Genomic DNA, 56,990 nt, shown 5'->3' on the forward strand with positions numbered 1-56,990 from the left:
CCGTTACGGGGAAATTCTATGAATTTGTGCCATATGTTTTGTTGTTGGCGAAAACCAATCACAGTCGAGCGCGTACGTTCGCCCCCTCGGGTGGTGAAGTAGAACTCTTGCATGCCAGGCGCGAATACGCCTTCCAGCTCCCAGCCTTCTCTCGAGATAATACCTGGCGCAAAAGGTTCGGCCACCATCCCTGGCGGCTTCTGGCCCATATAAGGGCCTGTAAGGGCCGGAAACTCGTCCTGACTGTAAGCCGGACAAATCAGCGCCAGACTGGAAAATAGCAGCAGAAAAACACTTAGCCGGAACATATCATTGTCCTTGCTGTTGTAGTTTGGCCAGCCAGTTTATGGCCATCACGGCAGTCATCGGCGAGGCGGTCTGGTGGCTGCCATCCGGGATCTTGTGGGTTAAGGACAAGCTTGCATCCTTCTTGTTATGCAGAAACTGGATAAGGCTGTCCACATGCGGACTGAGCTTTTGTTCTTCGCTGCCATAAGTCACAAAGACGTTGGCGTTAAAAGGTTTTGCATTGTTGGGCAGGGCTTCAATTTGTGCCATTCGCCAAACCGAAGGGCTGCCAAGCATATAATTCTTAAAGGTATCAGGTTGCGACAGCAGTATGTAAGCGCCGAATAAGCCGCCCATTGAGTAGCCAAAGTAACTGCGATTGGCAGGCTCAGTGCGGTAGTGACTCTCCACAAAGGGAATCACGTCATCGCGAATAAAATCCAGATATTTGGCTGCCTGACCGAACTGGTATTTAGCCTGGTTCTCAGGATTGCTGGATGGGGCAAAGGAGTAATCCCGGAAGCGGCTGACATACGCCCCTTCCGCTTCGACTAACTTTGCATCTATGTCTTTTTGCCAGGAAAGGCCCACTAAAATACTGTCTTCCATCTGAAAAAAGGTTGAGGCCGACAGTAGCTCCACGTGCCATAAGGCATCGGTGAAGTAGATTACCGGATAGGCCTTGTCAGGATTTTGTGCATAGTTGTCGGGTAGTTTTATCAGCAGCTCGTACTGACGCTCTGTGGCGCTGGCTTTAATCGGGATCACCTGAATCTGCGGCAATACCAGAGGCTTGGCGTAGGTGGTTGCACCAACCAGAATCAGTAGTAAGCAGGAAAGTATCCGTAAGTAGCTAGTTTTCATATTTTTTGCCTGTGAAAAAGGAATAGGCAGGCTAATTCGCAGCGTTAAAAAACGCCTGAAAATCCGATGAAATCTTGCTGACGTCTTGCTGATGCGCCATGGCGATACCTAAATTGCAAGGCTGTGATAGGATGGTGCATCTTTTTGTTTCCCTTCATGTTTCAGGTGTTATTGGTGATGGCTAAACAATACTGGGTGGGTGGATTCCTGGTGGATTTGTCCAGAAACCAAATAAGCCAGCAAGACAGGGTGCAAACCTTACCCCCTAAAGCGCTGCAAGTACTGACGTATCTGGCGCAGCATAGTGGCCGTGTCGTCAGCCATGATGAATTGTTAGATAAGGTTTGGGCTAATGCAGTAGTCACGCCCAATACGCTGCAACGCAGCATCGCGCAATTAAGAAAGGCCTTCGGGGAAAGCAGCAAAGCCTCAGCACTGATAAAAACGCATGCCAAGCAAGGCTATAGCCTGGAAGGCGAGGTACGTTGGTCTGAAGAGGTAAGCATTGCCGAAGAACATCGCGATGCTGTTAGTCCAGCGCCGCAGCTGAATGGCAGCGCTCAGCAAAAAAGTGCACAAACACAAGACAAGCCCGAATTCGCTCAGCCTTGTAACCCGCCCGATATTGGGATTTCATCCCCTAAGCCAGCTAAAAGCAACATGGCCTATTGGTTGCTGGCGGCCACGGCCATATTGGTGCTGGCAATTGGGCTGATACCTTTTGTATCGGACCGCCCTGAATTAAAACTCGGCGACCTGCGCTATCTGACCGCCACTGACGATAAAGAATATGGTGCAACCTATACCCCGGATGGCCAATATATTATTTTTCATCGCTACTACGAAAAGGTGTGCAGTAACAATCTGTGGGCGAAACACGCGCAGACCATGCAAGAGATTCAACTGACGGCCAAAGAGGGCACCTACGCCGGACACAGCCTGTCCGCCGACGGTAAACGCCTGATATTTATTGAAGAGCAGGACTGCACTGAGCCGCTGCATCAACCTACCTGCTACAAACTAATGAGCCTGGACTTTCAGGCAGCGTTAAGAGAACCCCAGCAGCCCAGCGAACTGCTAAATTGCCAACACTCAGAAATCCGCAATCCGCGGTGGGTGGACGATCAGCATATAGCCCTGATGCAGCGCGACGACCGGCTCTGGCGCCTGGTGCGTTACTCTCTGGCCGACCATAGCAGTGATATCCTTTATGAAGTTAAAGATGGCCTGATCCTGACGTTTACCTGGTCTGCAGAACGCCAGCGGTTGGCCGTGACATCGGTAAAAGCAGATGGTGTTCAGTATATCGAGATGCTGCATGCCGATGGCAGGGTTATCTCCAGCCACCCTATTCAGTTTCCAGCCGATGCGCCGCGCCATTTAAAAGTGGCCCCTGAGTTTATACCCGGCCAGGCTGAAATGCTGCTGGCCTATCGGGGACAACTCTATATGCTGTCCGAGCTAGGCCAGGTCACCAAGCTGAATTTAGCCCTGGAGGCCAGCGTTGGCAGCCCGGCCTTTCATCCTGATGGCCAGCGCTTGTTGCTGATTAGCGGTCGCTACGACAGTGATGTGGCCAGACTTTCTGTTGCTGACAATGTTAATGCGCAACAGCAAGCCATTGCGCCTGCAGTATTTGAGCGCTCTATCAACCATGAAGACAACGCCAAATTCCAGCCTGGCGGCGAGCAGATTGCTTTTGTGTCAAAACGCACCGGCACTGAGCAGGTCTGGTTATCGGGCGACGAAGGCTCCAGATTGGTCAGTGACTTCCCCAAAGGCACCTTTATCAGCAGCCTGTTTTGGGATAACGACGGCCAGGGTCTGTTGGTACTGGCGGATATGGATATCTACAAGCTGTCGCTGAATAATCAGCATAGTCGTCAGGGATTTCCTTATCCGATATTTGATCTGTTTGCCTGGAACAGCGATTCGCAGCAACTGTTAGCCAGAATTCTGGTAAATGGCATCGTGCAGTTGGTGACGATTGATTTAGGCAGTATGGATTATCAGACTGTCACTAATAAAAAGGTGATATGGGCAGCCAAAGACCCACAAGGGCCGCTGATTTATATGGATCATCTCAAACAGTTCTGGTTGCAAGGCGGTATTGAAGACAAGCTGATTGCCAGTTTGCAGGGCCAGGGTTCAGAGAAAGGCTTTGTGCTGCAAGATGGCCAGCTGTATGGCATCAACAAGGCCAATCAACTGTGGCGCTACCATATTCAAGCGGATACATTCAGCGTAGTGGCACCCGTCACCCCGGATATTGATTATCTGACCGACATTAAAGGACAAGAACTGCTGGCCACCCTGCTGGTGGCTGAACGCAAGGAAGTGATAGAGCTGACCTTTGCAAACTAGTTCGCAAATAGAATTTTAATAGAAAAACAATTTAATCATTTTAGGACCCGGCCGCCGTCGGCCATCTAGATTGCATTCCTCTACACATAAATAAAAAGTGAGGAACTGCATGTCGAATTGGTATTTGTCAGCATTGTGTGTGCTGAGCATATGCTCAGGTCCGGTGGCTTGGGCCGAGGAATTTATCACGCCACCCATGGTATCAATTCCGGCGGGTGAATTTATGATGGGTACAATTGGGGGCGACCCGGCCAGTCAACCTATTCACGAGGTCTCTGTTGAGGCCTTTCAACTGGCAAAATACCCGGTGACTGTCGCAGAGTTTCGCTACTTTGCTAAAGACACCAACTTCTCACCCGATGCCACCTGTAACGACTTTATTGATAAGGAAGGGTTAAGGGGGCCAACCCACATTGGTACAGGACGATGGGACAAACATCGCTATAGCCACAGCGATTATCAGCCCGTTACCTGCATTTTTCTGACAACCGCTAAAGCCTATGCCAAGTGGTTAAGCCAGAAAACCGGTACATCCTATCGATTGCCCAGCGAGCAAGAATGGGAGTATGCCGCCAGGGCTGGTACCACAAGCCGCTTCTTCTGGGGAGATGACCCGACCGGTGCACAAGCATGTGAGTATGGCAACGTCGCAGACTTTACCGGTGAATCGGTTAACAACCAACTGTATGGGTTAAGCAATGTCGGCTTTGTGGGCTTGTCTCCTTGTGAAGATGGAGAGGCCTACAACGCCATTGTCGGACAATACAAGGCCAATCCCTTTGGTTTGCATGATATGACAGGGAATGTGCTGCAGATGGTCAACTCCTGCTACAGCGACAAAGGTTACCAACCGGACACATCCGCGTTCCAAGAGAAAAATCAGTGCGAATTCTATGGTCTGCGCGGCAGTAACTGGCATTATCCGGCTCGCCCCCATACCTTCAGAGGCCGGGCCAAGCGGGAAGGGTGGAATGTGTCCGCAGATATTGGATTCAGGCTCGCTGCGGATAAGGCCCCGGCGACTTCGGATGACAGCCATTTTACCGCAGCTTTAAAGCAAGCTCAGCAGCAAAGACTCTCGGAAAAAGACAATTTGCTAATGACACCGCTCTTTGGTCACATTGTGCAGTTGGGGGAAACCAGGTATCAGTTGCGCTGGCAACCCGTGACGGACAAAAGGGTAACTCGCTACGATATCTATCAGTCGGTTTATCCTCAAGCACATCTGATGGGCGGCTTTTATCAGCATCAATATACCAAGTTAACTCAGGTGGACAGCTCGCAGTCAAGCCTGGAACTGGATGCAGTAGCCAATGGAACCAGCTTCCTGTTGGTGGCCGCCAATGATGAGCAATCCAGTTTACCCAGCGCGCCTCTGCTGATTCCGCACCCTCCGGTTATTACTGACATTCCGGGCAAACTAGAGATGCAAAATGTAGCCAGTCTGAACGGCGTGGCGCTTTACCGAGCCGCCCCCACTGAGACGCGCCCAGAGCGATACTATGTTTTCAAAACCAACCCTGTAACAGCGCAGGAAAAGGTGAGCATGACCTTCCTGGTTAAGGTGGAAGAATCAGGAGAGTATCAACTTAGCTACCAAGGTCGCACCTTCCAGGAGGGTACTTTCTTTACCTTATGGAATGGCGCTACCTTGCTGGCAGAGATTAGCTATGAGCGCCAAGCAGAGAACACAACGAATCAACATTCTGTGTATCTTGAAAAAGGTCAGCACAGCTTGCAACTACAGGTAATGCGCGAGGGATTTGACCGCTGGATGCTGGCCGGTCTGGAATTCACTCTACAACAACCAATAGCAACAGGGGATGAGTAGATAGCATTAGCAACTCGGCATTAATTAGGCTGCAATTCGCTGCTAGATAAGCGTATTGCAGCATCCAATGCCCTGCTATTCTGGTCGCGCCAACGGCGGGTAGCATGCGCGGTCAGGTAGCTTTTCAACCCCTCAGCGTCGACCATGGTATCGCCGCTTTGTGCATGCTGTAAAAGCAACAAGGCGCTATCCAAGGCATCGGTTTTACTTTGCGCTAACTGCGCGATTTGAAAGCTTTGCAGGGCTTCCTTGAGCCCTTCCGCCCTTTTCTGTTGCGCCAGCAACACTGATGCCCTTGTCAGAGACTGAAATGAGTCTCTTTGCCAGGGGGCAATCAGGGCCAGTGCCTCATCCCAGCGCTGCTGCTGAATATAGCTTTGCCTGAGCTGTTTGGCGGCAATATTAAAATCCTTCTGATATTGTGGCGTAAATGGTCTGCTCAAAATCTGCTGATAAAAACCGTTAGCGGCCTCTCCTGGCCCGGCCATCCAGGCTTGTGTACTGAGTAGTAGCACCAGATGTTCATCAGCCAACTGATTTAAGCTGATCAGCTGAGTGGCGAGGCCCATCTGGGTATGAGCGAGTTCCGTCAGCCCGGCTTTTGATGCCATAAAAGCCTGGATGCGGTGTGCATTCAGCTCCAACAATGGTTCCTGCGCTGCTCTGGCGCTGGCAACAGCCTGATTCAATACTTGCATGCCCTGACGCAGGTCATTGTCCACCAGCAGACTCCAGGATAAGGTCATCAGCATTTGTGCTTTTAGGGGGGCGACCTCAACAGCTTCCTGAATAGTTAAAGCAGCTTCGATACTTGCTCTGGCCACAGGGAATTGCTTGTTCTCCATGGCAATTTGAGCTTTGAGCCATAGATACAAGGCTTTCTCTAGGTTATTGTCCGGCGCCAGTAGCTGTCTTTCCACCAGCGCAGCGGCCTTGTCGTATTCTTCCAGCGCCATATATAACCTGGCCTGTTCTGCACCAAGGTCATTTTGATGCATCTGCAAGACTGCAAGAGCTTGCTGCGGATGAGACAAACTAAAATAGTTGCCGTCGCGCAATGCCAGGATAGCTGCACTGAGCTTGTGCTGCGCCTCTTTGGCGGTCTTGACCAGAATAAAATCCTGCCAACTTCGCTGCGGCCCCTGAACAATGAAACTGACCACCATACCGCTTTTCACCGGAAAGTTTTTGGTAGCAACAAGTAACTCTTCTGCGTTGGCTGCCTGAGCATAAGTGCGATGAGGCGAGTCAAACAGCGCCTGTGCCGACAGGCCGGCTTGAAGACTTTGTACCCTAAATTCCTGCGCGGCTGGCGCAAGGACAAATATTTGCTCGGGTTGTAGCGCCGCTGGGGGTGACAAAGTATAGAGTCTGTACCAAAGCACCGAGACGATAAGCAGTATCGCGATACCCAATCCATAAACAGTCGGTCTGGATAAACCTCCAAACGGCTTGGGCACTTGCGCTATATCTTTATTCTTATCCTGGCCGGTAACTTCAGTAGGTTGATGGCAGTTATCTATAATAGGGGATTGCCACTGATACCCTTTTTTAGGAAAGGTTTTAATGGCGGTCTCACCAAATATACTGCGCAGTAAACTGATGTTTTGGAAAATCACCTGCTCAGTGACAACCCTGTTCGTCCAAACCTTATCTAAAATAGTGTCTTTGCTCAGGATCTTATCCCGATTCTCCAACAACAACGCCAGTAACAGACAGGCCTTTTCGTTAAGTGAAACGATCTGGCCATGTTGTTTTAAGACTAACTGATCTGGATCGAATTCAAATTCGCCAAATTGATAGGTGCGCACCAAGCTCGCTCTTTTAGTTTAGTTGCGGGATGGTAACCTACTTTGCCCTAACGTGCTGTGCATAGGGACAATTTATGCCAGTGGCCTTGGTTGGTGCAATCGACACTCAGCAAAAACATATACCCGATAGCAGTGGCTGGCAGGGCCTGTTTTTACACATAAAAAAACGCCGCGAGAGGCGACGTTTCTTCATGCAGAGCCCAGGAACATTTATTCCATGTAGCCGTCAGGCAGCGCTTCGAAAGGCGATACGCCGGTCTCAATGGCCGCCTGAGCAACAGCTTTGGCCACGCGCTGACATAAACGCGGGTCCATCGGCTTGGGAATAATGTACTGCCGGCCAAAGTTAAGCTCTGTGACATCGGCGGCTTTCAGTACTGATTCGGGCACAGGTTCACGGGCAATACTGCGAATCGCTTCAACGGCGGCCACTTTCATTTCGTCGTTAATGGTGGAGGCTCGTACATCCAGGGCACCGCGGAAAATAAAAGGGAAGCACAGTACGTTGTTAACCTGGTTAGGATAGTCGGAACGACCGGTAGCCATAATCAGGTCATCACGGGCACCATGGGCCAGCTCGGGTTTAATTTCAGGGTCCGGGTTGGAGCAGGCAAACACCACCGGATTGGGGGCCATCAGTTTCAGAGCTTCAGGCGGCAGCACGTCGGGGCCGGAGACGCCCACAAACACATCGGCGTCCTGCATCACATCTTCCAGCGTGCGTTTGTCGGTGTTATTGGCAAACAACTGCTTATGTGGGGTCAGATCATCTCGACGGGTGTGAATTACGCCTTTTCTGTCCAACATGTAAATACGTTCACGCTGGGCACCACATTTGATCAGCAGTTCCATACAAGCGACGGCGGCGGCACCGGCGCCCATACAGACGATAGTCACATCGTGAATATTTTTACCCTGGATCTCCAGTGCGTTGAGCATACCCGCCGCGGTCACAATAGCCGTACCGTGCTGGTCGTCATGGAATACCGGTACCCGACAGCGCTTGATCAGTTCCTGTTCAATCTCGAAACACTCGGGCGCTTTAATATCTTCCAGGTTAATACCCCCAAAGGTATCTGCGATATTGGCCACGGTATTAATAAATTCTTCGGTGGTGCGGTGTTTTACTTCAATATCAATGGCATCCAGACCGGCAAAGCGCTTGAACAGCAAGGCTTTGCCTTCCATGACAGGCTTGGATGCCAGCGGTCCTAAATTACCCAGGCCGAGAATGGCAGTGCCGTTGGAAATCACCGCCACCAGATTACCTTTGGCGGTGTATTTATAAGCATTATCCGGGTCAGCGGCGATTTCCTTGACCGGCTCGGCCACACCCGGGCTGTAAGCCAGGGCCAGATCGCCGACGCTTTCGGCAGGTTTGCTCAGCTCAATGCTGATTTTTCCGGGGACGGGTTTGGCGTGATAATCCAGTGCTCTTTGACGAAAGTCAGACATAGTAGCCTCTGAGTGATATTGTATGGGTACGAGTAAGGAATGTTATTGTTATCTATCCCTGAACGCTGGCAGGAATGGGTGCGCAATCTATCACAACACCTGGGTACAACATATCAGATCAGACCGCGATTCGGCATAGCCAATTCTGTCTAGGCCATGCTTATCTTTCATATACGTGGTCACCTTGGCAAAATTTGCTTTGCGAGCAACAAAAAAGGCGCCTGATTGGCGCCTTTTCTTGCAGTCTGCGGGCTTACTTTTTGCCCAGCATGCCGAAACGTTTGTTGAAACGATCTACACGGCCACCGGTGTCAACGTTACGCTGCTTACCAGTGTAGAAAGGGTGACATTCTGAACATACGTCCAGGAAGATGTCTTTTTTCAGAGTAGAACGGATCGCCATCTTGTTTCCACAAGAGCAGTTTGCAGTGATTTCCTGATACTCAGGATGGATACCTTGTTTCATGGGATTACCTCATCAACAGGCCGTATCGCCACCCGATCCAAGTAACAATGTCTTGACCGGAACCATACGCTATTTACAAAAAATGGCAGCTTGCCGCCAGGAGGCGCGCATATTAATGTATCCCTCCTGAGGGTTCAAGTATTTGTTGAAATTATAGCCAGCCTTCTCAACTGCAAAGAATAAGATGTTAATTGCCGAAATAGCCCTACCCGTGCCAATGCGCGGCCACTTTGATTACCTGTTGCCAGACAGTATGGTGCCCCAGGCCGGCACCCGGGTGCTGGTGCCCTTTGGGCGGCGCAAACTGGTGGGGCTGGTGATGGCCTGTAAAGCAGACAGCGATATGCCAGCGGATAAACTGCGCAGGGTTGAAGCCTTGCTGGATGACAAGCCAGTGATGGAGCCGTTGTTTCTGCAATGGCTGACCTGGGCCAGTCAGTATTACCAGCACCCATTGGGGGATATCTTATTCACCGCGCTACCGGTATATCTGCGCAAAGGTCTGGGGGCTGAGGTTGAACTTAAGGCCTGGCAGTTAACCGAAATGGGGCATGATGTTGACCCCAGCGAACTAAAACGGGCCGCCAAACAGCAGGCTCTGCTGGCCGCTTTGCAAAGCGGGCCGGTGGCACAGGAACAGCTTAGCAACCGCTACTCCGCCGCAATATATCGTGCTCTGGCTGACAAAGGACTGATTGAAGCCACAACCTTAATCCCTGATGCCAATAAGCAGTGGCCAGCCGGTATTGAGCTGGCAGAAAAGCCCAGGCCGAATCTGGAACAGTCCTTGGCCATCAGCGCCATTGCGCATAAAGCCGGTAGCTTCAACTGTTTTTTACTTGAGGGGGTAACCGGCTCGGGTAAAACCGAAGTTTATCTGCAGGCCATTGAACCTTTGCTGAAGCAGGGTAAGCAGATACTGATTCTGGTGCCGGAAATTGGCCTGACCCCACAAACCGTCAGGCGTTTTCAACGGCGTTTCAGCGTGGACGTGGGAGTGCTGCATTCGGGGCTGACCGACAATGAGCGTATGCAGGTATGGCGCCAGGCCAAAGCCGGAGAACTGGGCATTATCATCGGCACCCGTTCCGCCATTTTTACCCCACTGGCAAGTCCTGGCATGATCATTGTGGATGAAGAGCATGACGGCTCATACAAACAGCAGGACGGCTGGCGATATCATGCCCGGGATATGGCGGTGGTGCGGGCCAGGCTCGAGAATATTCCATTGTTGCTGGGCAGTGCCACGCCGTCGCTGGAGAGCCTTAACAATGCCCTGGCTGGCAAGTACCAGCATTTACTGTTGCGACAACGGGCCGGGGAAGCCAAACCCGTGCAACATCAGCTACTGGACCTGAAGGGGCAGCAGCTTGAGTTTGGGCTGGCCAGGGGCATGCGCCAGCGTATCCAGGCCCATTTGCAGCAAGGCAATCAGGTTATGCTATTTATCAACCGGCGCGGTTATGCACCGGCCCTGATTTGCCATCAATGCGGCTTTGTGGAGGAGTGCCACAGCTGCGATCGCAGTTATACCCTGCACCGCAGCCTGAACAAGCTGCAGTGCCACCATTGTTCAGATGCCAAGCCGATTCCCCATGCTTGTGTCCAGTGTGGTGCGTCACCCATGCAGCCGGTGGGCATGGGTACCGAGCAACTGGAGCAAGGGATTGCCAGTTTATTTCCTGGCTATCAGGCCGCTCGTATCGACAGCGATTCGGCGCGCGGCAAGCAGAAGCTGCATCAGTTGTTAGAGGACATTAACCAGGGTAAACATCAGCTGCTGATTGGTACACAAATCCTGGCGAAGGGGCACCACTTTCCCAATGTGTCGCTGGTGGTGATCCTGGATGTGGACGGTTCTCTATTCAGTGCCGATTACCGCGCGCCGGAAAAACTGGCCCAGTTGATTACCCAGGTAGCCGGGCGTGCCGGGCGGGCCCATATTCAGGGCGAGTTATGGCTGCAGACTCATCATCCTGCTCATCCGTTATTGCAGGATCTGCTGAATAACGGTTATCAGCACTTTGCCAGACTGGCCTTAAAAGAGCGCCGGTTTGCTGCATTGCCACCCTACAGTTATCAGGCACTGTTCCGTGCTGAGGCTAACCAGGCCGCCCAGGCCCATGAATTTCTGTTACAAGTACGGCAGCTAATGGCCATTGGCCCTGACCTGGCGGCCATCGGGCCCATTCCGGCGCTGATGGAAAAACGTCAGGGGCGTTACCGTATGCAGCTATTGTTGCAGTCGCAGCAACGCACGGGGATTCAACAGCAGCTTAATCGCCTGATGGGACAAATCGAAAAACTGCCGCTGGCCAATAAGGTGCGCTGGTCGCTGGATATGGATCCGCAGGACTTCACCTGATTTGCTTGTGCCGGGACAACAGGTAGAATCATCGCCTCGGGGTAGCAGTTTTTCTTCTTCTTTTTCAAAACAGCAGTAAGTTACCCCGCTGCATTTTGTAGGGTTATAGCTGATTTATGGCACATAAAGATTACGTTTCCCGCGGCAGAGCGAACAAAGCGCCGCCTCCCAAGCCACCCTTACCCTGGCTGCGTATTGTGATTACGCTGGCCTTATTTGCAGGTTTTGCTTATTTTTTGTGGAATATTAATGGCAGTGCCAAGAAGACCGAAAACAGTCAGCCCGCCCCGGTTAAGGTAAAAGAACAAGCTGATGCTTTGCCTAAGCTGCCCGAGGAAAAGTGGGAGTTTATTGAAGTACTGCCAAACCAGACAGTGGAAGTGGATGTGCCGGAACAAGAAGACGATGGGATTCGCTGGTTGATGCAGTGTGGCTCCTTCCGTCAGTCGCAGCAAGCCGAGGAAATGCGTGCCAAGATTGCCTTTGCTGGTCTGGAATCTCAGGTCAGGCCCAGTGATGGTGCCAATGGTCGTTGGTACAGAGTGATTCTTGGCCCGTTTGAACGAAAACGGGAAGCCGAAAAACAGCGCCATGCGATTCGCCGTACCGGCATTACCACCTGCCAGATTTGGCAATGGAATTTGGATTAAGCCATATGACAACATGCATACAAATTAACCAGAATGGTGGTCCACAAGTGATGGAACTGGTGGAACATGACCCCGGTCAGCCTGCTGCCGGTGAAGTGCGATTACGCCAGCATGCCATTGGCCTTAATTACATTGATGTGTATTTCAGAACCGGTTTGTATCCGCAGCCCTTGCCAGGCGGGTTGGGGCTGGAAGGGGCCGGTGAAGTGGAAGCCGTGGGCGAAGGGGTGGATTTCCTTAAACCCGGGGATAGGGTTGCTTACGCTGGTGGCCCCACCGGCGCTTATGCGCAGGTCAGGGTGATGCCCGCAGCACATCTGGTGCGAATCCCCGACAGCCTGAGTTTTGAAACCGCGGCGGCTGTGATGCTGAAAGGCCTGACCGTGCAGTACCTGCTGCGTCGCACATATCGGGTGCAGGCTGGGCAGAGTATATTATTCCATGCCGTCGCCGGCGGTGTCGGCCTGCTGGCCTGTCAGTGGGCAAAAGCGCTTGGAGTGCGAATGATTGGCACAGTGGGCGATGCGCACAAGGCTGAACTGGCAAAAGCGCACGGCTGCACGGAAGTGATTAATTACAACGAAGAGTCCTTTGTACAAAAAGTCAGGGAACTGACCGGCGAAGAAGGGGTGCCTGTGGTGTATGACAGTGTCGGTAAAAGTACCTTTGAGGATTCACTGGATTGTCTGGCGCCGCTGGGCATGATGGTGTCCTTTGGCAATGCGTCCGGGGCCGTGCCGGAATTTGCCTTAAGCGAATTGACCAAGCGCGGTTCACTGTTTATTACCAGACCAAGATTATTTGACTACGTAGCTAAACGGGCTGATCTGGAAGCCATGTGCAATGAACTCTTTGCCATGCTGGAAGCTGGCAAGCTACAACCTTTGATAGGTCAGCGTTATGCATTGGCTGACGTCGCCGAGGCCCATAAAGATCTGGAGGCCAGAAAACTGACTGGCTCAGCAATACTGTTACCTTAATGTTTTGTTGGTGTTAAAAGTGTAGACATATCAATAGAAATCTGATTAGTTTGTTGCGCACACTTTATTCTAGTGCATTGTTTGCATGGAAGATTTATAGAACAAATGGTTAAGGAAGACCTTTACTAGATTATTTTGTAGTCCCTTGTCAGCGTTCTTTTTGGGTAAAGCTATCGTCTTAGTAGCCAAAGCCGTCTTACATGCGATTCCTTGAAAATATTATCAGCATCAAGGAATCAGCATATGAAAACAAAAATATTCCCTTTTATTACATTACTTTTTATATCTCATATAAGCCTGGGGGTTCAGCATGACCCTGACACAGCAAAGACTGAAGGTGGAGGAGGAAATGTAGAGCATATTCCAGTTACCGGGTCCCCTGTACCAGGTAATTCATCACCAATTGGCTCGGTTCCTGGGGGACAAGGTGGTGGCGGTAATGGCAGTGGAACTGGAAGTATTGACGCACAAGAACAATGTGAATTGAATGCTCTTGATAGCAAACGCGTATGTCTTAATACTGCGAACGGGATCTATGCATCATCAGCTTTGCTATGTTTGGGGTTTACAAATCCAGTTGCGATAGCTGGTTGTGAAGGAGCTTCTTGGATCGGATATGAAGATGCGAAGTCGGCTTGTGAACAAAGCTTTGCTCAAGCAACTGCAATGTGTGATTGAAGTGATATTGGCGACGATAGTTGAAATATGGCGGCAATGTATGTCGCCACAAAGAAATTGGAATGCGCATGTTTAAAATCAAAAACTTCGCAGCGGTTACGGCTTATATGCTTGCGCTACAACTGGTGGTTTCTCATTTGTCTAATTCTTCAATTGAATTTGGGCCCTTCAATGTGTTGTTGGCTGTGGGTGTAGGAGCTTTTTGTGGCAAGATTGATAAGGAAGTCACAGCGAAGAGTTTTTTTAGCTTAGTAATTATAACAATAGTTGTAATGTTTTTCGTTTACGAATTTGGATTTCTTAATAATTCTAAATCCAATTATAAAGATAACCAGACTTCTAAATATGAAGCACCTAGTGTTATCGATTCTGGAAAAAGTGGTAATGATGATGAGCATGTAAATAATGAAGGGGTTAATTCTGGCTCCATTCTAAAAGAATTGCATGTTAATAATCAGTCTGGCATTGAAAATGGTGTTTATAGTGATATCTCCCTCTCAGAAAAGGAAACTTATGAGGCGAAAATAATTATGGATGATCTGGTGAATATGAGTGAGAAAGCAAAAATAAAAGATTGGCAAGGATTTACTGATGTGATTGAAGAAGCCAGCATAATCGAGCCTGAGAGTCTAAATTATGCCTTATTTCAATCGCTTGTTTTTGAGGCTCCTCTGGAGTTAATAAAAGAACTACTAAATAAAGGAGCATTTTTTACTCCTGAGTCCTTATCAGTCTTAGCTATAAAAGACAATGTGCCACTTCTTAAGTCGCTAATTCCATTAGGTTTGGATATTCATATGGTTAGTAAGGATTTTAATAATTCCATTTCCTATTCTTTAAAGGTCAATGCATCAAGACGTGTGTTTGATTTCTTAATTGACAGTGGTGTTGATGTTCAAGTTAATGGTAGTTATACAGACTCTTTGATTTATGCATTGGAATTGTGTAGTCAAACAGTGGAATGCGAGTACTATGTGAAATCTTTACGAAAGAAAGGTGCGGTTTTTAAAAGCCAACATTTAGAGTTGCTAAATGATATTAGGCTCACCGATAGCAAGTTGTATAGTAACCTTATAGGGGGAGGGAGCTTGGTGAAAAACAGCACCTCCATTCGGCCTGTCAGACCAAGTTGTTAATTGGATAGAATTTGTAGCAGTGCAAATATAACCGGCATGACGTGTAAGGAAAATGCAAAGCTTATGCTGAGCTATTTATGAAAGAATATCAACGGTTTGTTCCTGGTAGGAATAGAGTTGAGAAATGAAAAAAAGCTTTATTCTTATTGTACTCACTGCAATAGCTGGGCTTCTAATATTTTTTGTGCCTGGTTTATTTGGTGAAAAAGAAGCAATTGACTGTAACGGGGATTGTTATGGTGTTGACATTGTCAATATAGGGGAAGAGACTGGTGAAACTAAGCCTATAAATTCACCAGCGGTTTTAAATAATAAAGTTGAACTTACTGATAAATATATTTCTGCAGATAAGCATAATTCATCTGTCAGTAGAAAATCTCTTGATGAAGAATGGTGTGTGGCTGAAGAAGAACTTAACCAAGCAGATCTGGAGTATATCAGAGTATTAGAGAATGATTGGCATGAAGTTATAGGAAAAGCAGCTATCAAGGGGCCTAGTGCTATAAACTCTGATGATAGGAATTATCCAAATAATGCTTATGTCTCATCCTATCAAGAGTTGCCCATAGAAGAGCTAAAAGAAAGAGCGCAAAGTGGTGACAAGTGGGCCATGATTGCATATGTTCAGAGTTGGTATGGTAAAGCAGATTTGCAGCAAGAGATTGCCAACAAATTGTTAATTATGGGAGCCTCTTATCACGCAATAGAGTACCTAATAATGCAGGAGTTAGTTTCTGCAAAATCCAGCTATAGAAAAGCAGGTAAGGTTGACGAGAATGCGAAGCAGCACCTCATTAATGCTACGGCATATACTATGCTTGGTCTGAAAGACTACAGCGTCAGTGCTCTAACAGCGTTTAGTGGAAATATTTCAGGAGACGAACTGTTTCAGAGTTATCTTAATCCCTCTATTGTTCTTTCTGACGCTGAAGATGATATTAGGAAGCGCTATTTGGAGTTGGATAACTCTATTGAAAAAGCTCGTGAGCAGCAATCTATTACCATTGAACGTCCACCTGAAGCTGTTAAAAGGCTATTCCAGCAGGATATTGCTAGTTATCAATATAGAAATAGTGAATTAGTTGTTTTTTTACAAGGTCTTAACCTTGAGTCTGAGGTTGATCTTGGAAGAACACCTTGTACAGAAAAATATCTTTCTCGTCTAGAAACATTAAACAAGAATAAATAGCAGATGAGATAAGGGAGTAACTTGCCGCGGGCAGAAAAGCTCATCTACACTGGCCTATACATGTTCTAATCAATCTGTATATGCCAAAGTTCACCTCTTTGTGTCTGTTGTTTTGCTTGTGTTGTGGGCCAGCCGCCGCGCTGGCCGAGCCAACAAAACTTCTCTTCAGCTATATCGAGCATCCACAGGTCGGCATTGTCACCGACCTGCTAAAGAGCAGCTATCAATCACTGGGGATCGAGCTGGAATTTGTTAAGGTGGCGGCAGAGCGTGAGCGCATAATGGCCGTTAACGGCGAACTGGATGGCATTGCCGTGCGGCTATCCTCCATGGCACCTATGCTGGACAACATGCGTATGGTTAAGGTGCCGTTGCTTAAAGTACAGGTGAGGCTGGTGTGCCGGCTTGGCATCGAATGCGATAATGGCTTGCTTGATCACACTGGCATTCAAATTGCGGTACCTCAGGGAAGCCGCATGGCAGCCGATATTGTTAAAAAAAATCAGCTTAAGGCCCTGTGGTTCACTTCCAACCAACAAATATTGGATATGCTGGAAATGGGCCGCATTGATTATGGGTTGACTGCGTACATAGATAATCGAGACTTTCCATTTGACGCCAGTCGCCTGCAACTCGCTGAGGTGTCTATTCACAATGAAGCGGCCTATCACTTCCTGCATAAACGCCATGCCAGACTGATGCACCAGGTAGAGTTGGCGCTGAGACGAGAACTCGCCAAACCATCCTCAACTAATTAAAGCGCGACTATTTTGCTGTTGTAACCAGGGTCATCAATCTGTCGGGAAAATCGGTAATAATGCCGTTGACACCATAGTCGAGAAACCGCCGCATTGCGGCTTCATCATTGATGGTCCAAACCTGCAGTCTAGCCCCCCTGTTATTCAGCGCGCGTATCAAAGCAGGTGTGACAATTTTAATTGGCCCTGAATATTCGGGGACCTGCATGGCGACGCCTTTTAATGGGTAAAGGTGGGAAAGGCCGATTTTGTGCAGCAACACAAACCAGGTGATCTCCTTTTTGGTCATAGATGTGGCAACGTCGGGGCAAGCTTGGCGAAATGCCAGCAGCGCCTCGGTGTGAAAGGAGGTCACTAATACCTGCTGGCTTCTACCATGCAGTTTGATCAGTTGACACAACAAGTCACTGTCCGTTGGCGTGTCTGGTTTGATTTCCAGCATAAAGCGGGCATTGGGTAGAGCAGAAAATACCTCTGCCAGAGCGGGGATCTGCACATGCTGGTCACGGAACGGGTAGATGCCACCTTGCTGATGATAATAACCGGCATCCAGTGTTTTAAGTTGTGCCAGAGTCATGTCTCTAATGTATCCCTGGCCATTGGTGGTGGCATTTACCGTGTCATCATGTCTGGCCACAAGTTGATTATCTGCACTGGCATGAATATCCATTTCAATCACATCAGCACCGAGTTGCCAGGCATTGAGTGCTGCTTCCAGCGTGTTTTTCGGCCTCAGGCCCTGGCCAGCGCCATGGGCAATAGTTTCAAAGCCCTGTTGCTGATAATAAGTATGGGGTGGGACGTTATTTACAGCGGGAATTAAGGTTAAACCCAGATAAGCCAAGGCAAAGCCAGATAACCACAACAGTGCTTTGAGCATAATTGGTTGAGACAAGGTTAACTTTCTAGCATCTTACGTCTAACGAGCTATGCAGTGAAGCCTATCCGATCGCTGTGTAAAGCAGCTTCACACCCATCAGCAACAGCAGTATATGTAGAGCACCCATAAAGGCCGCAGGATTCAGTCGCGAGCGAATCCATACACCGAGCCTAGTGCCCAGCCAGGCAAAAGGGGCAAACAGCATGGTTAAGCCGGCTAGTTGCCAATCCAGTACATTGAAATACATAAAAGGGCCCAGTTTAGCCAGATTCATACCGGCATAGACCACAGCACTGGTGGCCACCAGAGTTGCTGGGGCTAAAGAGACGGACAATAAATGCATCATCAGGGGAGGTCCGCCAGCATGCAACAAGGTACTGCTCAGTCCCGATACGGTTGAAAGTATCCATGCGGCAGGGCGGGACGCCAACCATTGGCTCTTGAGTTTGCGCAGCAGCAGATAACGCAAAGCAAACAGGCTGCTTAGTAATCCAATTATGCCTTGCAGGCTTTGTGCTGATAACTTATTAAGTAGCAACGTGCCCAGTAACAACCCCAGCACCACACCGGGTAGCAATTGCATTAGATGTTGTCGGTTCCATTGTTGCCAGTAGCTTTTCAGGCTGAATAAATCCGCCAGCAGTAATAAGGGTAACATTAGCCCCACGGCCTGCCTGGGGGGCAAAACCAGCAGCAGTAATGGCACTGAGAAAATCCCCAGTGCCCCGGCAAAAGCGGATTTGGAAATCCCAGTCAGCACCACCACTACAGCAATCAGCAGTAGGCTGAGCGGGGCCAACTCCTGCAGCATCTTCAGACTGCCTGAGCAGGCAAGTCAAACCACAAGGCCTGTAGATCTGTCTTCGCCTGCAAGTGCAGGGCATGGCTATGCACCAGGCCAACCCCGTCACCGCTGTGCAGACTTTGCTGACCGCTTTGCGCCTGCCCGCTAAGCATATGCAGGTAACCACTGCGGTCACCCACTGGTAGTTCAATGCTCTCTCCGGCCCGAAGCTCCAGGCGCGAGAGAGTGGCATCCTGGCGGATGGATAAGGTGCCGTCCCGACCATCGGGAGTAACCAGCGGCGTCAGTTTGTCCATTTGCTGGATAGTCGCCTGTTGGTAGCCAGGTTTGACGCCCCGTACATTGGGTTGGATCCAGATTTGCAGGAAATGCACTGTGTCGGTGCGCGAGGCATTATATTCTGAGTGCAGAATACCGCTGCCAGCACTCATTAACTGCACGTCTCCGGCAGGAATATTAAACTCATTGCCGGTACTGTCCTTATGCTGCAGAGCCCCTTCCAGCACATAGGATATAATCTCCATATCCCGGTGGCCGTGCGTATCAAAGCCAGCTCCACCCCGCACTCTGTCATCGTTGATCACCCGTAGTGCAGAGATGCCCATATGCTGAGCATCATGGTAATGGCCAAATGAAAAAGTATGGCGGCTGTCCAGCCAACCGAAGTTGGCGCGCCCGCGGCTGTCGGCAAGTCTGATGTAATCCATGATTATTCCTCGGATTGAAGTTCACATGGCCTTACTATAGAAACGAATTTAGAGAACTTAAATTAGATAATATTCGAGGCTTAATTCGTTTATTTAGAATGTTGTCGGTGTTCGTTACCCTGCGACAGCTGCTATCTGAGGCTGAAATACAACGTCAGCCCAGGTAAGTGAATTTTTCCAGCAGCGTAGTGACTTCCCCACTGCCGGCTTGTTTTGCCCCGCCTAACAGGTAAATACCCTGGCTGGTCGCGACAGCCCCTAAACCATGGCGTGTCGAGCTCATGGTTATCGGCAGGGTTTGCCATTTGTCGCTGGAAAACTGGTAGTGCCAAATTTGATCAAAGGCTTCGCTGGAGGTTAATGCCCATTTGTCCCCTTGCTGGGTGAAATGATAGGCTTCGCCGCCAAAGACAAACAACTCGCCTTGCCAAATCGCCGCTGCGGTACCTGCGCTGGCTTTGGGCATGGGGGCAAGTTCAAACCAACGGTCGGTTTTCTTCTCATAGAAATCAACACGGGCCTGGTTTTCATGTCGTTTTTTATAAATGCGCCCTCCTACTACCAGCAAGCCATCGTTATGCACAAGACAGGAAAAAGAGTTTCTGGCTAAGGGCAGTGGTGCCGCTGACTGCCACGAAGTGTCATCATAAAAATAATGTGCTGCGGTGTCAGTTGAATGGCCATTGATAAGGGTGCGGCCACCAACAACATGCAAATCTTTACCTAAAAAGCTATAGCCAGCTTCTGCCTGAGGCCCTGGCAGTGCAGTAACTGACTGCCAGCTATCCGACAGGGAGCTAAGTTGCCAAACCTGGCTTTCTATCTTCCAGGGATCCTGTTTATCGGAACTGAATCCACCAATAGCAAATAAGGACTGATGGTTTGCTGCAAGCCCTAAGTGATGTCGTGGCTCTGGTAATTCAGGGCCTTTGTGCCAGATGTCTTGCTGGAAGTCATAAAGGTGAACGGACCTTGACGGGCTCATATTGCCCATTAGTCCCGCCCCTTCCTGTGCCAGTTCCAGAGCGCCAGCAATCACTATTCGGTTTTTAAATATACAAGGATAAATCTCTTGTAAAGGCACAGGAATGGGAGCCAGATTCTGCCAATTTTTATTTGCCGCTACAGACATACGTGGTAGCAAACTGGCTGCCATTGCTGCACTGCCGGACAATACAAAACGTCTCCTTGTTAACATCATTAGATTAACTTCCCTATTTATGCTGATTGGTTGTTCTGTCTGAATTGGCAGATTAACAAATTAACGCTTAGTTCAGATACCCAGTAACCTGAAATTAATCAGATGCTTCCAATTGCTCAGCCGTTAACATGGATTCTGACTGATAACGCAGCTCGCCAATAAAGGTGCGGGCCGCCGGTCCCAGGCGGTCGCCATCGGCAAAGCACAGGTACAGCTGAGCGGTGCGCTTTGCGCCCTGCGCCAGAGGTAATGGCTTCAGCAGGCCGGATTGCAGCTCCGCTTCAATGGCCGGCAGCGGTAACCAGGCATAACCAAAACCTTTACTGATCATATCGATAGAGGTGCGCATATGGCTTACTGTCCAACGTTGGTCGGCACCAAGCCAGCCTTCGTCCTTGCCACTGGTGCTGGCAGAATCCCTGACCACAATCTGTCGGTGTGACTTAAGATCCTCAAAACTTAAGTCCTGTTCCTGCTGGTGTAAGGCATGCAGTGGGTTGGCGACGGCAAGAAATTCGATCTGACAAAACTCTTCGTTAAAGCCGTTGGCCAGGGTGACCGGGGATATGGCAATATCGACTCTGGCATCTTCCAGCAGTTCCCGGGCACCGCTAAGCACGGTCTCCATCAATTCTATGCGCAGCAGGGGAAATTGTGCCGACACAGTATCGAGCACTCTATACAGCAATGCCTGAGGGAAGACTTCGTCCACCGCAATTTTCAACTGCGTTTCTGTTCCTGCGCCTAAACCGGCCGCCACGGCTTCCAGCTTGGCTGCCTCTTCCAACAGGTAATTTGCCCTGCGCAGCATTAACTCGCCGGCCTGGGTCAGCCGGACTTTACGCCCCTGCACCTTAAGCAATTTAACACCCAGCGAGTCTTCCAGTTTCTGCACGGCATGATGGATAGTGGACTGGCTTTTATGAATCGCATCACCGGCCTGACTGAAACCACCGTGTTCCACCACCGCACGAAACATGCGCCACTGTCCCAGGGTTGTTTTTAGCATCTTGTCTGCCTCACCTTGTTTGGGATAGCCAGAGTGCCGATCATCTTCAGCACAGCCGAACCGGCTATTGTATTCGATTTAGTCAAATCAGGATGGCATATATGATGCCGTTTGTCCCAGAAAATAGAGCGATTGGTGAGCTAACGACAATGCTTAATGCCAGCCCAGACCTGCCGCCACAGCACACAAGAGCACCAGTAAGTAGGGCGGTATCCGGGTAAACTGCAAAAGCGCGAAGCTGAGTAACGCCAGCAATAAATCCTGCATAGATAAAATAGCACTGCTGAGTACCGGCTGGATAAACGCGGCCAGTAACACCCCCACCACTGCTGCATTGACCCCACTAAGCGCCTGGCGAACCCCATGGCGCTTTCGCAGTTCAGACCAAAAAGGCAACACCCCCAATACCAGAATAAACGCAGGTAGAAAGATAGCGCTAAGCGCAATTAAGGCCCCTAACCAGGGGGAATGATTGGGAACGGCAAAGGCCCCCAGAAAGGCTGAGAAGGTGAACAACGGCCCAGGTACGGCCTGGGCGGCACCATAACCGGCCAGAAAAGTATCCTGCGAGACCATATCAGGTACCAGCTCCGCTTCAAGCAGGGGTAACACCACATGACCGCCACCAAAGACTAAAGCGCCACTGCGGTAAAAGCTGTCAAATAACCACAATGCAGGTTGGTGAAACAGATTGGCCAGGACAGGTAACAACAGCAGGAGCAGAAAGAACGTTAGTAGCAACAAGCCCGCCAGGGGTTTACTGATAACCGCTTGCAGCGGGGTGCTGTCGTTTTTGAGAGGTGGAAGAGTGAGTATAAATTTACCTGCCAGTGCCCCCAGTCCAATCGCCAGCAATTGCCAACCCGCCCCTGGTAGCCAAAGCAAGATCAGGCATACAACGAATGCCAGCGTTTTTCGTGGTATATCCGGGCAAAGCGTTTTTCCCATGCCCAGTATGGCTTGGGCCACCACCGCGACAGCCAGCACTTTAAGGCCATGAAGCCAGTTTGAGCCAAAGCTGTTGCTGAGATCGTGCAGATACAAGGCAAAGCAAAACAAGGCCAGTGCTGAAGGCAGGGTAAATCCCAGCCAGGCGGCCAATGCCCCGGCAGCCCCACCACGTTGCAAACCGATGGCAATACCTACCTGACTGCTGGCCGGGCCGGGCAGAAACTGGCATAACGCCAGCAACTCGGCATAAGCCTGCTCGGAAAGCCATTGGCGCTTGTACACAAATTCCTGACGAAAATAGCCCAGGTGAGCAATGGGGCCACCGAAAGACGTCAGTCCCAGACGTAAAAACACAGCAAAGATCGCCCAAAAGTGGTGTTGAACCGGATGAGATGCTGCAGGCATAACCAGGGTTTTGATATTCAGACCTGGCGCCTACTATAGCCAGCTGTGTTTCCACCATCAATGCCACTGAAGCTATTCATTGTGCCCGTATGCCGATACGGTTAATCTGAAAAAAACCATAAGGATTGCCAATATGGAAACCAACCTGGGCCTGGCCCTGAAACTGCTTGAAGATACCCAGGCACCCTTTCAACAGCGTCTGCAACTGGTTGAAAAACCTGTGGTCATGCCAAAAAAAGGCCAGGTACTGGTGAAAATGCTGGCAAGCCCTGTTAACCCTTCCGATCTGGTGTATCTGCGTGGTCAATATGGCTTACCTCCACAGGATGGTACCTACGCAGGTTTTGAAGGCTGTGGTGAGGTAATAGCCGCCAATGCCGGACTATATGGGCGTTGGCTGGTGGGCAAACGGGTCGCTTTGTCGGCGCAACCTGGTCAGGACGGCCTTTGGGCAAGATATGCCTGTACCCTGGCCAGTTATTGTTTGCCCCTGCGAAAAGACATTGATAATGCCCAGGGCGCTACATTAATTGTCAATCCGCTGACATCTATTTGTTTGCTGGACAGAGCCAGAGAGCTGGGGGCCAAAGCAATAGTGATCAATGCTGCGGCCAGTCAGGTTGGCAAGGGCTTGATTCGTTATGCACAGAAACTCGGCATCAAGACCCTGGCAACGGTGCGTAGTCAAGCCAATGTGGAGACACTCAAAGCGCTTGGGGCAGACTGGGTACTGCTGACCGGCGCCGAGGATTTTCCTGCACAGTTAAAGCAGGCGGTGCAGGCCAGTGGCGCGTCGGTATTAATGGATGCCGTGGCTGACGATGACACCGCCAGAGTGCTCAGGCAGATGCCCGCCGGCAGCACCGCCATTGTGTATGGCCGCTTGCAGGAAAGTCAGGATCCTCTGGGCGGAAAATTCAGCGTGGCGGATGTCATCTTCCGCGGCATCAGCATTGAAGGCTTCTGGCTGGCCCGCACCCTCAAACATGCCCCCATTTGGAAAGTGCTGAATCTGAACCGCAAGGTACAGCAGCTGTTTGCCGACGGCACTTTCCACACTGACATTTATGCCCAATGCGGGTTTGACGATTTTATAGCGGCCCTGGAGCATTACGCTGAGCACAAAAGTGACGGTAAAGTGCTTCTATGCCCTTAGGGGCTGTTTATCTTATCGTACTCGAACGATAAACAGCCCATGGGCAGGCTAAGGCATGCGCCGCCAAACTTCCTGCTCAACCAGTTTGCCGTCCTGCCAACGTTTTTTCTGCCATAGGTCGCCGTCTAACACATAGTCAAAGCGAAACTGGCCGTCGGCCGGGACGGGGTAAGAAGTATGCACCGGGCGCTCAGCATACGTGCTGTCGGTAGCCTCAAAATCGCCGGCACCGGCCGCCCAGAATTTGCCATCGGCCATGGTGATAAAGCTGAAGTGATTATCCGATACCACCTTAATGGCGCTGAGTTTCAGTCCTTCGTAATCAATGGTTTGCCCTTGCTCATCCACATAAAATCCGGACACCAACTGCCAGCTGCCTTTTAGGGAATGGGCCAGTACACTGTTGGCAAACAGCGCAAACACTAACACCAGGTATTTCATATTCAATTTTCTCCTTTTTCTGCCAGTAGTACTTGTACTTCCACTTCAATTAAAAGCTCTTCACTATACAGGCGCTCCACCTGAACCCAGGTAGCACTTGGGTAACTGCCATGGGTAAAGAAGGTTTTGCGCAAATCCTGCGCCTTTTTCAACGCTTCCATGTCCAGGGTGTAAATGGTCTCCCTGATGATGGCCCTGGTATCAGTGCCATAGTCGGCCAGAATTTCGCCAATAGTCTGATAACAACTTTGCAGTTGTGCTGCCACATCGCCACCGGCGCCAACAATGCCAGACAAATAGAGTTGATCACCGACTCTGCTGACCATGCTGAAACCGATTTCCTGCTCAAAAGGCGCATAGTGTTTACGCTCAATAACCTGTGCATTGGGGGCACTCTGACATTCACCCACACCTAGCGTTATACAAAACAAACTGGCTACTAACCATTTCAACATTTTATCCTCCGGGCAAAAAGAGGACTAAAACACAAGATGTTCTAATTTAACAAACCATTCAATCTTATTTTGTTGTTAATTAACATGTTGAATTTCTGAATATCCCGATTTCTCACATTGTTTAGGTGTCAGCAGGAGAAATATATCGCTGGCAGCCTGGCTGGCCGGTACATCAGGATAAAAACTAAGACGCTGCAGAACCAAAGGATAGTCCCCTGCTTTATAGGACTGTTCTGGTAACCACTGACCATACAAGTACCGAATCGCCGCTTCCAGTAGCTGGTCCCCGCCTTGTATGCTCAGCCGGGCATAGGTGCCGGCCGGTAGGGCGCTGGTGCAAATATCTTGCCCTGTTACGTGCTCGTTATTCTTATACTCGCATGCCAGGCCGAAGCGATACTTATCGGGGGGCGTCTCGGTGGGATCATCGTATAGCAGATTAAAGGTAGCACTTTTAGACGGCGGCAGATGATTTGCCTTACGCCAGTCAATAAAACGCTGGATGCTCTGCCCAAGCCGCTGCGCAGGCCCCTGATGAATCAATAATGCGATAGGAGTAAGCGGGCGCTGCACCAGTTCAACCTGGTAATCGGAAGTGGACATGATTCTTGTCTCCTTAACAGATGGTTGATGCCACCATTGCCAATCAGGATGACGGCGAAACGCAGAAGGACTCTGACCACTGGCCTGACGGAAGGCACGTGAGAATCCCTCCAGGCTCTGGTAGCCATTATCCAGGGCGATGTCAGTAATGCTGAGCTGCTGGCGAAATGCCAACTGCCAGGTTGCACGCTGCAGACGCAATTGGCGGATGTAGGCATTTAAGCCAATACCCATCTGAGCAGAAAATAGCCGACTGAAGTGAACAGGGGACTGATACGCCAGTTGGCACAATTCCTCCAGGCGCAGATCCTGAGCCAGATGACGCTCGATATATTCACAAACAGCTTGCAGATTTGGCATAGGTGTCACTCGTTGACTTTGCCCAAAGCTTACCCGGCGTGTTTATCTGCTGCTTGACCCATCTTGCGCAATTTAGGTTAAGCTACCGGCAAATCCAGTCGTGCTCCCCACTCGGTCCAGGAGCCATCGTAAAGACTCAGCGCACCATGTCCGCAAGCATAGGCCGCCAGCAACAGCACACAGGCCGTTACCCCTGATCCACAACTGCACACCAGTTGTTTTTCATCGGTTAGCCCCACAGCTGCAAACTGCGCCTGCAGCTGACTAACCGGCAATAGGCAACCTTGCTGTTGTAAGCTGGTAAAGGGCAAATTAGCAGAACCGGGAATATGTCCAGCGCGCAATCCCGCGCGCGGTTCCGGCTGGGTGCCGGTAAAGCGTCCGGCAGAGCGGGCATCCAGCACCAGATAGTCGGGGCGCGCTGTTGCAGTTAATACCTGCTCAGCACTGAGCAATGCATCAGCCTGCCATGTCGCCAGGTAAGGCCTGGCTGGTCCAGGCTCGGCATATTGAGCGGCCAGCGCCCCACCTTCTGCCTGCCATTTTGGCAATCCACCATCTAATACATAAACCTTCTCATGGCCCATACATTTGAACATCCACCAGGCGCGTGGTGCTGAATACAGACCTTGATTGTCATACACCACAATCAGGCTATCGTTGCCAATCCCCAGGTTGCCGACCAAATCGGCAAACAGCTCAGCTTCAGGCATGGTGTGAGGTAACGGTGAGTCTGGCTGGCAAATCTGCTTATCTATATCAAAGCGTATGGCGCCAGCAATGCAGCGAATCTCATTGCTGGCCGGTTGACCAGGCATTGGCATACTGGCATCCAGCAGCACCAGATTGGCATCTGTCTTGTGTGTTGCCAGCCACGCTGTGCTGACGGAGACTTGATGATTGTACATATGCTGACTACTCAGGCTCGCCACGCTTGTCTACCGGGGTGACCAATATCTCAATCTGTAAAGGTTGGCCCTGTGTCAGAACTTTACACAGGTTGTTGGGGCTGTGCTGACACTCGCCCATATGGGTACGACGCTGGCCATCCAGTACGAATAGGGTGAGATAATAACCTTGCTCGGGGGCCAGTTTAATATTCTGGCCCAGCACGAAATTCTGCCTGGTCACAAACTCCTGCACATGAGCAAAATCTTCAATCATCAGGCTATCCACCAAATCGGCGGCCTTATCGGCCAGTCTGGGATCATACTTAAACAGATTGAGTTCCAGTCGTCTGCCATCAAAGGAACCCACGGCTTTAGGAATCACAAATTCCCCGACTACCTGAGCTGCCACCGGATGTACCACCATTGACACTTCTTTACAGCGCTCCAGGGTTTGTCCTTTGGTATCCATCAGCATGGCTTCACTGCCCGGGCCGCTGCCCTTAGTCCACCAGGTGAGCTGCTGGCCCTGATATTTTGCCCCGCTGGCGCTTTGGCGTAGTTGCAAGGGGTGAATCTTTTGCTGATAACGGATACTGGCTTTCTGCGCTGTGGCATAGGCGGCGTCGACCATATTGCCGCTCTCGCACTGGTAGGATACTGATGGCAGAAAATCCTGCTCGGCGACTGGTGGCTCTGGGTTTTGCGCCGGACTGCAGGCAAACAGCAGCGACGAGGGCAATAACCAAAACAGTGAATTTCTCATAACCGATTCCTTATGCCGTTTAAGCTCAATCTATCACAGCCAGCTCAACCCCGAATAGGGTTGTTGATGCAGGCTTTGCAGGCGACTGGCCAGACTACCTTCGTGGGCTTCCAGTTTGTGGCCATCAGGATCGAGAAAATACACCGAGTCGCCTTCGCTGTGATTATCTTTCCAGATGGGAGTGTTATTTTGCTGCAGTCGTTCCCGGAATGCCGCGAAATCCTCTGCTGCCAGGGTAAAAGCCAGGTGACTGTAGTCTTGTGCCGGTACGGGTGTATCCACCGACAGGCACAACCACAGTTCCCCCAGGCTCAGATACGCGCCTTTGTCCCAGCGTACATGACCGCTAAAGCCGAGCACCTTAAGGTAAAAATGCAATGACCGATCAAGGTCGGCCACTGCTACGGTGATATGGTTTAGTCCTTTAAGCATTGGCTGTCTGATAATCTGAGTTGTTGCCACAAACTATCGATAATTGCCTATCTTTACAAGGGGTTACAGGGCTTGTTGTCCGTATTGGCGGACTTGTCGCAGCCACTGTTGTCGCTGCTGCTCTGTGGCGCTAATCATCGGGCCGTACAAATTGGGCCTGGCAGATTTGATGCCGCAAAACGCCAGGGTGGTGATTTGCAGTTGCTTGCTGGCGGGCGCACCTTGTACCCAGCGAAAATACCAGGCTGGGGTGTCTAATGTCAGTGTGATGCGCGCCGTTTTGCCGCTCAGCAATTTTTGCTGCATTTTCATGCCCTTTTCGTATTTAAAAGCAAAGCCGGGTAATAATGTACGGTCAAATAAGCCCTTGAACTTGGCTGGCAGGGCCCCCCACCAAACAGGGGTATAAATCACTATATGTTCCGCCCAGGCCAACTGGCGCTGAAACTCCTGAAGACAAGGTTCAAGGGGCTGGGCCTTTGCATAGCCGTGGCAAAGGTCAGGGTTGAAGTCCATCTGTGACAGATAACTTAGTTGCACTTCGTGCAGTGAGCCAGCCCCTTGTTGATAAGCCGTCGCCAGTTGTTCGCTAAAACTGCCTGTGCGTGGACTGCCACTGATAACCAGAATACGTTTTTTCATAGTTGCTCCTTCCTGCAAACGGAAGGGGCAGTCTAGGCTCTACCCTTTAGGGCAGAGTCAAGGCACAGTGGCCAATTTCCTGGCAACACGCGTCCAGTCGCTTAATACGAGCTTGGGTTTGTTTGATCTCGGTTTCCAGCTCTTGCCGTACTTCCTGCAGGAAGCGGTGAACTTGTGGCCAATCCAGGCCCTTGTCATTTACACGCATCACCGGCTGCAGACGCGCCAGGCTGATGCCAAGCAGCCTGGCTTCGCGGATCAGGTGCAGAGCGTCAATATGACTTTGCTCATAGACCCGGTACTTACCCAGGCGCTTGGGTGGTGTAATCAATCCTTTGGCTTCGTACAGTCGTATCGCCTTAATAGTCAGCCCGGTCAGGCTGGCGACTTTTCCTATATACATAAATGCCCCTATGGTGCGACCAGCTAAGCCGCTATTTGTTAGGAGGTGTGAAGGCTGAAAACCGCTGCATTATAAAAACAGCTCAAAGCCGGGTTGCATCTTGCTCGGTACAAAAGGGTAAATGTCATAGCTGGCGACACCTTCGCGCTGAAAAGGGTCCTGTGCCAGTATCCTTTCCAGCGCTGCCTGCTCTTCTCCGCGGGCCAGTATAACGCCACCGGTACGCGGTACCCTGCGACCTGAGGCAATAAAGCTGCCAGCGGCGTATTGGCGATCGAGAAATTCAATGTGCTCTGCCAGCAGGGCTTCAATCTGTTCCAATGGTTGAATATAAGTGAGCAAGACAACAAACATACCTGTTCCTTCTTATTTCTACTGTGTGATTGTTGGGAAAAATCAGAGCGTTTTAAATCGCTCGGCCAGAAATTCAACAAATCGCTTAACCCGCGGCGGTCTCGGCCCGGTGCCCGGATAGACGGCACTGAGTGGGGCGGAATCGCCCAGCCAATCAGGCAGCAACTGTAGCAGATTCCCTGCTTGCAGGTCCTGATACACATCCAGATGACTTTTATAGGCTATTCCGCGCCCCAGCAAGGCCCATTCACGCACAAATGAACCATCGTTACATACCCTGTCACCTTTTACCTCTACCACCACCGCATCACTGCCCTGATGAAAGGCCCAGCGGCGGTAAGCTCGCTCCTGGCTCTGAAAAATAAGGCAATTGTGATTAAGTAGATCCTGCGGATGTTGCAGTGGCGGATGCGAATCAACATAGCTCCGGCTGGCCACCAGAACTCGGCGGTTATCCAGTAAACGTCTGGCCACCAGGGCTGAGTCGGGTAACTCACCATAGCGCAGGGCCAAGTCCAGCGGCTCCGATACCAGATCGCGCACGGCATCACCGGCCAGCAGGGTAAAGTAAACCTGCGGATGAGCTGACTGAAATTCATCCATCAATGGTATTAACCATTGCCGGGCTAAATCTACCGATGCGGTCAGGCGAATCTCTCCGCCAATTTCAGCACAATCATGGTGGACTACATACTGTGCGTCTTCCAGCAAACTCAGACCCTGGGCAATTTTGTCGTGAAACAATTGCCCCTCAGGGGTCAGGCGTAAATTACGGGTATTGCGTTCCACCAATTTTACCCGGAGCTGTGTTTCCAGGCGCTTAAGGCTGGCACTGGCCACAGCCGGTGTGCGCCCAAGTAATCTTGCTGCAGCACTGAGTGAGCCTTGACGGGCTGCTTCAACAAACATTTGCAGATCATCCAGTCGATTCATTTTCAATATTTTTTTGAAAGTGTTTTATTTAATACCGCAATTATCATTTGGTCCGGCCGCATCCACAATAGCCAGATTGTTTTTGTGAGTGAGATTGCTATGTACAAGTGTCAGATTGCTTCAGCAGGTTTTGACTTATGAATCATACCAAAACCCCCCGATTGCCAGCTGCTTTGCTGGCCCTGACTGTCGGTGCCTTTGGTATTGGCGTGACCGAATTTGTAATTATGGGATTGCTGCTGGAGGTCAGCCAGGATCTGCAGGTCAGCGTACCGGACGCCGGCATGTTGATCTCCGGCTACGCTCTGGGTGTGGTAGTTGGTGCACCATTAATGACCAGCTTAACGGCAGCCTGGCCACACAAGCGGACACTGCTGGCGTTAATGTTGGTATTTACCCTGGGTAACATTGGCTGTGCTATGGCGCCGGATTACAGCACCCTAATGCTGGCAAGGGTGGTAACGGCTTTTGCTCATGGCACCTTTTTTGGAGTGGGGGCCATTGTTGCCACTTCTGTGGTCGCTCCTGAACGCAGAGCCTCGGCCATTGCTATTATGTTCACCGGCCTGACCGTCGCCAATATTCTCGGCGTGCCCTTTGGCACCTGGCTTGGCCAAATGGTGAGCTGGCGGGCCACCTTCTGGACCGTCAGTATCATTGGGGTGCTGGCATTGTTGGTGCTGTGGCGTTTTGTCCCGTCCAAGCAGGCCAAGACAGAGCGGGTTAACTGGCAGCAAGACCTGAAGGTATTGCGCCGGGCCCCGGTGTTATTGGGCTTGCTGACTACGGTGCTGGGCTTTGGTGGTGTGTTCGCCGTGCTGACTTATATCGCCCCGTTGCTGACCCAGTTAAGCGGCTTTAGCGAAAGTGCGGTATCGCCGATTTTGCTGTTGTTTGGTCTGGGTATGATTGTCGGTAATCTGCTCGGTGGCCGGGCTGCCGATAAGCGCCTGATGCCAGCTGTGCTGGGTAGCATGTTGCTGTTGGCGCTGGTGATGGCACTGATGAGTCTGGTGTTGCAAAGCCCGATGTGGATGTTGCTGTTTGTGCTGCTGTTGGGGGTAGCGTCCTTTGCCACTGCTGCACCATTGCAAATGTGGGTACTGAACAAAGCCCAGGGCGGCAGCCAAAGTCTGATTTCCAGTTTCAACATCGCAGCCTTTAACCTTGGTAATGCACTAGGAGCCTGGTTGGGCGGCTGGGTTATTGAGTCTGGCCCAGGATTAGCGGCAATTACCTGGGTAGCTGCACTGGTGCCGCTGGCGGCTGTCGCTACTGCGCTGCTAAGTCGCTATCTGGAAGCACCCATTCCCCGTTCAACTTCTATGCAGACCAATCCTTGTGTCTGTAAATAAATCAGGAGCTTTAAGGAATAAGTATGAAAGCAAGAGGCTACGTTTCTCATCGTGCAGTTTGCGCATTGATGGCATTGTTAATGGTGTGTGTTCCTTTAGTGAGTCACGCTGCACAGCGAGCAAAAAGTAATTGGGTCACCAGTTGGGCTGCAAGCCCTCAGCCAAGGTGGGACGGTGACTTTGCGTTGCCGGTAAGAGTACCCAATCAGCTCTGGAATCAAACTGTGCGCCAAGTGTTGCGCCTAAGTCTCGGTGGTCAGCGACTTAGGTTACGCATATCGAATCGATATGGCACCAAGCCGCTGCACATTGGCGCCGTATCTGCGGCACTAGTAGCAAATGGCGGAGCCATACAGCCAGATACAGCCAGGCAGGCACTGTTTGATGGGCAGGCCTATCTCACTGTACCCGTTGGCGCTGCAGTCATTAGTGATCCTATTGAGTTAAGTGTGGATGACAGTGCAGACGTTGCTGTTAGCCTGTATTTTCCTGAGCCCACGGCTCCTCAAACCTTTCATTGGGATGGTTTGCAAACGGCCTATATTGGTTCTGGTAATCAGGTGAACAACATTGATATGCAGGTTAGCGACACGTCAGAAACCCGTATGTTTGTCAGTAGCGTCATAGTGCAGCGTAGCGAACCTGCTAAAGCAGTCGTTGCCTTTGGGGACTCGATTACCGATGGCAATGCATCAAGTATTAACCGGAATCATCGCTGGCCGGATTTTTTAGCCAAACGCCTGTTAAAAGCCAATATCGCTGTTGTCAACGCCGGTATCTCTGGTGCCCGTTTACTCGACACTGGTCTGGGAGAAAATGCGTTGGCCAGATTTGAGCAGGATGTTATTGCTCACCCTGGCGTAGACAGCGTAATAGTGATGATGGGAATTAACGACATAGGTTGGCCTGGCTCGGCCTTAGCTCCACACAAAGAGCCGACAAGCGCGGAGCAGCTAATTACCGCATACCGGCAGTTGATCACATTGGCGCACTTGCATGACTTACGTATCATCGGGGCAACCCTGACCCCATTTGAAGGGGCTTTGCATGACTCCCCAATGCGGGGCTATTTTTCCGATGACAAAGAACAAGTTCGTCAGCAAGTAAACCATTGGATCCGTCACTCTGGTGAGTTTGATGGAGTATTAGACTTTGACGCCCTGACCAGGGATCCAATGCACCCAGCTCGTTTCCTGCCGCATTTTGATTCAGGAGACCATCTGCATCCGGGAGATAGTGGTTATCAGGCGATGGCTGAGGCGGTCAATTTACAGCTCTTTTACTAGGGGCTGGATTTGAACGAAATCTATACCTGCAAGATTAATAGCCCCTAGGATATCCGGTGGCTTTGGAAACAAACCACCGGCTTGTGTTGAATAAAGGCATCCCAGTAGCCAGGCAGATAATCTGCCTGGGCGGCGGGGGACACCTGTACTTCCAGCCACTGCAATTCTGTTAGCCCGGCTTGTTTAAAGGCCTGTTCATGGGTCTGACGACTCAGATGATAATTGGTAATGGCCACCATCTGATCACCGGGTAAAAAGAAACGGTAACTAAATGGCATGCCTTCTTCAGTGGGAGCAGGGTCACGGGTAAAACCATAAGGGCGCATGCTGAGCAGCTCGCCACTGTAGTCCGGGTTACTGTTGATACCAATAAAACGTCCGCCTGGTTTCAGATGGTCGGCCACCACCTGACACATCAGGCTAAGATCATCAGCAGACTCAGCGTAGTTGAGCAAATAACTGGCAAATACCAGGTCGAATTGCTTCGCCAGGGCCAGCTCGCGCACATCGCAGCGAATATAGTCGATACCCAGCGGGCGTTTGCTTTCCTGTTCGTTTGCCAGTACCACCATGGCGGCGGAAATATCCACCCCCATAACCTGTGCTGCGCCCCGATAACGCAACATTCGGGTATGAAAACCTTCACCACAGGCCAGATCCAGTACCCGCATGCCACTCAGGTCGCCTACCAGTTCTGATAACATAAACATTTCGATATGTTGTCGCCAGGGTTGCAGCTTGGCGCGGCGGTATTCAGCGGCGATGCCGTTATAGTCTGTGGTCATGGCGGGCGTAACTTCCTTGTCAGTGACTTATCCTGAGTATGTTGGCCCCTTGCTGAAAGCGCAAATTAAGCTGCTGTTGGGCGTTTTGGCTCAGCACATATGTTTGAAATAACCAATGTTGACAGTAGAGCGGTGAGTTTTTTGCGGTATTAAGTTAAAAAGAAAGATGGGAGCAATCGGCTCCCACCATATCGTTAGTCAGCGAAGATAGAAGGGGATCCGCCCTGGCTGAGGCAAAGCTCAAAGAGTGCATCAACCTCAGATTGAGTTCGGGCACCATCAATCCAGTCAGCACCTTGATTAACCCCGGTGCAGACTACATTGTAAAACCCGCTAGCAAACACTGACCAACTCATGATGGCAGCAAAGCTAATACCTAATCCAATTGCGCCGCTATTTCTTGTTATCTTCATAATCTTACTCTTCCTGTGTAAGTGGAAATATTGCCATTTTACTTCCTGGCTAATAAAAACTAGCAACAGCTTAAGTAACCGTCAAAGTGAATGACTCGATTCCTTGAGTTCAATGACATTGCCATCGGGGTCGGTAAAGTACAATGACAAACCATCGCCTTTGGCACCGAAGTTAACTTCAGCGGGGCCAAGCGGCTGAATGTCAAAGTCCCGAAGATGTTTAATCAGGGCTGCTTCGTCAAATGGGTGAATACGCAAGCAAAGGTGGTCCATATTGCGTCCTTCTGTTTGCGCTGCTGCGCCGCCGCGGCGTCCCAGCTTGCCATCCAGGCTGATTAAATCGATCATGGAAGTTCCGGCGCGCAGATGCACCAGACCTAAATGTTCCTGGCGCTTGACTATGTCACAGCCCAGCACCTTTTGGTAGAAATCGATGCTGGTGGATAAGTCTCTGACCCTCAACACCAGATGGTCTATGGCTTCTATATCAAACATCACGCTCCTCACAGTTTATTCAGACCCTGGCCAGTCCGCGTTGCCGCATCAGGCCTTCAATTTCAGCCAGGCTGGCAGGATCGTCAATAGTGGAAGGTACAGTGTAATCCTTACCATCGGCAATTTGTCGTAACAATTTGCGCAGTATTTTACCCGAACGGGTTTTGGGTAGACGCTGAACAATGATGGCCCGCTGGAAACAGGCAATAGGGCCGATTTCACTGCGTACCATAACCACTAGTTCGTCCTGTAATTGTTGCTCATCTATTTGCACACCGTCTTTAAGTAGCACCAAGCCGACCGGCACCTGGCCTTTAAGATCGTCCTGCATACCGATAACACTGCATTCCGCTACAGCAGGGTGGGCGGCCAGAATTTCTTCCATTTCACCGGTGGACAGCCGATGCCCGGCCACGTTAATCACATCATCGGTGCGGCCCATAATAAAGACATAACCGTCATTGTCCTTGTAGCCCCCGTCGCCTGAACAGTAGTAACCCGGATAATCACGCAGATAGCCGGCACAGAAACGTTCATGGTTGCCCCAAATGCTGGGCAGACAACCGGGAGGCAAAGGTAACTTAATGGCGATAGCACCTTGCTGACCGGGCGGCAGTGCTTGCCCGTTCCCATCCAGAATCTGCACATCAAAGCCGGGTACCGGCAGCGTAGCGGAGCCGGGTTTGGGCGGCATGTTTTCAATACCAACCGGGTTCGCACAAATAGCCCAGCCGGTTTCGGTTTGCCACCAATGATCAACCACAGGTTTACCCGTATGTTTAACAACCCAGTCATAGGTCGGGGGATCCAGCCGTTCACCGGCCATAAAAATTGTTTGTAAGCGACCAAGATTGTAACGCGCCAGCGTGCGCGCTTCGGGATCTTCTTTTTTGATGGCACGAAATGCGGTGGGCGCCGCAAACAGTGCTTTAACCCCATATTCCTGTACTACCCGCCAGAATGCCCCGGCATCCGGCGTTTTAACCGGTTTGCCTTCGTACAGCACTGTAGTGCAACCAGCCAGTAATGGGCCGTACACAATATAGGAGTGGCCCACTACCCAACCTACATCCGAGGCAGCCCAGAACACCTCCCCCGGGCGCATATTGTAGATAGCCTGCATAGAGTACTTCAGCGCCACGGCGTGGCCGCCATTGTCTCTGATAACCCCTTTCGGTTTGCCGGTGGTGCCTGAGGTGTACAGAATATATAAAGGGTCGCTGCCCTGTACCGGCACACAGTCAGCGGCTTTGGCATCTGACATTGCCTCATGCCAGTCCAGATCGCGGCCAGGTATAAGCTGCGCCGGTGCTTGTTCACGGGCCAGTACAATACAGTGCTGCGGCTTATGGGTAGCCCTTTCTATGGCGGCATCCAGCATAGGTTTGTATTCGATGATTTTGTTGACTTCGATTCCACAGGATGCCGACACCACAATCTTGGGTTGTGCATCGTCGATACGTAATGCCAACTCATGGGGAGCGAAGCCACCAAACACCACTGAATGAATGGCGCCCAACCGGGCAACCGCCAGCATAGCGACAAGTGCCTCTGGCACCATGGGCATATAGATCACCACCCGATCGCCTTTTTCCACCCCCCTGGCTTTCAGCACCCCGGCAAACAAGGCAACCTGTTCGAGTAAATCCGCATAGCTGAGCTTGAGTTTTTGCCCGCTGACCGGAGAATCGTAGATCACCGCAAGCTGTTCCCCCCGGCCCTGCTGCACATGCCAGTCCAATGCCATATACGCGGTGTTCATACTGCCGTCGGCAAACCACCTGTGCATACCGTTTTCATCCTTACTGAGTATCTGCCGGGGCGCTTGATACCAGGGCAGGTTGGCGGCTTGGTCACGCCAGAAAGCCTGCGGATCGTCTAAGGCTCGTTGGTATTCACTTTGATAGGACATGGTCTGATTACTCTGGTTGCAGGGTTGGCCCCGTTTTAAGGCGAGGGCTGAATAATTATTATGCAACTGTAGACAAAGTGGCGGTATTTTGGCATTAGACTTAGGGATAATAGTGCAGATTGTCGACAAAAGGCGCATATCTTTGCGCCTTTGTCATTCGATAATGGCTTAATCCTGATCCGGAATGTCGGCTTCTACCAGCAAGGCCAGCAGCGCCAGCGATTCCTGCCAGCCCGCATAGCAAAATTCCGTTGGAATCGCCTCGGGAAGCCCTTCCTGTAAGATGTTGAGCTCGGTACCACACAGCACTTCCCGCAACTGAACGGTAACCTGCATCTGGCCGGGCATGTTTGGGTCGTCAAACTGATCGGTATAGCGGATCAGTTCGCCGGGCTTAAGTTCCAGATAGCGGCCACCAAAGGCGTGGCTTTTGCCGGTGGCAAAGTTACAAAAAGACATTTTATAGCCACCGCCAACCTTGGCATCCATTTCATGTACCTTGCCGGTAAAGCCGTGCGGCGGTAACCACTTGACCATGGCATCGGGGTCAATAAAGGCGCGGTAAACTTTATCTGGTGCGGCGCGAAGCACGCGATGAAGACGTATGGTATTGCCTGACATGGGTTTCTCCTGTTTCGATTAAGAATAGCGTGACAACTTTCTTGTTATAGTCGAAGCCAACCGCACAGGTTCGACAGCTCAGGCAATATTTTTAGCCGTTTTATGCTATTGCCTGGTCGTTATTGCCCTATAAACAATCGTCAGGTATCAGCCCTGCCAAAGTTGCAGGGACAGTCCACCCAGCCACAACAACTGGGCGCCATAGCTTAAACGTTGGTGTAATCCTGGCTGGGTTTTGGCTTTATAGGCCTTAGCCAGTGTGACACTGAACAGCACATTGGCAATCACGCAAAGCAGTGAAAACCATTTAAACTCCCCTGGCAGATAGCCGTTTGCCGGTAACAAAAAGCTTAACAGCGGGGCAACCAATAAGCTCAGTAACATCAGCAGGCCCGCATAGGAGTGAATATTGCAGTGCAAACTTGGCGATAGCGTGTAGGGATCGGCATCCATCGGGAACCAGCCCGCCACCCAGGTGGCCAGGCCATGCAGCACAATCATCACGCCCATCCATTGCAGTGCGGCAGCACCATCCGGTAACAGCAGGATATACAGTCCAAACAGGATAAACAGAAATCCTAGCGGATAGTTGTTGAGCCGCGGCGACAGCTTTTGTGTCGGGCTTCCGGCTGCCCCCAGTTCACTGCAGAACTGGCGGCGATGGCTGTAACCAGGGTAAAAATTGGCTGCCAGCGCAACACCAAAACACATCCAAAGGCAGGCCAGCAGACCACTAAGCGCCAATATTTCCATGCTGATACTTCTCCTTGATGGTGATACTTGAACTTATAACAGTAAGGGCAGCAACAGGTTTCGGCTGATTCTGTGGTGAGTGGCATTGGCATATTTGTCTGAATAGCTGTTGAGTGTCAGTACTATCAGCAGGTCGCGTTCAGGAACATACTGCACCAGCGCGGTATAGCCAAAGTCTGTGCTGCCGCCCATCTGCCAGATGGACATACCGTTGGCCCCGCTGATGGCCCAGTTACCCAGGGTCCATTTCTTATTGGCAGGCAAAAATACCTGATGCCGCAGTGCCGCAGGTAATTGCTCACTGTCTTGCAATGCCCTGAACCAACGCTGTAAATCTTTGCTGGTGGACAGCATGCCACCGGCACCTTTCAGGGCCCAGGTCAAAGGTTTATCGTAGGTGCGCTCACCACTGTGCTGTCCGCCATAGCCCTTGGCAATAGGTTGGCTGTTCAGTCGTGGGTCGGTATAAAAGCCGGTACTGCGCAGCGCCAGGGGGCTGAGCAAACGTTGCTGCACAAATTGTTCAAATGTCTGGCCGCTGACGCGTTCCACTATGGCTGCCAGCAAGGTATAGGCAGCGTTGGAGTAAGCAATATCACTGCCCGGCGGGCTAATTAGCGGCATAGCTAAAATACGCTGCTCGGCCTGTTCGCGGCTTATGGCCTCAAAGTCAGAATTGTTGTGAAAATTATCCAGTCCACTTTGGTGGGTCAGCAGTTGCAATATACTGATATCTTGCTTGTCTGTTGGGGCATCAGCATAGAAATGCCCGACAGAGTCTGATAGCTGCAACTGGCCCTCGGCCTGTAAAAGTAAAACGGCAGCGGCAGTGAAGGTTTTGGCAATTGAGCCAATATCACTGAGGGTCTGATCGTTATTTAATTGCTGGCCTTGTTTATCCGCCTCACCGTAACTGCAATCCAGCACTTGCTGTTGCTGACGGCTAATCAGTACGGTGCCGCTGAAAGTACCTTGCTGATACTCCTCTGCCAGTGCCTGATCGAGGCGTTTGGCCATGTCGTTGGGCAATGCGCAAAAAGGATGAGGTGTTCGTTGAGTAACAGAATCTGATGGTGAGGTGCTGCAGCCACCTGCCAGCAGCAACATTAGTATGCTGGTGATGCCGACCAGGCTTTTCATGCACTCTCCTTGGTATTTCGGGGCCAGCGAGTTATTGGCTGGGCCTCGGCGCTAAATCAGACAATCTGAGTCAAGATTAGACCTTATCTTGTTATCTGGCGTCAATTATACTGGTCTTGTCCTGATGTTGTTTAAACATAAAAATCAAACTGTTGCATTAAGCCTAACTGGTTGTTGTGGTGAATAAAGGCCCCGCTGCGTCTGAGCCTGGTCTGACTCTCGCCATTCGGGGCTATCACTGCCTGTGTGTCGGCACCTTGCAATAGCAAACCATTGACTTGCATCTGGGCAAGGGAAAATATCCTGCCAGTGCCCGGTTGCCACCAGTAAAGTTGCTGGAACTGGCTGTCGCGACTGTCCAGCCAGCCGTCATGGTTTTGGTCCATGGCGCGCATATCTGCCCAGGCATCGCCGCTTTGCAGGCCAAGCAACTCAGGCGCGTCATCCATTTTTGCGTTTTGATTGCGATCCAGGATCAGATAACCACTGTTGCCAACAGGTGTGGGGAGGCGATCAGCATTACCATCCTGGTCCAGATCAAAACCAGTGTGGCCGCTAAATTCCACCGCCCGCCAGTCGAAATTCAGCACTAGTGGGTCCTGTAGCTGTGCTTGGGTCATCATTAAGGTTTGCTCGTGCACATTTAATTGCTGCCAGTAAAGCTCAGCATTAAGTGAAAGGGTTTCACCAGCGGCGGTATTTATTGTCATGGCCAGACCCAGTTGATAGGCCTGGTAATCATGGGTGCGTTCAACTATCTGTAACTGACGCTGCACCTTGTCTGCCTTGTCTGCCGTGTCTGGCATGGTGTCAGCCTGACTTGAGCCTTGTTTTGGCTGTATGTTGGCGCTGTACCAGTCCAACTTTTTACCACTGAGTAATTCAATCAGACGTTTTTTGATGCTCTGACGGTAGTCTGCGTCTATTTCCTGTCCGTCATTGCTGCGCTCTGCGACAGCAGGCTGCGTAATGCCAGTGCCTGTTGCTGGCAACAGACTGGGCATCTCTGCTACAGAGGCATCTGAGCTTGGAGGATTAAATAGTACCTGACGCTCCTGCCGGAAATCCCGCTGCTGCGCCAGTGTCAACTGTGCCTGATAAGATGTGACTTGCATACTATCCCCCTTGCTATTTTATCGACTGCAAGGTGGCGGTTTTTATACCGCCTATGTGTCTGATTGTCGCCTACCCATTGTTGATAAAATCCACAAGGGCCTTAGCAAAAGCTTCAGGGTGCTCCACCGGCGTCATATGCACGGCTTCGAAGGTCATCAGTCTGGCATTAGATATTGTGCTGGCCATCAGTTCACTATGACTGGCCAGCGTCACTGGATCGTGCCGACCGGCAATAATCAGAGTGGGAAGTTCTATCAGGCTGACGGTGCGACGCATGTCCGTGTCGCGCACGGCTGCCAGGTTGGCGGCAATACCCTGCGCAGAGAGCGTCAATAGGTCATGGTAGAACTCCTCAACTCTGGTGGCTTGGGTCTGCCTGGTGCTGCTGGAAAACCAGTTATTGATAAAGCCTGTGGCGGTCTCCTGTATGGTTTCAGCCGTCAATATTGCGCGGATTCTGCTGTCCCATTGTGGCGTAGGTCCCAGGTAGGAAGAAGTGTTTGCCAGTATCAGGCTGGCCAGTCGATGCGGAGCGTGAATACCTAACCACTGGCCAACAAAGCCACCTAAGGACAAGCCGCAAAAGTGCACGTCATTCAGTTGCAGATGGTCCATCAGCTCCAGTGCATCCTGGCCCAGCCGGTCCAATCCATAGCCACCAGCCGGTACACTGGAAACCCCGTGACCACGGGCGTCATAGCGTAGAATGCGAAAGTGCGGACGCAGTAAAGGTATGAGCTCTTTCCACATCTGCATCGTGGTAGCGATAGAGTTGGAAAGCATCAGGACGGGTTTGTTGGTCGGGCCTTCAATTTGAAAGGCAATCTCACAGTCATCACCGGTCAAGAAAGCGCGTAATTGGTTCATGGATTGTTTCCTGCAATGTTAATGGATGACTTAGCAGAGAGACTCTTCAGCCAAGTCAGGCAGGAATTCTGATTGCATTCATTCTCTATTGATATTACAAAGTTTTTAATATCACTGTAGGAAAAATTGACATGTCGGCCTTTACCCTTCACGACCTTCAATGTTTCAATGCGGTCATCCTGGCCGGTGGATTTCAGGCCGCCGCCAGCCGCTTAAACCGCTCGCATCCTGCGGTTTTTGCCGCGGTAGGTAAACTGGAAAAGCAGTTAGGATTTTCGCTGCTGGACAGAAATGGCTACAAGGTTAAGCCAACTCAGGCGGGCCTCGACTTTAATCAGCGGGCACAGCTGTTGTTGCAGGAAGCAGAAAGACTAAGTCTGCATGCCAGCCAGTTGGCGATGGGGACCGAAACCGAGCTGCGCATTGTCCTGGGGGACTTTTGCCCACGCCCTGTGTTACTGGCCTGGTTAAGTGACTTTTTTGCCGGGCATGCTGCCACCAGGCTGAGCTTGTATTTTGAAGCTGTATCAGGGCCAGAGGAACGTTTGCATGACGAGCAGGCCGATTTGATTTTTCATCAGGTGAATACCAATGACACGCGCCTGGAATGGTTATCCTTGGGAAGAATACAGTTTGTTCCGGTGGCCGCCCCTGGTTTTTTGCCCTTTGCCGTCACAGCGGATATTCGCCCACAACAGATGCAACACCTGACACAATGTGTAATAAGGGATACTGCTAACCACTCACCGCCAAATGACCACTTTTTAGTACCCGGCGCACCCCGCTGCTCGGTCGCCGATCACCTGATGAAAAAGGAGGTCATTCTGCATGGTTTGGCATGGGGCCATTTACCCCGCTATCTGGTTGAAGATGAAATTCGACAGGGAAAGCTGCATCTGCTCAGCGGTGATTTTTTACAGGGCAGCCATGAACAACTGGTTGTCGCCCGCAGATCTGACCGACCCGTTGGTCCGGTAGCCAGTGCATTGTGGGAGTGTCTGAAAATGCAGCGTTCTGTGCTGGTTTCGGCGTTAAGCCTGTAACTAAGGGGGATATGGTGCCGGGCCTGTGTGTTGATCCTTTACGGCGTGGTTGTCTTATCTATTAACAATTTAACTAGAAGCCTGGCTTTCAACTGTTGGTTTGAAAAGATAGTCTCGACCCATAAGTAAACAACAAGGAGTAGCGATGAGTACATTAAAACTGCTCGACCAACTGCTGAAATCCGGCAGTGGCCAAAGTGTCAATGAGCTTAAAGGTAAGCTGGGCAATACTGGTGGTTTAGGCGGGTTGTCGCAAATGTTGTCCGGCAAAGGCGGTGCGGCATTGGGTGGTGGTGCACTGGGATTGCTGCTGGGCAGTAAAAAAGGCCGCAAGCTGGGCGGTAAGGTACTGACCTATGGTGGTTTGGCTGCGCTGGGCGTGGTGGCTTATAAGGCCTACGGTAACTGGCAGAAAAATCAACAAGGGGCACAAACGGAGCCACAAACCATAGACCGTTTACCCGCGCCTCAGGCAGAGCAGCACGGCCGCGCCATTCTGGCAGCGGTGATTGCTGCTGCTAAGGCGGACGGACATATTGATGACCGTGAACGCGAGCTGATAGACCAGGAGGTGGCCAAGTTTACCCGTGATCAGGCTTTTATTCAGTGGGTGGATGCTGAGATAAAGTCACCGCTGGATCCAGAACGTATCGCAGTATTGGCCACCAGCGAAGAAATGGCTGCCGAGATGTATCTGGCCAGTGTGTTGGTGGTAGACGAAGAAAGTTATATGGAACGCAGCTATCTGGACGAACTGGCCCGGCAACTGCGTTTATCGCCCGCTTTGGTGGCCGAGATAAAACACCAGGCCCGCGAAGCTGAACAGCTGTGTCAGTGACAGGAGCGAAAACGGCACAACCTGATTAAATCAGCTCAACTGCCAGCAATTCTGCCAGCCTGGCGCGTTCCTCAGCCAGTTCCGGGTAGGGGCGCAGGTTGGCAATTAGCGCTCTTAGCAAGGCAACACTGGGATTCTCCAGGCTAGATTGCTGCTCAATTAAATCCAGGGTTTGGCTGACCAGTGTCTGCTCGTCACTGTCCAATTTAATGCACAAGCTACGTAGCTGTTTGAGGCTGCGCTGGATCTGACTCTGCCGGTCTCCCGGCATAGGATTAATCACATAGTTCTGTTCGGTCAGTACCGGCTCAGACTGCGATTGCTGTAAGCCGTTCAAGGTCCAGCATGCTGACCGGCTGATAAAGGCAGCACAATGGACGTGGGAAAAGGTCATATTGTCCATGGTAATCAGCAGGGAAAATTCCTGAATCTGGCCATTAATCAGGGTTAACAGATCGTAACGCCAGGGACTGGCATCGTCGCCCAGGGCACGCTGCAGGATAGCCAGTTGCACCTGACAAAATTCTGCCCGACAGGTTTGAATCAATTGCAGCAGGTCATCATCCATGACCAGAGAGTCATCCGACATCCACATCTGTTGAAAGGCACGCTCCTCCTCCACCTGATGTAGCTGGCTCATCACATGCGCCTCCAGTAACGCCGGGCCGTGCAGGCGCTGATCGGCGAGTAACGCTTCTGCCGCTTGCTGGCTACGTTCAAACGACTGCACAAACAGGGCTTTAACAATGTCCAGCTTACTCTTGAAATACGAATAAACCGAGCCTTTGGCGATACCAGCTAGCTCCGCTATCTGGGCTATCGTGGTGTTTTTAATGCCCTGTTCGACAAACAACTTGTCGGCAGTTTGCAGTATCAGAGTGCGTTTATCTGTCATGGTGTTTCCTCCAGCGGGCACAATAACACAGTCATTTTGACCATCAAGTCATTTGACTTTGACCTTTTGGTCAATTAAGGTTTTGACCAGTTGGTCACTTGTGGGGAACATTATGTCTTCTGAAACAACCCCGGGGGCATTTCGGTTTGTCCGTGCCTATTTGCCAGAACGCCGGGCTTTTATTGGCTTGCTGGCGCTGACACTGCTGGCTACTGTGCTGGAATTGAGTGTGCCGATAGTGGCACGGGATCTGATTGACCAGCTAACCGTTGGTAGTCATGACCTGGTGGTCACATCGTTCCTTGCGCTTCTGGTCATTCTGGCGGCGCTGGCAGAGTATCTGGCTTCGGTACAGGCCAGCCGCATGGGGTTGGATACGGTTAAAGGGCTGCGTTTTCGTTTGATTGGTCACCTGGTCAGAGCGCAAACCATCAATCTGCACCAACATCATAGCAGCGAGCTGGCCGCCAGGGTGATGGCCGATAGCGAAGAGCTGAATCAGGTATTCAGTACTGATTTGGCAGCACTGGTTGGCGGTGTTTTGTCATTTGTGGCGGTGCTTGGCGTGCTGCTGTGGTTGGACTGGCGGCTGACGTTAGTGATCCTGGGCTGTTTATTGGGTGGAGCCATACTGATCACACCCATCGCCTTGTCCATGAGCGGCCTGAACAAGCAGATTCTGCAATCCTATGCCGACCTGACTCGTCAGTGCAGCGAATGGTTCAGGCATCATGAGTTGGTAAAAGTGTATGGGGCTGACCATCAGGTGGATGTCCAGGCTCGTCAATCATTACAACAATACCGCAATCTGGCTTTGCGTGAGGCCAGGGGACTTTCGCTGATAGGCCCCATCAGCAATCTGGCGTTGATGGCCAGCCTGATTATCCTGATTGCCACATCCACTTACTGGATTGCCGATGGCAGTATGACCATGGGCACCTTTACGGCGTTTTTGCTGTATTTGTTTGGTCTGGCTTTTCCACTGATTAGCATGGGCATGTTCTTCGCCAATTATCAAAAGGCCTGCGGCGCGGCTGCGCGCTTGCAAACATTGCTGGACTTACCCTTTGAGTCTCCCCTTAAAACGGCAGCAGAAGACAACATCAGCGCCTTGCAGGTACAAGGCGCGGATTTAAGCCTGAACGGGCAGCGGATTTTACGGCAACTGCAGTTGCCCAGAATGCATAAAGGCCTGGTGATTATCAGTGGCCCCAGCGGCAGCGGCAAGACCAGCCTGTTCAGGGTGCTACTCGGATTGTATGCGCTGGATAAGGGCGAAGTCAGGGTCAATGATGTCCCTTTGCAGGCCGAACAACTGGCGAGCTTGCGCGCTCGTATGGCCTGGGTGGAACAAGAGCCTGCGCTGTTTCAGGCGACGGTCAGGGACAACCTCTGTCTGGGTCAGCCGGGCATTGCCAGTGAATTAGTCTATCAGGCCCTGTTTGAAGCTGGCCTTGAACCCTGGCTGACCCGCATCGGGGGCAATCTGGAACTGCCGTTAACAGAACAAAACCATCAACTGTCCGGCGGCGAAAAGCAGCGTTTTGCCCTGGCCAGAGCGCTGGTCAGGCCCTTTGATGTGCTGCTGTTAGACGAACCCACCTCGGCGCTGGATAAAGCCAATGCCCAGCAACTGATGAACAAGCTGCGGGAGATTGCCAAACACAAGCTGGTGCTGATGATTAGCCATGACAAGTCCCTGTTTTATCTGGCCGACCAGGTGCTACAGATGGAAAACGGTCAGTTGGCCGAGAGCGCTGCTGTGGGCAGGACTGCGGCAGTTTGAGCAAGTCACTGATATTGCCTGGGCTGGCTATACGATGAAACCTGTATGCAATGTGCTGCTGACTTATACCTCAGGCTGGCTTTTGATACTTTCGGTGCCATTCAGCTTCGGGTAGGATCGCGCCAGGCTCGGAGTTGGTTGGTAAGCTTAAATGCGGTTAAGTACAGTGTTGGCCCTGTGGCTGGTTTGTGTGTCGGTATGGGCCGATGAGCCGGTTAAGTTGTCTGAGTCCGGGTTATGTCACCAACCCGGCAGCCGATTTTACAGCCGCACCCTGCATTTTAGCGCATTTGCCACCCTGGAAGCCTGTCTGGCCAATGGTGGCAGGTTGCCAGAGTCTGCCAGCCAGGCCGCCACGCCTCCCTCTGCTGATAACTATGATCGCAACGACTGGCCGCATTGGATCGACAGTGACGGCGACTGTCAAAACACCCGTGCCGAGGTGCTGATTGCTCAATCACGCCTGCAAGTCAGCTTCGACGACGGTGAAACCTGCCGGGTGTTGCAGGGTACCTGGCTTGATCCCTTCTCGGGGCAAATCCTGTCATCGGCCAGCGAATTGGATGTTGATCATATCGTACCGCTGAAATGGGCCAGCGCCCACGGCGGCGGTGCCTGGCACAGAGAGCGTAAACGTGAGTTTGCCAACGATATGGACAACCTGCTGGTAGTGAGTAATAGCCTTAACCGGGCAAAAGGCGCGGAGGGGCCGGATCAATGGTTGCCGCCTAATCAAGCCTACCAATGTGAGTACATTCGCCGGTTTGACGAGATGGTACAAAAGTATCTGCTGGTGTATCAAAGCGGTGAACAAGCCTTTATTCAGGCACAACTTGCCAGTTGTGCCAGGAATACGTCCGCTAGAGCTGTTGCCCCGTAAAGTTGGATTTTTTATCTGTTGAGTTCCGCTTTCGTCATACCAGGCGGGCAAAATGCTGCTAACTTAGTCGCTCCATCAGCAAAGGAGATAATCATGCAAGCTGAGCACTTTTCCACCTTCAAGCAGTTGCATCATGCCGATTCGCCGTTGGTATTGGTTAATATTTGGGATGCGGGCGGTGCCGTTTTGCTGCAAGCAGCCGGTGCCAAAGCACTTGCCACCGGCAGTGCGATATAGAGCGTGTTGACCTTTTGAGTATAGATTTTGTTCAAATCCAGCCCGTTTTGGTCACGACGCCGGGCTGCAGGCCTAGTGGGCCTAAGTCAAAGCCCGGCAACACCGAGCAAGAGGGGCTGGGTTGAACCCTTCGGGCAGCGCTTGTGGGCCCTTTCTACGGCGTTATTACTCTCTCATGTAGACTAACTACACCACGTTCGCGCTGCCTTGTATAAAAGGGCCCACAAACTGCTGCAAAATCATACTCAAAAGGTCAACACGCTCTAACCAGGTCGCTGGGCTATGCAGACGGTAATCAGCTACCGAATAACGAGCTGCTTGACGCAGTTGGGCGTATTTTGAGGGTAAGCCAGGTGCCACTGTCGATAGATATTGAAGAGGGTTACAGCGAGTCAGCAGAACAGGTTGCCGAGCTGGTTGCCGGTTTGCAAGCTTTGGGCGTAGCCGGTATCAACCTCGAAGACGGCACCAAAGCCCCCGCTTTGTTGGCTGAGAAAATACAAGCCATTCGTCTCAAAGTCGGCCAGAGCATCTATATTAACGCGCGTACCGATGTGTATTTACGGGGGCTGGCTGAAGGGCAAGCTGCGCTGGAGATGGCCACCAAACGGCTGCGTCTATATCGTGAAGCCGGAGCCGATGGCGGTTTTATTCCAGGCTTGCAGGATGCACAAACGGCCCGATATTTGGCAGACAGTCTGTCCATGCCCCTTAACCTTATAGTCGCCTCTTCTGAGCCCATCAAGGAATTGTCCAAGGTGGGGATCCGGCGTTTTAGTATGGGCCCTGTGCCTTTTGTGAAGGCTTATCAGCAACTGGTGAATCTGCAGGATGCAGACTATCCGGCGCTGAATTTCGCTGCCATTAACGCGCTGTTTTAAGCTTTCTATGCTTTGCCGCAAGCCAGCGCGGACATTCAGAGCAAGCAATGCGATAATTCCATGCTAATCAATGCACAGGCGGCCTGCGCCGCCTAAATCAGCGGGCGTTATCGGTGCAAAGTAAACAACGGGTGATTATTGTCGGGGCAGGCCCCGCCGGGCTGATGGCTGCTGAGTGTCTCAGCCAGGCCGGTTTGCAAGTGCAGGTGTTTGATGCCAAACCCAGTGCCTGTCGCAAGTTTTTGCTGGCCGGTACCAGCGGTATGAATATTACCCATTCCGAACCCTACGGCGATTTTATTCAGCGCTATTATGACAAGGCCGACTGGCTGGATAGCGCTCTGCGCAACTTCGATGCCAATGCACTGCGTGACTGGTGCCGGGGCCTTGGCGTGGAGACCTTTGTCGGCAGCTCGGGCCGGGTATTTACCGAACAAATGAAAGCGGCGCCCCTGGTACGCAACTGGTTAAAGCGCTTGCGTGGGGCAGGAGTGGAGTTTTATATGCGCCATCGCCTGACTGCACTGGACGGCACCCGGCTTGGCTTTGTCCATGAAGGTCAGCAGATTGAGGTGAATGCCGATGCGGTTTTATTGGCGCTGGGTGGCGCCAGTTGGCCTAAGTTAGGTTCAGATGGTAGTTGGCAAACTATACTGGCCGACAACAACATCCAGCTGTCACTGCTGCGGGCCGCCAATTGCGGCATGTTGTGCCATTGGAGTGAATACCTTAAGGAGCATCACGCTGGCAGTCCGCTGAAAAACGTGCTGTTTAGCTTTCAGGCGGGTGGCCAGCGGGTGGAGAAGCGCGGTGAATGTGTTATCAGTCAAACCGGCATGGAAGGCAGCCTGATCTACACCTTTTCCAAATACCTGCGTGACGCAATAGAAAGTACCGGTCAGGCTCAACTGCATATCGACTTGCTGCCCGACCAGAGTCTGACTCAGCTTAGCCACAAGCTTGCCAATAAACGCAGTAAAGAGTCCTTCGCCAGATATCTGAAGCGCTGCACCGGATTAACCGGTGTCAAATCCGCGCTGTTATACGAATGCCAATCCAACCCACAGCAGCTAGCCCCAGCGCAACTGGCGGCCTGTATCAAAGCCCTGCCGGTAGGTTTTTTTGCCACCAAACCGGTTGAGGAAGCGATTTCCAGCGCTGGTGGGGTTTGCCAGCAAAGCCTCAGTGCCGACCTGATGTTGCATCAGCTGCCTGGGGTATTTTGTGCCGGGGAAATGCTGGATTGGGAGGCGCCCACCGGCGGGTATTTGCTGACGGCCTGTTTTGCTACCGGTCGACTGGCGGCTGCCGGGATCTGCGATTATCTGCACCAACCTCGGTCTTAGCTGTAAGCCCAGATGCGGCCAAACAAGTTAAACGGATTTGCTTGAGACCAACACCTTGCAGGTGCGATTAGCTGCCTGTTTATTCACCTTTGGCTCTGCTGTTATTTCTGTTAACGAAATAATAACAGGGAGCCAACTATGTCAATGCATACCAAGGGGGCCGGGCCGGGCCTGACCCGCCGCCAATTCCTGAAAACCAGTGCTTACGGCGGCGCAATGTTGCTGACCCTTAATTTGCCGGGCAAAGCGCAGGCTAACCAAAGCCCAGGTGCGGCCAGCCAATGGTGCGTGTATGTCAGCATTCGCCCTGATAATTCAGTGCTGATGGCATCGCCGGTGATGGATATGGGCCAGCATATGAAAACCGCTGGTCCCATGCTGTTGGCCGAAGAAATGGACCTGGACTGGTCGTTAATCGAATTTGCCGACAGTTGCCCGGCTTACTTTAAACTGAATGCCGACGGGCAAGCAGAATATGCCTATTCGGATATGAGTACCGGCGGCAGTCATGCGCTGCGGCGCAACTGGGATTATATGCGCCAGGCCGGTGCTACTGTCAGGCGTATGCTGGTGGAAGAAGCTGCGGCGCGCTGGCAGGTCAGCGCTGATGACCTGCGCACCGCCAACAGTTATGTATATCACCCGGATGGCCAGCGACAGTTCAGTTATGGTGAACTGGCTGAACAGGCCGCTGCCCGCCAGGTCAAGCCGCAAGCGGTGCAACTCAAACATAACGATGCCTTTGGTATTATCGGCACGGCCAGAACCACAGTGGATATTCGCCAGATTGTTACCGGCAAGCCCTTGTTTGGGATGGATGCCGAATACCCAGGCATGCTGCATGCGGTGATTGCCCGCAGTCCGTTTATTGACGGTCAGTTGCTGAGTCAGGAAGCGAAGGCGGCAAAGCAGGTTGCGGGCGTGCGGCAACTGGTAAATGTGCCGCGTCGAACCGAAGCCAGCTATAACGGTACCACCAAGCAATTGATGGCACCGGGCGTGGCGGTGATTGCTGACAGCTTATGGGCGGCAATGCAAGGCAAACAAGCATTACGGGCCAGATGGCAGGCTGGTGCCGAGGGTAAATCACAAGATTCTGAGGCGCAACTGGCCGAGTTTCACCGGCTGGTCAGTGATGCCGACTATGCCGGACAATCCGGGATCAGTCATAAGGTCAGACTGGCGGAAGGGGATGCCAAAACCGCTCTTGAAGGTGCTGCCACGGTATTGGATGCCACCTATGAAGTACCGCTATTTGCACATTTATGTATGGAGCCATTTAACTGTATTGCTGATGTGCGCAGCGACAGCGCCACTATTGTGGTGGGGCATCAGTTTCCCGATAAGGTGGTAAATGATGTGGCCAAAGCCACCGGTCTGCCTCCTCTCAATATTGAGGTGATTAGCCACCGTATGGGCGGCGGTTTCGGGCGGCGCTGGGAGGTGGATTATGTGCTCGAAGCGGTGTATCTGTCACAGCAGGTGGGTAAGCCCGTTAAAGTCACCTGGCAGCGCGAAGATGAACTTGAGCAGGACTGCTTCGCCCCGGCCATGGTAATGCGGGTGCGTGCCGGTATGGACAAAAGCAATAAAGTTATCGCCTGGCACCATCGCCAGGCCCAAACCCGCGGCGGGGCCAGAGACCGCTGTTTCCCTTTCAAGCTGGTGCCCAATTATCTGTCTGAGCACCTTGATTATCTTTCGCAAATTGCCACCGGTGCCTGGCGCTCGCCCGGGCATCTGCAATGGGCCTTTGCCGCCGAGTCGATGCTGGACGAGCTTGCCCATCAGGCTAAGCAGGACCCGCTGGCATTTCGGCTAAAGCTGATGCAACCGCATAAGGCCTACCCACACGAAGGCTTTGGTGGAGAGCTTATTGATTCGGGGCGCATGGCCAAGTGCTATGAAAAGGCGGCAGAGATGGCCGACTGGCAACGCCCGCGGCAAAAAGGAATCGGCCTGGGTATCGCGGGGCACTTCACTTTTGGCAGTTATGCGGCTTTTGTACTGGAAGTGGCCCTCAGCGCTGAAAACCGTCTGCATATCCGTCAGGCCTGGGGCGCCATTGACTGCGGTCTGGCGGTTAATCCCAACCATATTGAAAATCAGATGCAGGGCGGATTTATCGACGGTTTAAATGCCGCACTGTTTAATAAGGCGGATGTGCAGGGCGGTGAGGTGGTGACAAAAAATTTCCACCAAATCCACTTTATGCGCTTATCTGAGGCCCCGCCAGATGTGCAGGTCAGCATTATTCAAAGCCAGGCCATGCCAACCGGGGTTGGCGAACCACCCATTGGTCCGGCCGCCGCCGCGCTGGCCAATGCCATTTTTGCCGCTTCGGGCCAGCGGATCCGCCGTTTGCCCATCGCTGATGCCATTCGTATTTAAGGACCAGATAATGACGATACAATTTACCCTTAATCAGCAGACCGTTGAGGTTGCCGAACGTGACAAGGACATGCCGCTACTCTGGTATCTTCGTGAACAGCAGGGCCTGAAAGGCACCAAGTTTGGCTGCGGCATCGGCCAGTGCGGAGCCTGTACCGTGCATTATAACGGCATGGCCATGCGCTCCTGCTCTATCACCCTGGGACAGGCTCAGGGCGCAGATATCCTCACCATTGAAGGCCTGGCACCCTCTGAAGATAAGTTACACCCGGTGCAGGAAGCCTGGATGGAGATAGATGTGCCTCAATGCGGCTATTGTCAGGCCGGACAGATTATGGCCGCCGCCGCTATGTTTAAGCAGCATCCCAATCCCAGCGAAGCGCAAATAGAACAGGCCATGACCAATATCTGCCGCTGCGGCACTTACGTACGGATTCGCAAAGCCATCGCCCTGACAGCGGATAAATTGGCTAAAGAGGTGAGTTAGCGACTACACCACCTGGCCGGCCACCCAGCCACTGCTCCAGGCCCACTGGAAGTTATAGCCGCCCAGCCAGCCGGTGACGTCCATCACTTCGCCAATAAAATACAGGCCGGGCACGTTGTTGGCCTGCATGGTTTTGGATGACAACTGATGGGTGTCGACGCCGCCGAGGGTCACTTCGGCGGTGCGATAGCCTTCGGTGCCATTGGGTTTCAGCGCCCAGTCGGTAAAAGCGCTGGCCACTTGTTCAAGCTGTTTACCCTGGTATTGTTTCAGGGGCTTATTGGTCAGGGCAAAATACTCAAGGGCAATTTGTACAAAGCGTTTGGGGTAAAGCTTACTCAGCGCGGTACTCAACTGTGCATCCGGATGACTGCTCTGTTCGGCCTGCAGCCAGTCAAGCAGGTTATGTTGTGGTGACAGATTAAAATGGACCGTCTGACCAGGCTGCCAGAAGCTGGATATTTGCAGCACCGCCGGGCCGGATAGGCCGCGATGGGTAAACAAAATATTTTCCCTGAAACTGGTATCGTCCACCGCTGCGCTGGCATCCAGGGCAACACCGCTAAGCTCTGCCAGCACCTGTTTGTCCTGCTCATGCAAAGTAAAGGGCACCAGACCGGCGCGGGTCGGCAGCACTGTTAAGCCGAATTGTTCCGCCACTTTATAACCGAAGGGACTGGCGCCCAACTTGGGAATAGACAGGCCGCCGGTGGCTATCACCAGCGATTCACAACCGAACAGGCCCTGACTGGTTTGCAATGTGAAGCCGTCAGCGGTTTTTTCTATGTGCTGAATCTCGACCGGATGGCGCAGTTGTACCTTGGCTTTATCACATTCACGCAGCAGCAGATTCAGAATGTCTTTGGCCGAATCGTCGCAGAACAGCTGGCCCAGGGTTTTCTCGTGGTAGGTAATACCATAGTCGGCGACTAACGCGATAAAGTCCCACTGGGTATAACGGCTCAGGGCGGACTTACAAAAATGCGGATTGGCAGACAGATAATTTTCTGCACTGGCGTACATATTGGTGAAGTTACAGCGTCCACCACCTGACATCAGGATTTTACCACCGATGCGTTTGGCGTGGTCCAGCACCAGCACCGAGCGGCCACGTTGACCTGCTTGTGCGGCACAAAACAGCCCGGCGGCACCGGCACCAATTACGATAACATCCAGCTTCAGCAAGCGAATCCTCCCGCTAATTCAGCCCGGCCACAGGGCAGACAAAGATCGCGCGAGTATAGCGAATCTGCCTATCGCATGCGCGTGAAATATTTTTACTTTTAGCACCTATTTTTCTGGCAGATTTTGTAACTGTCGCTAATCTCTTTCTTGCATACCATCACTTACGGGAAACAAACTATGCAAAAGAGAATCGTTGCTACAGCAGTATTGGCACTGGGCATTGCCATGCCAGGTTGGGCGGACTTAAACGCCGACTTGCAGAACATCTGTACCATTGTCAAAAACAACGACAAATCCGAACTGCGTAAAAAAATGAAAAAAGTCAGGGACGATTACAATCTTAAGCTGGGGGATTACTACGACGGTATCAGTTGTGAAAATCAGAGCCTGATCCGCTATGCCATGATGAACAATGCCGATGATGCTGGCGAGTATATGGTCAAATCCATGTCCAGGGGAGATTTAAGCAAGCCGGAAAAAGACGGCCAGACCATTGAACAATGGGCTGAAGCCAATGGCCATTTAAAAACCGCCACAGGGGTTGCCCTGGTGGACAGGCTGAACGCCAACTAATAAATAGGCAAAAGTTCCACAGAAGGCGCCTGACGGCGCCTCTTTTGTTTGTTACAGCTGGTCCAGCATGGTCTGGGCGTCACTGACTTCAAACATGCCGGCTACTTCCAAGTTGAGCTTTTCCACCACTGCGTCATTAATCAGCATGGAATAGCGCATTGAACGCACCCCACCAAAAACGCCGGTGTCTTTGTCCATGCCCAGAGCGATGGTAAAGCTGGCATCGCCGTCACCCAGCATTAACAACTCTTCGGCGTTCTGGCTGTTACCCCAGGCTTCCATCACAAAGGCGTCATTGACAGACACGCAGATAATGCTGTCCACACCTTTGGCTTTAAGGTTATCGGCCAGGGTGATATAGCCCGGCAGGTGAGAGTTGGAGCAGGTTGGCGTAAAGGCACCCGGGACGGCAAACAGTACAACTTTCTTGCCCTTAAATAGTTCATGGGTACTGAGCTGCTTGGTTTCGCCGTTCTTACGCAGGCTGAGTACTGCCTGGGGCAAGGATTGGCCCACTTGAATCATAATTGGTCCTTGGTTGATTATTACACTCACAGTATTTATCAACTTACCGCTAAGATCATCTAATAAGATATCTGCTAGCTATACGGCATTCTTATAACTCTTCTACTTCTCGTAATTAGGCAGCTTGCGCTGATGGTTGGCATCTTCAAACAGCGGCGAACTGATCATTAAATCTGCGGTGGCTTCATTACAAGCCACCGGCAAATTCCAGACGCTGCATAGCCTGAGCAGGGCTTTAACATCCGGGTCGTGGGGCGCCGGGTTAAGCGGGTCCCAAAAGAAAAACAGCGCATCCAGGGTGCCTTCGGCAATTAATGCACCGATTTGCTGGTCACCGCCTAATGGACCACTTTTAAACCTGTGTACCGGCAGTCCCAGCGCATCAGACAACAGCCCCCCGGTGGTGCCGGTGGCGACCAGGTTATGCCTGGCCAGAATATCGCGGTGCTTTTGTGCCCATTCGATAAGGTCAGGCTTTTTATGATCATGGGCGACCAGCGCCAGGGTTTTCTGCATAGCTTGTTCCTGCCAAAAGTGGATTATTATCAGGCCGTTTTCTGATTATTAAGCCATTGAAACTGAGACAGTTCCAGTGCCTGTTCCAGTGAATCCAGCAACACATCGGCCATGGTGAATTTCTGCGGGTCTTTGTGGCCTGCTTCAGGGACCGCCACGGTATACAACCCCGCAGCTTTAGCGGCCTGCGCGCCGCGGGCCGAATCTTCAAAGGCCATGCATTGCGAAGCATTCAGGGCCAGCTTGTTTAGGGTAGTCAGATACACGGCCGGGTTGGGCTTGCCTGCCACTTCGTGCTCTGCGGAATGATACAGGCTGATATAGTCGCGTAGTTGCAATTTATCCAATACCGCCTCTATCAGGCGGCTCACTGAACCTGACGCCACCGCCAGGGTTAATCCCAGCGCCTTACAACGTGCCAATAAAGTATAAACACCGGGCAGTGCCTGGCCTTTACGCTCTACTAACTCGATTACCCTGTCTTCCAGGCGCCGCGCCACATCACTGACATCCTGCCTGTCCAGCTTGAATTCGTTATACCAATATTGCACGACTTCTTCGGTACTCAGGCCGGTAGTCTGAAAACACATGGACTCGGTCAGGCGTATTCCCACCGTGGCAAACACTTCCTGCTCGGCCTGACGCCACAAAGGCTCAGAATCGATTAGCAGGCCGTCCATATCAAAAATCACTGCTTGTAACTGCAAAACGTCTCTCCGTTATTTCAAACAGACTTGGCCAATCAGATGGCGCAATAAATTAATGGTCGGATTCACATAATCCAGGGCAATAAATTCATCCGGTTGATGGGCCTGGTCAATGCTGCCTGGCCCCAGTACCAGGGTGTCGCAGCCCAATGAACTGATAAAGGGCGCTTCGGTGCAGTAGTTGGCGCTGCTGGCTTTAAAGCCGGTAAATTGTTCGGCCAGGTCAAGCAGCGAGGTTTCGTGACGGCTGGCAAAAGACGGCACCGTGTCGTACATCAATGCCCGGCTGATTCTGCCCGGATAAGCGGTCATAATCGGTGCCAGGGCCTGATCAATGCGGCTGATAGCTTCGGCATCGCTCAGGCCGGGCACCGCGCGCAAATCAAAATTCAGGCGGCAGTGGCCACAAATCCGGTTTTCGCCGTCACCACCATGAATATGCCCCAGATTCATGGTGGTTTTGGCCACGCTGAAGGCCGGATCCACATACTGCGCGGCCAGTTGGTCACGCAGTTTCATCAGTTCACCCACGGCCTGATACATGATCTCTATGGCATTAACCCCTTTATCCGGATCGCTGGAATGACCTGCCTTGCCCGTGATGTCCAGGGTATGGGCCATATGGCCCTTGTGCTTGCAGATAGGTTTAAGGCCGGTGGGTTCACCGATAATGGCCATATCCGGTTTGATCAGTTGCTGCTGGGCGAAAAAACGTGCTCCGGCCATGGAGGTTTCTTCATCGGCGGTAGCCAGAATGTACAACGGCTTGGTTAATTTATTTAGCGGAATCTCGCGCAGGGCCTCCAGAATAAAGGCAAAAAAGCCTTTCATATCACAGGTGCCCAGGCCATAGAGTTTGTTGTCTTTTTCGGTCAGTTTAAAGGGATCAAACTGCCAGCGGCCTTCATCATAAGGCACAGTATCTGAGTGCCCGGCCAGCAGTAAGCCGCCTTCGCCACTGCCGATTCTGGCCAGCAGATTGAATTTATGCCTGGCGTCCGGTACTGGTTGAATACTTATGTGGAAGCCGAAATCCTCCAGCCAGGCCCCCAGCATCTGCAACAAAGGCAAATTGCTTTGGTCGATTTTTTCATCGAATGCACTGATGGTCGGATGTGCGATGATTTGTTTGTAAGCGTCCAGAAATGGCGGCATTTTCATAATAAATTCACAAAATAAATATGCACAATTGTTGAATAAATATGTGTTTGGTGGCAAAGTATCTCACAATTCATACTTTAGTGCATCCAGAACCCTAAATGCAGCAGAATTTGCAGCCTTCTTTCTTAATTCTCGCCCGGCGACGACATTAGCCTTTGTCCCGCTTTCGCGGGCTTGTCATTTGGTTTTGCTACACTTGTTGTCTTTAACACACTGAAAATTCTGATCATGATTAAAACTTGTATTGTTGGAGCCAGTGGTTACACCGGAGCCGAGCTGGCCGCCTTAGTGGCGAAACATCCGGGATTTGAACTTGCTGCATTGTTTGTTTCCCAGGGCAGTCAGGATGCGGGTAAAAATCTGAGTGCGCTCTACGGGCGTTTTAGCGGCTTGCTGGACATGCCGCTGCAGCCCTTGTCTGAAGACAAGCTGAGCGAGCTGGCGCAGAATTATGATCTGGTGTTTCTGGCCACACCCCATGAAGCCAGTCACGAATGGGCGGCCACCCTGAGTGCAGGAAAAGCGGTGGTTATGGACTTGTCCGGTGCATTTCGCCTGAAAGACAAAGATA

The 56,990-nt window shown here is 51.5% G+C and carries 58 protein-coding genes and 1 pseudogene (2 of these 59 only partly in view); 23 read left to right on the forward strand and 36 right to left on the reverse strand.

What is annotated here, in order from left to right; genetic code table 11:
• Positions 1-308, reverse strand: the 5' end (the start) of a protein-coding gene (locus ABD028_RS22265) for a TolB family protein (RefSeq protein ID WP_343847538.1). It extends 562 nt beyond the left edge of the window; the window shows 308 of its 870 coding nt (coding positions 1-308); the start codon lies at positions 306-308; its stop codon lies beyond the left edge, outside the window.
• 1 nt (position 309) lies between these two features.
• On the reverse strand, positions 310-1,152 hold the full coding sequence (locus ABD028_RS22270) for an alpha/beta hydrolase (protein WP_343847539.1): 843 nt from the start codon (positions 1,150-1,152) through the stop codon (positions 310-312).
• Positions 1,153-1,329: 177 nt separating this feature from the next.
• On the opposite strand from ABD028_RS22270, the gene ABD028_RS22275 reads away from it, so the two are divergent.
• Positions 1,330-3,516: a winged helix-turn-helix domain-containing protein gene (locus ABD028_RS22275; protein WP_343847540.1), complete on the forward strand. Its 2,187-nt coding sequence runs from the start codon at positions 1,330-1,332 to the stop codon at positions 3,514-3,516.
• A 109-nt stretch (positions 3,517-3,625) separates the two neighbouring features.
• Positions 3,626-5,347 (forward strand): formylglycine-generating enzyme family protein, encoded by a 1,722-nt coding sequence (locus ABD028_RS22280; protein ID WP_343847541.1) that lies wholly within the window; start codon positions 3,626-3,628, stop codon positions 5,345-5,347.
• A 20-nt stretch (positions 5,348-5,367) separates the two neighbouring features.
• On the opposite strand, the gene ABD028_RS22285 is transcribed toward ABD028_RS22280, so the two are convergent.
• The 3 genes from ABD028_RS22285 to rpmE form a co-directional block, all read right to left on the reverse strand.
• Positions 5,368-7,158, reverse strand: coding sequence for a winged helix-turn-helix domain-containing protein (locus ABD028_RS22285; RefSeq protein WP_343847542.1), 1,791 nt, complete (start codon positions 7,156-7,158; stop codon positions 5,368-5,370).
• 210 nt (positions 7,159-7,368) lie between these two features.
• Positions 7,369-8,613 (reverse strand): malic enzyme-like NAD(P)-binding protein, encoded by a 1,245-nt coding sequence (locus tag ABD028_RS22290; protein ID WP_343847543.1) that lies wholly within the window; start codon positions 8,611-8,613, stop codon positions 7,369-7,371.
• A 253-nt stretch (positions 8,614-8,866) separates the two neighbouring features.
• Complete coding sequence (gene rpmE / locus ABD028_RS22295; RefSeq protein ID WP_102794360.1) at positions 8,867-9,079, reverse strand: 50S ribosomal protein L31; 213 nt, start codon at positions 9,077-9,079, stop codon at positions 8,867-8,869.
• Between the two features lie 184 nt (positions 9,080-9,263).
• Between rpmE and priA the strand changes: the two genes are divergently transcribed.
• From priA to ABD028_RS22330, 7 genes are all read left to right on the forward strand, one after another.
• Positions 9,264-11,444, forward strand: a complete 2,181-nt coding sequence (gene priA / locus ABD028_RS22300; protein ID WP_343847544.1) for a primosomal protein N' — start codon at positions 9,264-9,266, stop codon at positions 11,442-11,444.
• 116 nt (positions 11,445-11,560) lie between these two features.
• Complete coding sequence (locus ABD028_RS22305) at positions 11,561-12,094, forward strand: SPOR domain-containing protein (RefSeq protein WP_343847545.1); 534 nt, start codon at positions 11,561-11,563, stop codon at positions 12,092-12,094.
• A gap of 5 nt (positions 12,095-12,099) precedes the next feature.
• A complete protein-coding gene (locus tag ABD028_RS22310) occupies positions 12,100-13,074 on the forward strand; it encodes a quinone oxidoreductase family protein (protein ID WP_343847546.1) in 975 nt (324 codons plus the stop codon).
• Positions 13,075-13,317: 243 nt separating this feature from the next.
• Positions 13,318-13,752, forward strand: coding sequence for a hypothetical protein (locus ABD028_RS22315; RefSeq protein ID WP_343847547.1), 435 nt, complete (start codon positions 13,318-13,320; stop codon positions 13,750-13,752).
• A gap of 68 nt (positions 13,753-13,820) precedes the next feature.
• Positions 13,821-14,888 carry an ankyrin repeat domain-containing protein gene (locus tag ABD028_RS22320; RefSeq protein WP_343847548.1) on the forward strand — a complete coding sequence of 356 codons (1,068 nt, stop codon included), beginning with the start codon at positions 13,821-13,823 and terminating at the stop codon, positions 14,886-14,888.
• Between the two features lie 124 nt (positions 14,889-15,012).
• A complete protein-coding gene (locus tag ABD028_RS22325; protein ID WP_343847549.1) occupies positions 15,013-16,077 on the forward strand; it encodes a hypothetical protein in 1,065 nt (354 codons plus the stop codon).
• An 80-nt stretch (positions 16,078-16,157) separates the two neighbouring features.
• Positions 16,158-16,835 (forward strand): transporter substrate-binding domain-containing protein, encoded by a 678-nt coding sequence (locus ABD028_RS22330; RefSeq protein WP_343847550.1) that lies wholly within the window; start codon positions 16,158-16,160, stop codon positions 16,833-16,835.
• Between the two features lie 7 nt (positions 16,836-16,842).
• Here ABD028_RS22330 and ABD028_RS22335 read toward each other — a convergent pair whose 3' ends face one another.
• The 6 genes from ABD028_RS22335 to chrA form a co-directional block, all read right to left on the reverse strand.
• Entirely contained in the window at positions 16,843-17,730 is an 888-nt protein-coding gene (locus ABD028_RS22335) for a glycerophosphodiester phosphodiesterase family protein (protein WP_343847551.1), read from the reverse strand.
• A gap of 46 nt (positions 17,731-17,776) precedes the next feature.
• On the reverse strand, positions 17,777-18,526 hold the full coding sequence (locus ABD028_RS22340; protein ID WP_343847552.1) for a TSUP family transporter: 750 nt from the start codon (positions 18,524-18,526) through the stop codon (positions 17,777-17,779).
• A gap of 2 nt (positions 18,527-18,528) precedes the next feature.
• Positions 18,529-19,227 (reverse strand): pirin family protein, encoded by a 699-nt coding sequence (locus tag ABD028_RS22345; RefSeq protein WP_343847553.1) that lies wholly within the window; start codon positions 19,225-19,227, stop codon positions 18,529-18,531.
• A gap of 154 nt (positions 19,228-19,381) precedes the next feature.
• Positions 19,382-20,428 (reverse strand): Kelch repeat-containing protein, encoded by a 1,047-nt coding sequence (locus ABD028_RS22350; RefSeq protein ID WP_343847554.1) that lies wholly within the window; start codon positions 20,426-20,428, stop codon positions 19,382-19,384.
• A gap of 94 nt (positions 20,429-20,522) precedes the next feature.
• Positions 20,523-21,437: a LysR family transcriptional regulator gene (locus ABD028_RS22355; protein ID WP_343847555.1), complete on the reverse strand. Its 915-nt coding sequence runs from the start codon at positions 21,435-21,437 to the stop codon at positions 20,523-20,525.
• A gap of 153 nt (positions 21,438-21,590) precedes the next feature.
• Positions 21,591-22,793 carry a chromate efflux transporter gene (gene chrA, locus ABD028_RS22360; protein ID WP_343847556.1) on the reverse strand — a complete coding sequence of 401 codons (1,203 nt, stop codon included), beginning with the start codon at positions 22,791-22,793 and terminating at the stop codon, positions 21,591-21,593.
• 133 nt (positions 22,794-22,926) lie between these two features.
• On the opposite strand from chrA, the gene ABD028_RS22365 reads away from it, so the two are divergent.
• Positions 22,927-23,949, forward strand: a complete 1,023-nt coding sequence (locus tag ABD028_RS22365) for a zinc-binding dehydrogenase (RefSeq protein ID WP_343847557.1) — start codon at positions 22,927-22,929, stop codon at positions 23,947-23,949.
• 48 nt (positions 23,950-23,997) lie between these two features.
• On the opposite strand, the gene ABD028_RS22370 is transcribed toward ABD028_RS22365, so the two are convergent.
• From ABD028_RS22370 to ABD028_RS22415, 10 genes are all read right to left on the reverse strand, one after another.
• A complete protein-coding gene (locus ABD028_RS22370) occupies positions 23,998-24,390 on the reverse strand; it encodes a hypothetical protein (protein ID WP_102794349.1) in 393 nt (130 codons plus the stop codon).
• Between the two features lie 2 nt (positions 24,391-24,392).
• Positions 24,393-24,845, reverse strand: a complete 453-nt coding sequence (locus tag ABD028_RS22375; RefSeq protein WP_343847558.1) for a RidA family protein — start codon at positions 24,843-24,845, stop codon at positions 24,393-24,395.
• Positions 24,846-24,920: 75 nt separating this feature from the next.
• Complete coding sequence (locus tag ABD028_RS22380) at positions 24,921-25,808, reverse strand: AraC family transcriptional regulator (protein ID WP_343847559.1); 888 nt, start codon at positions 25,806-25,808, stop codon at positions 24,921-24,923.
• A 77-nt stretch (positions 25,809-25,885) separates the two neighbouring features.
• Complete coding sequence (locus ABD028_RS22385; protein WP_343847560.1) at positions 25,886-26,716, reverse strand: sulfurtransferase; 831 nt, start codon at positions 26,714-26,716, stop codon at positions 25,886-25,888.
• 7 nt (positions 26,717-26,723) lie between these two features.
• The gene (locus tag ABD028_RS22390; RefSeq protein ID WP_343847561.1) at positions 26,724-27,461 is read right to left on the reverse strand and encodes an MliC family protein; all 738 of its coding nucleotides are present in this window, start codon (positions 27,459-27,461) and stop codon (positions 26,724-26,726) included.
• Positions 27,462-27,494: 33 nt separating this feature from the next.
• Positions 27,495-27,893 carry a fosfomycin resistance glutathione transferase gene (gene fos, locus ABD028_RS22395; protein ID WP_343847562.1) on the reverse strand — a complete coding sequence of 133 codons (399 nt, stop codon included), beginning with the start codon at positions 27,891-27,893 and terminating at the stop codon, positions 27,495-27,497.
• A 63-nt stretch (positions 27,894-27,956) separates the two neighbouring features.
• Positions 27,957-28,535 (reverse strand): NAD(P)H-dependent oxidoreductase, encoded by a 579-nt coding sequence (locus tag ABD028_RS22400; RefSeq protein WP_343847563.1) that lies wholly within the window; start codon positions 28,533-28,535, stop codon positions 27,957-27,959.
• Positions 28,536-28,581: 46 nt separating this feature from the next.
• Positions 28,582-28,938, reverse strand: a complete 357-nt coding sequence (locus tag ABD028_RS22405) for a MerR family transcriptional regulator (protein ID WP_102794342.1) — start codon at positions 28,936-28,938, stop codon at positions 28,582-28,584.
• Positions 28,939-29,007: 69 nt separating this feature from the next.
• A complete protein-coding gene (locus ABD028_RS22410; protein ID WP_343847564.1) occupies positions 29,008-29,292 on the reverse strand; it encodes a YciI family protein in 285 nt (94 codons plus the stop codon).
• Positions 29,293-29,334: 42 nt separating this feature from the next.
• Positions 29,335-30,225 carry a LysR family transcriptional regulator gene (locus tag ABD028_RS22415; protein ID WP_343847565.1) on the reverse strand — a complete coding sequence of 297 codons (891 nt, stop codon included), beginning with the start codon at positions 30,223-30,225 and terminating at the stop codon, positions 29,335-29,337.
• Positions 30,226-30,362: 137 nt separating this feature from the next.
• On the opposite strand from ABD028_RS22415, the gene ABD028_RS22420 reads away from it, so the two are divergent.
• Entirely contained in the window at positions 30,363-31,580 is a 1,218-nt protein-coding gene (locus tag ABD028_RS22420; protein WP_343847566.1) for an MFS transporter, read from the forward strand.
• A gap of 224 nt (positions 31,581-31,804) precedes the next feature.
• Entirely contained in the window at positions 31,805-32,866 is a 1,062-nt protein-coding gene (locus ABD028_RS22425; RefSeq protein WP_343847567.1) for an SGNH/GDSL hydrolase family protein, read from the forward strand.
• Between the two features lie 44 nt (positions 32,867-32,910).
• Here ABD028_RS22425 and ABD028_RS22430 read toward each other — a convergent pair whose 3' ends face one another.
• From ABD028_RS22430 to ABD028_RS22470, 9 genes are all read right to left on the reverse strand, one after another.
• Complete coding sequence (locus tag ABD028_RS22430; protein WP_343847568.1) at positions 32,911-33,651, reverse strand: class I SAM-dependent methyltransferase; 741 nt, start codon at positions 33,649-33,651, stop codon at positions 32,911-32,913.
• 194 nt (positions 33,652-33,845) lie between these two features.
• The gene (locus ABD028_RS22435) at positions 33,846-34,064 is read right to left on the reverse strand and encodes a hypothetical protein (RefSeq protein WP_343847569.1); all 219 of its coding nucleotides are present in this window, start codon (positions 34,062-34,064) and stop codon (positions 33,846-33,848) included.
• Between the two features lie 81 nt (positions 34,065-34,145).
• Positions 34,146-34,559, reverse strand: a complete 414-nt coding sequence (locus tag ABD028_RS22440; RefSeq protein ID WP_343847570.1) for a VOC family protein — start codon at positions 34,557-34,559, stop codon at positions 34,146-34,148.
• Positions 34,560-34,578: 19 nt separating this feature from the next.
• Entirely contained in the window at positions 34,579-36,471 is a 1,893-nt protein-coding gene (locus ABD028_RS22445; protein ID WP_343847571.1) for a propionyl-CoA synthetase, read from the reverse strand.
• Positions 36,472-36,639: 168 nt separating this feature from the next.
• Entirely contained in the window at positions 36,640-37,092 is a 453-nt protein-coding gene (locus ABD028_RS22450; protein ID WP_102794336.1) for an SRPBCC family protein, read from the reverse strand.
• 147 nt (positions 37,093-37,239) lie between these two features.
• The gene (locus ABD028_RS22455) at positions 37,240-37,845 is read right to left on the reverse strand and encodes a DUF998 domain-containing protein (protein ID WP_343847572.1); all 606 of its coding nucleotides are present in this window, start codon (positions 37,843-37,845) and stop codon (positions 37,240-37,242) included.
• Positions 37,846-37,878: 33 nt separating this feature from the next.
• Positions 37,879-38,985 carry a serine hydrolase domain-containing protein gene (locus ABD028_RS22460; protein ID WP_343847573.1) on the reverse strand — a complete coding sequence of 369 codons (1,107 nt, stop codon included), beginning with the start codon at positions 38,983-38,985 and terminating at the stop codon, positions 37,879-37,881.
• A gap of 131 nt (positions 38,986-39,116) precedes the next feature.
• Positions 39,117-40,100, reverse strand: a complete 984-nt coding sequence (locus ABD028_RS22465) for a hypothetical protein (protein ID WP_343847574.1) — start codon at positions 40,098-40,100, stop codon at positions 39,117-39,119.
• 70 nt (positions 40,101-40,170) lie between these two features.
• Positions 40,171-40,968, reverse strand: a complete 798-nt coding sequence (locus ABD028_RS22470; RefSeq protein ID WP_343847575.1) for an alpha/beta fold hydrolase — start codon at positions 40,966-40,968, stop codon at positions 40,171-40,173.
• 131 nt (positions 40,969-41,099) lie between these two features.
• Here ABD028_RS22470 and ABD028_RS22475 point away from each other — a divergent pair, with 131 nt between their 5' ends.
• Both ABD028_RS22475 and ABD028_RS22480 read left to right on the forward strand, forming a co-directional pair.
• On the forward strand, positions 41,100-42,011 hold the full coding sequence (locus ABD028_RS22475; protein WP_343847576.1) for a LysR family transcriptional regulator: 912 nt from the start codon (positions 41,100-41,102) through the stop codon (positions 42,009-42,011).
• Between the two features lie 145 nt (positions 42,012-42,156).
• The gene (locus ABD028_RS22480) at positions 42,157-42,849 is read left to right on the forward strand and encodes a tellurite resistance TerB family protein (RefSeq protein ID WP_343847577.1); all 693 of its coding nucleotides are present in this window, start codon (positions 42,157-42,159) and stop codon (positions 42,847-42,849) included.
• A 25-nt stretch (positions 42,850-42,874) separates the two neighbouring features.
• Here the strand turns inward: ABD028_RS22480 and ABD028_RS22485 are convergent, their stop codons facing one another.
• Positions 42,875-43,744, reverse strand: a complete 870-nt coding sequence (locus tag ABD028_RS22485) for a TetR/AcrR family transcriptional regulator (RefSeq protein ID WP_343847578.1) — start codon at positions 43,742-43,744, stop codon at positions 42,875-42,877.
• A gap of 112 nt (positions 43,745-43,856) precedes the next feature.
• Between ABD028_RS22485 and ABD028_RS22490 the strand changes: the two genes are divergently transcribed.
• The 7 genes and pseudogenes from ABD028_RS22490 to ABD028_RS22520 all read left to right on the forward strand — a co-directional run bounded on the left by ABD028_RS22490 (position 43,857) and on the right by ABD028_RS22520 (position 51,752).
• Complete coding sequence (locus ABD028_RS22490; protein WP_343847579.1) at positions 43,857-45,530, forward strand: ABC transporter ATP-binding protein; 1,674 nt, start codon at positions 43,857-43,859, stop codon at positions 45,528-45,530.
• Positions 45,531-45,681: 151 nt separating this feature from the next.
• Positions 45,682-46,410, forward strand: coding sequence for an HNH endonuclease family protein (locus ABD028_RS22495; protein WP_343847580.1), 729 nt, complete (start codon positions 45,682-45,684; stop codon positions 46,408-46,410).
• 93 nt (positions 46,411-46,503) lie between these two features.
• On the forward strand, positions 46,504-46,647 hold the full coding sequence (locus tag ABD028_RS22500) for an isocitrate lyase/phosphoenolpyruvate mutase family protein (RefSeq protein ID WP_343847581.1): 144 nt from the start codon (positions 46,504-46,506) through the stop codon (positions 46,645-46,647).
• Positions 46,648-46,916: 269 nt separating this feature from the next.
• Positions 46,917-47,528: pseudogene (locus tag ABD028_RS22505) on the forward strand (isocitrate lyase/PEP mutase family protein); the annotation flags it as partial.
• A 113-nt stretch (positions 47,529-47,641) separates the two neighbouring features.
• The gene (locus tag ABD028_RS22510; RefSeq protein WP_343847582.1) at positions 47,642-48,874 is read left to right on the forward strand and encodes a TIGR03862 family flavoprotein; all 1,233 of its coding nucleotides are present in this window, start codon (positions 47,642-47,644) and stop codon (positions 48,872-48,874) included.
• A 138-nt stretch (positions 48,875-49,012) separates the two neighbouring features.
• Positions 49,013-51,265 carry a xanthine dehydrogenase family protein molybdopterin-binding subunit gene (locus tag ABD028_RS22515; RefSeq protein WP_343847583.1) on the forward strand — a complete coding sequence of 751 codons (2,253 nt, stop codon included), beginning with the start codon at positions 49,013-49,015 and terminating at the stop codon, positions 51,263-51,265.
• A gap of 10 nt (positions 51,266-51,275) precedes the next feature.
• Positions 51,276-51,752, forward strand: a complete 477-nt coding sequence (locus ABD028_RS22520; RefSeq protein WP_343847584.1) for a (2Fe-2S)-binding protein — start codon at positions 51,276-51,278, stop codon at positions 51,750-51,752.
• A 3-nt stretch (positions 51,753-51,755) separates the two neighbouring features.
• On the opposite strand, the gene ABD028_RS22525 is transcribed toward ABD028_RS22520, so the two are convergent.
• Positions 51,756-52,937 carry a BaiN/RdsA family NAD(P)/FAD-dependent oxidoreductase gene (locus ABD028_RS22525; protein WP_343847585.1) on the reverse strand — a complete coding sequence of 394 codons (1,182 nt, stop codon included), beginning with the start codon at positions 52,935-52,937 and terminating at the stop codon, positions 51,756-51,758.
• 177 nt (positions 52,938-53,114) lie between these two features.
• On the opposite strand from ABD028_RS22525, the gene ABD028_RS22530 reads away from it, so the two are divergent.
• Entirely contained in the window at positions 53,115-53,510 is a 396-nt protein-coding gene (locus ABD028_RS22530; protein ID WP_343847586.1) for a DUF3718 domain-containing protein, read from the forward strand.
• A gap of 51 nt (positions 53,511-53,561) precedes the next feature.
• On the opposite strand, the gene ABD028_RS22535 is transcribed toward ABD028_RS22530, so the two are convergent.
• From ABD028_RS22535 to argE, 4 genes are all read right to left on the reverse strand, one after another.
• Positions 53,562-54,035: a peroxiredoxin gene (locus tag ABD028_RS22535; RefSeq protein ID WP_343847587.1), complete on the reverse strand. Its 474-nt coding sequence runs from the start codon at positions 54,033-54,035 to the stop codon at positions 53,562-53,564.
• Between the two features lie 102 nt (positions 54,036-54,137).
• Positions 54,138-54,551, reverse strand: a complete 414-nt coding sequence (locus ABD028_RS22540; RefSeq protein WP_343847588.1) for a methylglyoxal synthase — start codon at positions 54,549-54,551, stop codon at positions 54,138-54,140.
• A 29-nt stretch (positions 54,552-54,580) separates the two neighbouring features.
• Entirely contained in the window at positions 54,581-55,258 is a 678-nt protein-coding gene (hxpB, locus tag ABD028_RS22545; RefSeq protein WP_343847589.1) for a hexitol phosphatase HxpB, read from the reverse strand.
• 12 nt (positions 55,259-55,270) lie between these two features.
• Positions 55,271-56,419 carry an acetylornithine deacetylase gene (gene argE / locus ABD028_RS22550; RefSeq protein WP_102794841.1) on the reverse strand — a complete coding sequence of 383 codons (1,149 nt, stop codon included), beginning with the start codon at positions 56,417-56,419 and terminating at the stop codon, positions 55,271-55,273.
• A 228-nt stretch (positions 56,420-56,647) separates the two neighbouring features.
• On the opposite strand from argE, the gene argC reads away from it, so the two are divergent.
• A protein-coding gene (argC, locus tag ABD028_RS22555) for an N-acetyl-gamma-glutamyl-phosphate reductase (protein ID WP_343847591.1) crosses the window boundary here: on the forward strand, positions 56,648-56,990 show its beginning. Its footprint extends 683 nt past the window's final position; 343 of the gene's 1,026 nt are visible here — the first part of the coding sequence; the start codon lies at positions 56,648-56,650; its stop codon lies off the right edge, out of view.

It is taken from the genome of Bowmanella denitrificans, assembly GCF_039522935.1.
Classification (GTDB): Bacteria; Pseudomonadota; Gammaproteobacteria; order Enterobacterales; family Alteromonadaceae; genus Bowmanella; species Bowmanella denitrificans.

Coding starts and splice junctions, on each gene's coding strand:
- ABD028_RS22270 (WP_343847539.1), bottom strand. CDS start 1,152: ATGAAAACTAGCTACTTACGGATACTTTCCTGCTTACTACTGATTCTG.
- ABD028_RS22275 (WP_343847540.1), top strand. CDS start 1,330: ATGGCTAAACAATACTGGGTGGGTGGATTCCTGGTGGATTTGTCCAGA.
- ABD028_RS22280 (WP_343847541.1), top strand. CDS start 3,626: ATGTCGAATTGGTATTTGTCAGCATTGTGTGTGCTGAGCATATGCTCA.
- ABD028_RS22290 (WP_343847543.1), bottom strand. CDS start 8,613: ATGTCTGACTTTCGTCAAAGAGCACTGGATTATCACGCCAAACCCGTC.
- rpmE (WP_102794360.1), bottom strand. CDS start 9,079: ATGAAACAAGGTATCCATCCTGAGTATCAGGAAATCACTGCAAACTGC.
- priA (WP_343847544.1), top strand. CDS start 9,264: ATGTTAATTGCCGAAATAGCCCTACCCGTGCCAATGCGCGGCCACTTT.
- ABD028_RS22305 (WP_343847545.1), top strand. CDS start 11,561: ATGGCACATAAAGATTACGTTTCCCGCGGCAGAGCGAACAAAGCGCCG.
- ABD028_RS22310 (WP_343847546.1), top strand. CDS start 12,100: ATGACAACATGCATACAAATTAACCAGAATGGTGGTCCACAAGTGATG.
- ABD028_RS22315 (WP_343847547.1), top strand. CDS start 13,318: ATGAAAACAAAAATATTCCCTTTTATTACATTACTTTTTATATCTCAT.
- ABD028_RS22320 (WP_343847548.1), top strand. CDS start 13,821: ATGTTTAAAATCAAAAACTTCGCAGCGGTTACGGCTTATATGCTTGCG.
- ABD028_RS22325 (WP_343847549.1), top strand. CDS start 15,013: ATGAAAAAAAGCTTTATTCTTATTGTACTCACTGCAATAGCTGGGCTT.
- ABD028_RS22330 (WP_343847550.1), top strand. CDS start 16,158: ATGCCAAAGTTCACCTCTTTGTGTCTGTTGTTTTGCTTGTGTTGTGGG.
- ABD028_RS22340 (WP_343847552.1), bottom strand. CDS start 18,526: ATGCTGCAGGAGTTGGCCCCGCTCAGCCTACTGCTGATTGCTGTAGTG.
- ABD028_RS22345 (WP_343847553.1), bottom strand. CDS start 19,227: ATGGATTACATCAGACTTGCCGACAGCCGCGGGCGCGCCAACTTCGGT.
- ABD028_RS22350 (WP_343847554.1), bottom strand. CDS start 20,428: ATGATGTTAACAAGGAGACGTTTTGTATTGTCCGGCAGTGCAGCAATG.
- ABD028_RS22355 (WP_343847555.1), bottom strand. CDS start 21,437: ATGCTAAAAACAACCCTGGGACAGTGGCGCATGTTTCGTGCGGTGGTG.
- chrA (WP_343847556.1), bottom strand. CDS start 22,793: ATGCCTGCAGCATCTCATCCGGTTCAACACCACTTTTGGGCGATCTTT.
- ABD028_RS22365 (WP_343847557.1), top strand. CDS start 22,927: ATGGAAACCAACCTGGGCCTGGCCCTGAAACTGCTTGAAGATACCCAG.
- ABD028_RS22370 (WP_102794349.1), bottom strand. CDS start 24,390: ATGAAATACCTGGTGTTAGTGTTTGCGCTGTTTGCCAACAGTGTACTG.
- ABD028_RS22375 (WP_343847558.1), bottom strand. CDS start 24,845: ATGTTGAAATGGTTAGTAGCCAGTTTGTTTTGTATAACGCTAGGTGTG.
- ABD028_RS22380 (WP_343847559.1), bottom strand. CDS start 25,808: ATGCCAAATCTGCAAGCTGTTTGTGAATATATCGAGCGTCATCTGGCT.
- ABD028_RS22385 (WP_343847560.1), bottom strand. CDS start 26,716: ATGTACAATCATCAAGTCTCCGTCAGCACAGCGTGGCTGGCAACACAC.
- ABD028_RS22390 (WP_343847561.1), bottom strand. CDS start 27,461: ATGAGAAATTCACTGTTTTGGTTATTGCCCTCGTCGCTGCTGTTTGCC.
- fos (WP_343847562.1), bottom strand. CDS start 27,893: ATGCTTAAAGGACTAAACCATATCACCGTAGCAGTGGCCGACCTTGAT.
- ABD028_RS22400 (WP_343847563.1), bottom strand. CDS start 28,535: ATGAAAAAACGTATTCTGGTTATCAGTGGCAGTCCACGCACAGGCAGT.
- ABD028_RS22405 (WP_102794342.1), bottom strand. CDS start 28,938: ATGTATATAGGAAAAGTCGCCAGCCTGACCGGGCTGACTATTAAGGCG.
- ABD028_RS22410 (WP_343847564.1), bottom strand. CDS start 29,292: ATGTTTGTTGTCTTGCTCACTTATATTCAACCATTGGAACAGATTGAA.
- ABD028_RS22415 (WP_343847565.1), bottom strand. CDS start 30,225: ATGAATCGACTGGATGATCTGCAAATGTTTGTTGAAGCAGCCCGTCAA.
- ABD028_RS22420 (WP_343847566.1), top strand. CDS start 30,363: ATGAATCATACCAAAACCCCCCGATTGCCAGCTGCTTTGCTGGCCCTG.
- ABD028_RS22430 (WP_343847568.1), bottom strand. CDS start 33,651: ATGACCACAGACTATAACGGCATCGCCGCTGAATACCGCCGCGCCAAG.
- ABD028_RS22435 (WP_343847569.1), bottom strand. CDS start 34,064: ATGAAGATAACAAGAAATAGCGGCGCAATTGGATTAGGTATTAGCTTT.
- ABD028_RS22440 (WP_343847570.1), bottom strand. CDS start 34,559: ATGTTTGATATAGAAGCCATAGACCATCTGGTGTTGAGGGTCAGAGAC.
- ABD028_RS22445 (WP_343847571.1), bottom strand. CDS start 36,471: ATGTCCTATCAAAGTGAATACCAACGAGCCTTAGACGATCCGCAGGCT.
- ABD028_RS22450 (WP_102794336.1), bottom strand. CDS start 37,092: ATGTCAGGCAATACCATACGTCTTCATCGCGTGCTTCGCGCCGCACCA.
- ABD028_RS22455 (WP_343847572.1), bottom strand. CDS start 37,845: ATGGAAATATTGGCGCTTAGTGGTCTGCTGGCCTGCCTTTGGATGTGT.
- ABD028_RS22460 (WP_343847573.1), bottom strand. CDS start 38,985: ATGAAAAGCCTGGTCGGCATCACCAGCATACTAATGTTGCTGCTGGCA.
- ABD028_RS22465 (WP_343847574.1), bottom strand. CDS start 40,100: ATGCAAGTCACATCTTATCAGGCACAGTTGACACTGGCGCAGCAGCGG.
- ABD028_RS22470 (WP_343847575.1), bottom strand. CDS start 40,968: ATGAACCAATTACGCGCTTTCTTGACCGGTGATGACTGTGAGATTGCC.
- ABD028_RS22475 (WP_343847576.1), top strand. CDS start 41,100: ATGTCGGCCTTTACCCTTCACGACCTTCAATGTTTCAATGCGGTCATC.
- ABD028_RS22480 (WP_343847577.1), top strand. CDS start 42,157: ATGAGTACATTAAAACTGCTCGACCAACTGCTGAAATCCGGCAGTGGC.
- ABD028_RS22485 (WP_343847578.1), bottom strand. CDS start 43,744: ATGACAGATAAACGCACTCTGATACTGCAAACTGCCGACAAGTTGTTT.
- ABD028_RS22490 (WP_343847579.1), top strand. CDS start 43,857: ATGTCTTCTGAAACAACCCCGGGGGCATTTCGGTTTGTCCGTGCCTAT.
- ABD028_RS22495 (WP_343847580.1), top strand. CDS start 45,682: ATGCGGTTAAGTACAGTGTTGGCCCTGTGGCTGGTTTGTGTGTCGGTA.
- ABD028_RS22500 (WP_343847581.1), top strand. CDS start 46,504: ATGCAAGCTGAGCACTTTTCCACCTTCAAGCAGTTGCATCATGCCGAT.
- ABD028_RS22515 (WP_343847583.1), top strand. CDS start 49,013: ATGTCAATGCATACCAAGGGGGCCGGGCCGGGCCTGACCCGCCGCCAA.
- ABD028_RS22520 (WP_343847584.1), top strand. CDS start 51,276: ATGACGATACAATTTACCCTTAATCAGCAGACCGTTGAGGTTGCCGAA.
- ABD028_RS22530 (WP_343847586.1), top strand. CDS start 53,115: ATGCAAAAGAGAATCGTTGCTACAGCAGTATTGGCACTGGGCATTGCC.
- ABD028_RS22535 (WP_343847587.1), bottom strand. CDS start 54,035: ATGATTCAAGTGGGCCAATCCTTGCCCCAGGCAGTACTCAGCCTGCGT.
- ABD028_RS22540 (WP_343847588.1), bottom strand. CDS start 54,551: ATGCAGAAAACCCTGGCGCTGGTCGCCCATGATCATAAAAAGCCTGAC.
- argE (WP_102794841.1), bottom strand. CDS start 56,419: ATGAAAATGCCGCCATTTCTGGACGCTTACAAACAAATCATCGCACAT.